The sequence below is a fragment of the Blautia sp. 1001283B150304_161114_C9 genome (genome assembly GCF_015668165.1).
GTDB classification, from domain to species: Bacteria; Bacillota; Clostridia; order Lachnospirales; family Lachnospiraceae; genus Blautia_A; species Blautia_A wexlerae.
Genome location: NZ_JADPGO010000010.1, coordinates 1 through 57,671, shown reverse-complemented (window position 1 = coordinate 57,671; position 57,671 = coordinate 1). Strand labels below are relative to the sequence as shown.

Below are 57,671 nucleotides of genomic sequence, written 5' to 3'. Positions count from 1 at the left end.
ATCGCCTCTCCGCCGCGGACTTCTCCCACTATGATTCTGTCCGGACGCATTCGTAATGCAGATTTGATCAGATCTCTGATCGTAACGGAAACTGCTCCTTCCATGTTTGCCATCTTTGCTTCCAGCCGGACCAGATTGTCAATTCCCCTGATGCGAAGTTCTGCATTATCTTCTATTGTGATCAGTCTTTCGTCCCTGGGGATATATTCCGACATTGCTGCAAGAAATGTAGTCTTTCCGCTTCCGGTTCCGCCTCCTATGACCATGGAATATCTGGCCTTCACAAGCTTCTCCAGAAATTCTGCACATTCCTGTGTGATACTTCCCAGTGCGATCAGCTTTTCCATTGTAATGGGGTGTTCAGGAAAACGCCTTATAGTGAGAATCGGACCATTTAATGCAACCGGATAAATTACAGCATTTACCCTGGAACCATTTTCCAGTCTTGCATCCACGATCGGCATGGATTCATTGATCACACGATTACATTTTCCAACAATCTGCTGGATCACATCCTCCAGTTTCTCAGCAGAAGTAAAACTTTTATGCCATTTCATAAGCTTGCCAGCCCGTTCTACAAAAATGGTATCCGGCCCGTTTACCATGATCTCAGTCACTGTCTCATCATCCACCAGTTCCTGAAGCACATCCAGTTTGCGGACAGAATAAAACAGTTCCTGACGAAGCTGTACCTTTTCTTTCAGCGCAAGACGGACATCTTTTATCTGGTTCAGAATCAGCTCATCAATTACATCAAGGATTTCTTTATCCGATAATTCTCTGGACAGATCCAGTTCTTCCATCAGCATCTGCCGCAGCTTTCTAAATACATCTTTGTTCATCCTTTTTCCCTTTACAGCATCTTTCCGGAACTTTTTTAATTTTCTTTTTTCTGGCTTTCTTTCCTCAGAAGGTTCCGCACATAATCTCCCAGTTCACTCCACATCAGCTGTTCAACATACGCAGGTGATAGACAGGTTGCCATATGAAACGGTGGATTTATCTTTTCCGTCTTTTCCAGAATCTGAGGATAATCCCAGATTCGGACCAGATTCTCAAACTGCGCAATCTTACACTGTGAAACAGCATCAGACAATACAGGCATATAAATCTTCTTACACATATCCAGCAGCTGGAAATTTTCATCAATCCCACATCCAATATCCAGCACAATCACTTCATAAGAACTGTCAAGTATAAGCATCTGAAAAAGCCGTTCCCAGTCCTGCCAGGCTGTTGTACGGATATCTGCCGGCATCTGCACAGGTGGAACATAATCCAGATTATTGATCGTCTGTATCATACTGTTCATCTTATAGAGAAGATTCTGGTTATCCTGTCTCACATAATAAAGAACATCACTCAGATTGTGGGCAAAACCTTTTCCCATCAATTCTTCAAATCCGGAATATTCTTCCATATTCAGATAAAGAACGGCTCGTTCTTTGGCAAGTATCTGTCCAAGTGTCAATGCAAAAGAGGTTTTCAGACAACGTCCCAGAGGTGAAAATATTCCAATAATTTCTGTTGTCTTTTTTAATACAGCAATCTGATCTGCCACTGTCTTTTTTTCGGCGCCATAACATGCCATCACTTCCCGGAGAACATCAGAAGAAGACTGATATTTATACACACTTGGATACTGGTCAAGTTCCGGAGGGTGTACCCCTTCCGACAAAATGATGATCTTCCCGATATCCAGATCCCGGACTTCCCGGCACATAGCCCGCCCGGAGATCAACAGCAACTCTATATGTGTTTGTTTCCCATAGGCGATCAGGTTCTCTACAGATGTAAATGCCTGTATCTCAAAGGGAATATTCTTCTTCCGATTCATATAGTCCATAAAGTTCAACGCATAATCCACTTCCAGATCGCATACTGCAAAAATATTTCTTTTCAATAGATACCTCCTGCATATAACAACACACTTATAAAAACAGGAATCGTAAAATGGAAATTTTCAGGAGCAGCAATATTTTTTCTCCGATAGGAACTAATCTTTCCCGTACCGACTGTACATTTCACATATTCAATAAAATAAAGGATACGTTCACAGAAATTGTGGTTAAAGATCAGAAGTGCGGCAGAAATACCTGCACCTGTCAGAAAAGAAATAAAGATGCATTTTATGATAGATTCACAGCCCATTATCCCTCCCAGTGCGCAGAATAATTTAATATCTCCGGCACCTATCATCCCAAAAGCAAAGAGGATCATAAGAAATAACGGCATTACGCTTCCCATTATAAAAAATCCAATTCCCGTAATATTCTTTTGCCATATACAGACAAACAGTCCCACAGACATGGAAAAAATAATCCATCCGTTATCAACTTTTGCTGTACGGATATCCATGATCATGGCAGTTCCGGCAACCGTTACAGGAAAAAGGTGAAAAAATGCATATTGCATCACCTCCAGTCTTATATTTTTCGCAACTGTTTCGATACTGTTCATACAATAGGAAACAGTCTGTCTCTTCTTTGGTATTTTAAAAAAATAAAAGTGGAATTAACCGCCGAACTGACGGGATTGAATCACCAGAAGAACTCTGGTGAGTATTATTATAGGACCGGACAATCCATTTGTCCAGTCCTATTTTTTGTCGAATTTCTAAAATATTTATAAACTTGTTACCTGTCCACACGCTGCTATCCCGAAATATACTATGCGAAGTGTATTACTGAGAACAAATTGAACAGTAACATAAACCCGGCTATAATGCACTTCACAGAAAGAATATCATGCACCTGTCAATTAGAGTTCGATTTCCTGTCTGCATCCTTCCGGTACAATGATAATACCATTTTCTGTATCTTTCACTATGCTTCCACCAGTAACATCGGCTATTTCATGAATATTTCTCAGCAGATAGGTCATACCTCCATTTTCTGCTGAAGCTTCCAGAGTGAGTTTATTTCCCTCTCTTACAGCTTTTACTGTAAAAGCTGTCTCTCCTTTACGCGTCACTACCTCACAGGATGCAGTTTCATTTACTTCATAAACCTGAATCTGTACATCTTTCTCCAGTTCATAATCAACGGTAGTATCTACAGCACCAATCGGAAGCAGAGTATTCTCTCTTACAAATACAGGCAGTGAAAAAAAATCATAATCTTCTTCATACCATCTTCCGCCTTCTTTGACTTCTCCGCTTAAAAGATGAGTCCATTTTCCTGCCGGCAGATAATATTCTGCATGACCTTCTTTGTTGAAGATTGGTGCAACCAGAATACTGTCACCTAACATATACTGCATATCCAGATATTTGGTTGCAGGATCATCGTTAAATTCCATGATCATTGCACGCATGGACGGAATACCTGTCTTGTGTGATTTTACGGCCATAGAATACAGATATGGGAGTAATCTTAATTTCAGCTTTGTAAACTTACGGCATACATCTACAGCTTCTTCATCAAACAGCCACGGTACACGATAACTCTTGGAACCATGGAGACGGCTGTGTGTGGAAAGAAGACCAAACTGCAGCCAGCGTTTGTATACATCCGGTGCTGCTGTCATTTCAAATCCGCCCATATCATGACTCCAGAAGGAAAATCCTGATAAAGTAAAGGACAGACCACCTCTTAAGCTCTCAGCCATGGAGGCATAGGTTGCAGAACAGTCACCGCCCCAGTGAACCGGGAACTGCTGTCCGCCTGCTGTCGCACTTCTTGCAAAAAGGATTGCTTCACCTTCACCTTTTACTTCCTTCAGCAGATCAAATACTGCCTTGTTGTAAAGGTACGTATAATAATTATGCATAGAAACCGGATCTGAACCGTCATAATATTTCACATCGACCGGAATTCTCTCGCCAAAGTCTGTCTTGAAACAGTCAACACCCATATCAAGCAAAGTTTTCAGCTTATTCTGATACCACTTCACTGCATCCGGATTTGTAAAGTCAACCAGGCCCATGCCAGGCTGCCAGTTGTCGATTTGCTTGATTCCTCTTCCGTCTGCACGCTGTACCAGGTATCCGTTCTTCAGACCCTCTTTAAAGAAGTTAGTTCCCTGTGCAATATATGGATTAATCCATACACAGATCTTAAGTCCTTTATCCTTATAACGTTTCAGCATTCCCGGTACATCCGGGAAGATTCTGGAATCCCATTCAAAATCACACCAGTGGAACTCTTTCATCCAGAAGCAGTCAAAATGGAATACACTCAATGGAATATCTCTGTCTGCCATTCCCTGGATAAAGGAATTGGTCGTCTCTTCATCATAGTTTGTTGTAAAGGATGTGGAAAGCCATAATCCAAAGGACCATGCAGGCGGCAATGCCGGTTTTCCTGTAAGATCTGTGTAGTTCTCAATTACACCCTTAATGTCATCTCCGTAAATAATATGATATCTGATCTCTTCACCTTTCACAGAGAATCCCACATTCTCAACCTTTTCACTTGCAACTTCGAAGGAAACATGATCACTGTGGTCTACGAATACGCCATAATGTTTGCTTGTTACATAGAATGGAATATTTTTATAAGAAATCTGAGAAGCTGTACCGCCATCTTCATTCCAGATATCAACAACCTGACCGTTCTTTACAAACGCTGTAAATCTCTCACCCAGACCATATACACATTCTCCAGGTGCAAGAGAAAGCTCTGTCACCATATATGGCTGATACTGTGCTGCCATATAGTTCGGTTCCGGGAATTTTGTCAGCGTAGCTCTGTCATATTGCATATAGCCAAGATTGCGGAATCCGATGTTTGTGAGAACTTTTCCGTCTGCTTCATATGTAATCTTAAAGTCTTTCAAGTCCACTCTTACTGTCATTCTTCCGGCTTTCATCACAGCTTCATCTTCTGTAATCTCAACCTCTGTTTCCTGTGGATCCTCATTCAGCTCATACCTTGGCTCACCTTTTACATAACCTTCATAATGATAACTTCTTACACTTATGATATCTTTACGTACAGAAATAAATTCTGTAGTGATAGTTCCAACATCCAGAGCACCGCCTCTGTCTGTGATCTGGCGGAATGGAGAAACAATTCTCATTCCTCCCGGAATTGCTTCCGCAGTAAAAGCCTGCATCGCATAGGATGCGTTTGCGCGTTCATTTTTCTCCCAGTAACCTTCTGTGAACTTCATTCCTGATCCTCCTTGCTTTTAATCTTATGATTTGCTTATTTTCCGAAATTGAAACTCTTTCAGTACCTTGCGGGATAACGGACTGCTGAATAGTTATCTGATACCAGTATACATCATGATTTTTTTTCTTACCAGCAATATAACCCAAATTTTATCTGTGCAAAAAACAAAATCTGTATATTGCATAAAAACAAAAGATTGTGGTAATATTCTTCAAAATATACACGTTCTACAAGTATATCTATTTTGGCACCAGGAGGTAAGAAAATATGTGCACAGCAGCAACTTATAAAACAAAAGATTTCTATTTCGGCAGAACCCTTGATTATGAATTTTCCTACGGTGATGAAATCACCATCACACCACGAAACTACCCATTCCATTTCCGTCATTCTGATAAAGCCCCTGACTCTCACTATGCCATCATCGGAATGGCTCATGTGGCCGGAGACTATCCACTCTACTATGATGCCATTAATGAAAAAGGTCTCGGCATGGCAGGTCTGAATTTCGTAGGAAATGCAGTCTATGCAGAACCAGTATCGGACAAAGAAAACGTAGCCCAGTTCGAATTCATCCCATGGATTCTCAGCCAGTGTGCCACCTTAAAAGAAGCCCGCCAGAGACTCTCAACTATGAATCTCACCAACACACAGTTCAGTGAGAACTTCCCATGTGCTCAGCTCCACTGGATCCTCGCAGATGCTTCCGGCTGCCTCGTTATCGAATCCATGCAGGACGGCCTCCATATCTACGAAAATCCTGTAGGGGTACTAACCAATAACCCACCCTTCCCACAGCAGATGTTCCAGCTTAACAACTACCAGTCTCTCTCCCCTCGCCAACCAGAAAACACCTTCGCTCCAGGATTAGAACTCCAATCCTACAGCCGCGGTATGGGCGCCCTCGGCCTCCCGGGAGACCTTTCCTCCGCCTCCCGCTTTGCCAAAGTTGCCTTCACAAAAATGAACTCCAGATCCGGCGACTCCGAACTCGAAAGCGTCAGCCAGTTCTTCCACATCCTCGGCTCCGTAGATCAACAGCGTGGCTGCTGCGAAGTAGCAAAAGGCAAATATGAGATCACTCTCTACACTTCCTGCTGCAACACAACAAAGGGAATTTATTATTATACCACCTATGAAAATCATCAGATCAATGCTGTCGATATGCATCGTGAAAATCTGGATACAACAGTCCTAATCCGATATCCTGTACTCGCAAAACAGAATATCTGTTTCCAGAATTAATGTGAAGCACTCTATACCTGTGGCAATTTCGACAAATATTCTTTAATTATAGCCATTGCCATTTTTCAGTTCTGTACGGTATAATAAAGACAAATTATTGGTTTCAAAAAGAGGTAATAACAATGGTACATTTTTTTGATATTACAAAGTTCAACTTATATAAAGAAGATAACCGGCGCGAAGTAAAAAAAGCAAATGGCGGCCTTCCTTCTTCTTTATGGGAGACTTACTCTGCTTTTGCAAATTGTTATGGCGGCGTAATTATTCTGGGAGTTGCCGAAAACAAAGATGGAACCTGGAGAACTACAGGTTTAAAAAGTACAGACAGGGACAAGCTGTTAAAACATTTCTGGGATACAATCAATAATCGAAAAAAGGTCAACGTAAATCTTCTATCTGATCAGGATGTAGAGATATATGAGAAGGATGAAGATACTATCATCGTGATTTATGTTCCTATGGCAAACAGAGAACAAAAACCTGTGTATATTAATGATGATATATTTGGCGGAACATTTCGAAGAAATCACGAAGGAGACTATCATTGTACCAAACTTCAGGTGAAAGCCATGCTCCGCGACCAGACAGACAACACTATGGATATGGATGTACTGGATGATGTTCCAATAAGCGACCTAAATTATGAAACCATTCAGGGATATCGCAACAGACATCGAGCCCTTAAACCTGCACATCCATTTGGCCGTTTAAATGATTCTGAATATTTACGCAGCATAGGAGCTGCTGCCATTTCCAATATTGATAAATGCCTTCATCCAACAGCTGCAGGAATGCTAATGTTTGGAGATGAATATAACATTGTACGACATTTCCCTGAATATTTTTTAGATTATCGTGAAATTCTGGATCCAACTATACGCTGGACCGATCGCTTACAGTCAAGTTCCGGTGAATGGTCCGGTAATATATGTGATTTTTACTTCCGAGTATATAATAAACTTGTTAAAGATATCAAGGTACCTTTTAAAACAATCGATGGAAACCGTATTGATGATACTCCCGTACATGAAGCATTGAGGGAAGCCCTCGCAAACTGTTTGATAAATGCAGACTTTTATGGTGTTCGAGGCATTGTAGTCCGAAAAGAAGCTGACAGAATAGTATTTGAAAATCCAGGATATTCCAGAACAGGAAAACAACAAATGAAAAAAGGGGGAATTTCTGATCCTCGCAACAAAGTACTCATGAAAATGTTTAATCTGATCAATATCGGCGAGCGTGCCGGCAGCGGAGTACCCAACATTTTTAACACATGGGAGGATCAAGGCTGGGTTGAACCAGTTATAGAAGAACAATTTGATCCAGATAGAACTCTTCTGATTCTTAGCTTCGATAAAAAACAAGCGATAAAAACAAGCGATAAAAAACAAGCGATAAAAACAAGCGATAAAAAACAAGCGAATAAATCCTGTCATAAAAAACAAAACCAAAAAACTTTGGAAAATATAGAAAAAATCAGAGAGTATTTATCTAAAAACAATATCTCAAAAACCAGTGATATTGCTGAATATATTGGATTAAGTCTTCCGCGAACCCGGGCTATTTTAAAAGAAATACCTGATGTATCTCCAATTGGAAATAATTCAAACAGAAAATGGACTCTGCAAAAATAATTTTCACCAGCCAAGAAATAAGTCAGAACATGGTACAAAGCAATAAAAGCATCTACGGAAAGCCTTCATCAGACCATCCAAAGATGCTTTTTATTGATATATTTTGTTTCTTTAAATTTCTTTATGACTCGTAACCCTAAGTCGTGCCATAGCTCTGGACAGAGCCAACTGATTCATATGATACTCCTGAATACTCTGCTTCTGTCTCATCTGCTCTTCTGCTCTCTCCTTCGCTTCCTGTGCCCTGCGGATATCAATCTCCTCAGGACTCTCTGCCGTCAGACAGAACAGCTTCACACGGTTATTGATCATCTCCACAAACCCACTGCTCACAGCCAGAACATGCTTTGTGCCATCAGCTTCCTCGAAACGCATTTCTCCCGGAATGATAGCAGCAACAATATTCTCATGCTGTGCCAGAAAGGCCTGCTCACCGTCAACAGCCGGGATTGTCAGGGTTTTGGCACGTCCTGCAAACGCCAGCTTATTACTGGCATAAATCTCAAGACCAAATGTATCTGCCATAAAATCCGCTCCTTATTCCTGACCCATCTCAGTCTTTGCTTTCTCGATGACATCCTCAATTGTACCAACATTGAAGAAAGCATTTTCCGGATACTGATCCATCTCACCATCAACGATTGCCTTGAATCCACGGATGGTTTCTTTCAGAGGAACATATTTACCCTTGATACCTGTGAAGTTCTCAGCTACATGGAACGGCTGAGAAAGGAACTTCTGGATCTTTCTTGCACGGAATACAGTGCTCTTATCCTCTTCAGAAAGCTCTTCCATACCAAGAATAGCAATGATGTCCTGAAGTTCTTTATATTTCTGAAGGATTTCCTGTACTTTACGTGCTACTTCATAATGTTCTTCACCTACAACATCCGGCTCCAGGATACGGGAAGTAGATTCCAACGGGTCAACGGCCGGATAAATACCCTGCTCTACGATCTTTCTGGAAAGAACGGTTGTTGCATCCAGATGAGCAAATGTAGTTGCAGGAGCCGGGTCAGTCAGGTCATCGGCAGGTACATAGACAGCCTGTACAGATGTTACAGAACCATCCTTAGTAGAAGCGATACGTTCCTGAAGTTCACCCATCTCAGTAGCCAGTGTTGGCTGATAACCTACGGCTGAAGGCATACGTCCAAGAAGGGCGGAAACCTCGGAACCAGCCTGTACAAAACGGAAAATATTATCAATGAAAAGAAGCACATCTCTGTGTTCCTCATCTCTGAAGTACTCAGCCATTGTCAGTCCGGTTTCAGCAACACGCATACGGGATCCCGGTGGCTCGTTCATCTGTCCGAACACTAAGGCTGTTTTTTCAAGAACACCGGACTCTTTCATTTCTGACCATAAGTCGTTACCTTCACGGGAACGCTCTCCAACACCTGTGAAAATGGAATATCCGCCATGCTCTGTGGCAATGTTCTGGATCAGCTCCTGAATCAGGACTGTCTTACCAACACCGGCACCACCGAACAGACCGATCTTACCACCTTTTGCATATGGTGCAAGAAGGTCGATAACCTTAATACCTGTTTCCAGGATTTCTACAGCCGGTTTCTGATGTTCGAAATCCGGCGGATCTCTGTGGATGACCCATTTCTGTTCTCCCTCAAGGGAAGGACCGTCATCTACTGTATCACCAAGTACGTTAAATAAACGTCCCAGTGTCTTATCACCTACAGGAACCTTAATGCCGCTTCCTGTGGCGATGACTTCTCTGTCACGCTGTAAGCCTTCGCTTGCGCTCAGCATAATGCAGCGTACCATATTGTTTCCCAGATGATGGGAAACTTCCATTACACATCTTTTACCGTTGTTCTCTACCTCAAGGGCATCCTTGATCTCAGGAAGATTTCCATCTTCAAAAACAACGTCTACAACAGGTCCCATAACCTGTACAATTTTACCTTTGTTCATCGTCGTCACTTCCTTTTTTGTGCTTTTGCACCGCTGACAATCTCAGTGATTTCCTGTGTGATGGCAGCCTGACGCGCACGGTTATACTCAATGGATAACTCCCTGAGCATCTTCTTTGCACTGTCCGTAGAGGACTGCATTGCCATCATTCTGGCATTATTTTCACTGGCATAGGCTTCTACAAGACATCCATAGATCAGACCAGTCAGGTAATTTGGGATCATGGTATTCAGAAGTACATCGGCTGATGGTGACAGCACGATTTCCTCCTGTGGCATGTCCGCAAGCATTGCCTGATTTGGCAGGAACTCTGCTTTCTTCAATGGAAGAAGCTGCATATTCACCGGCTCCATGGCAACTGCACTCTGCATCTCCGTATAGAAAATACGGACTTCGTCCAGTTCTCTGTCCAAGAACGCTCTGACAATCTCCTCTGAGATCAGACGCGCTCTGTGCATGGTCGGTTTCTGTACTGTATATGGAAAGTTCTCTGCGATATCCATATGTTTCTTCGTGAAATACTGACGGCCTACCATACCCAGCACATAAAGCTTGCAGTGCTCATGCTCTGCCATAAACTGTTCTGTCATTTTCTGGATATTATGGTTATAGGCACCTGCCATACCCTTATCACCGGTAACTACGATACAGCCGATCTTACGGTCTTCCTCCGCAATCTTATGACGGATACTGAAAAAAGGATGCTCTGTATCCGGCATATGACGCAGGATTCGGGAAATTGCTGCCTGCATATTATAGTAATACGGCTCTGTATCGGACAGGATTCTTTTGGCCTTCTGCATCTTGGATGAAGAGATCATATACATGGCATTGGTGATCTTCATGGTGTCCTGAATGCTTTTCATTCGAGTCTGAATCTCTTTCGTACTGCCCATATCAACACCTACCTGCTCTTATCTGCAAATTCTTCTGCCACTTTCACGATCTTTTCTGCCAGTTCATCCGGAAGCTGTCTCTTCTCCTCGATCTCTCTTCCGATTTCCGGATAAGCACTGTCAAAGTAGTCCAGCATATCTCTCTGATACTTCTTCATCTTCTTGGTTTCCACGTGCATCATTGCCTTGTGTGTTGCCGCACAAAGAGTGATGACCTGCTCATGAAGACTTAACGGGCTTGAAAGCGGCTGTTTCAGAAGTTCCATAAGTCCACTTCCGTATTTCAACTGCTGAGTTGTAGCCTCGTCCAGATCAGAACTGAACTGTGTAAAGATTTCCATCTCACGATACTGAGCCAGATCGATACGGACACTTCCTGCTGCTTTCTTCATGGCTTTTGCCTGTGCAGCACCACCAACTCGGGATACGGAAAGACCTACGTTAACCGCCGGACGCATACCGGAGTTAAACAGGTCACTCTCCAGGAAAATCTGACCATCTGTGATGGAAATAACGTTTGTAGGAATATATGCGGAAAGGTCACCTGCCTGTGTCTCAATGATAGGAAGTGCAGTGATAGAACCACCGCCGGCCTTTTCATTCAGACGGCTGGAACGCTCCAGTAATCTGGAATGGAGATAGAATACATCTCCAGGATAAGCCTCACGTCCCGGTGAACGTTCCAGAAGCAATGACAGTGCACGATATGCAACTGCATGCTTGGATAAATCATCATAAACCATTAATACATCTTTTCCCTTATACATGAAGTACTCAGCAAGTGCAGTACCTGCATAAGGAACAATATACTGAAGCGGTGCACAGTCACTGGCTGTAGAGGAGAATACTGTTGTATAGTCCATAGCACCGTGTTTCTCCAGAGTAGATACAATCTTAGCTACTGTAGAAGCTTTCTGTCCGATTGCAACATAGATACAGATTACATCTTTGCCTTTCTGGTTCAGAATGGTATCCAGTGCAACAGAAGTCTTACCTGTCTGTCTGTCACCGATGATCAGCTCACGCTGGCCACGGCCGATCGGGAACATGGAGTCAATGGAAAGAATACCTGTTTCCAGAGGAACTGTTACAGATTTTCTGTCAATAATTCCAGGTGCCGGATTCTCCACCGGACGATACCCGTCTGCCTTGATCTCACCTTTACCATCGATCGGCGCTCCCAGAGCGTTTACGATCCTTCCGATAAAAGCGTCACCTACAGGCACACCTGCCTGCTTCTGGGTTCTTGCTACCTTTGTTCCTTCTTTGATTCCTGTATCTTTACCGAACAGGATACATCCGATGCTGTTTGCACGGATATCCTGAACCATACCTTTCAGACCATTCTCAAAGGTTACAACCTCGCCATACATAGCATGATCAATACCATGTACCGTGGCGATACCATCTCCGACGGAGATGACTGTTCCTACTTCCTGGTCCTTGCTGATTTCGTCATAATTCTTAATTTCTTCTTTCAGAATCGAAATGATTTCATCTGGATTCATTGCAGCCAACTTTTATTCACCTCCGTGTCAATTTCTGTCTTAAATTGTTATAACGTCCGCGGAGACTCCAGTCGAACTCTTTGTCTCCGGCAGAAAGAATGAAGCCTCCGATCAAAGATTTGTCTTCTCTGAGAGTAAGGATTACTTCCTTTGCTCCAAATTCCCTGCGAAGGAAATCTTCCATCTTCTCTTTCTGGGCTTCTTCCGGTTTTGTTACATATGTGAGAACAGCTTTCAGAATTCCTTTCTGCTTGCGGCTGTAATTGCCATATGCTTCCAGGATATCATAAATGCTGCTGATTTTCTGATATTTACAGGTCACCTTCAGGAAATTTTTCATCTCCTGTGGGAAGACTCTGTCAATTACATGTTCTTTTTCTTTTAAAGAAACCAGTGGATTCTCAAGGGCACCTTTTAACTGCGGGGTACCCCTGAAAATCTTTTCTGTCTCCAAAACAGCTTCTTCCGGGACAGAAAGCTCATATAATGCTTTTGCATAATTAATGCTTGTTTCCGTCATTGGAATCACCTGCCTCTTTTATAAACTGGTCATAAAGGGACAAATCCTGCTGACTGCTGTTTTTCTCTCCCATGATCTTTGAGGCTGCATCCAGCGCGATCTCTGCCACTCTGCTTTCCATAGCCTTCATAGCATTTTCCTGCTCTGTCCTGATATCTGCCTTTGCTTTGTCAAGCATTGCACCAGCCTGTGTGTTTGCATCTTTTACAATACGCTCAGCCTGTACTTTTGCCTCATCCTTTGCCTGGTTTACAATACGCATGGATTCGTCTTTCGCAGATTTCAGTGCATCTTCATATTTGCCTTTCAGTTCATATGCCTGTTCTTCTGTATCTTTGGCACTTGCGAACTGCTGGTCGATCATGTTTTTTCTCTGCTCCATCACATTGAGGATCGGACCAAATAAGAACTTTTTCATTAAAAGATAAAGAACAATCAGGTTAATAATTGTAAAGACCAGGTTGATGTTAATCTCAATCACCTGTCCCACCTGCCTTTCTTAGTTATTCTTTATCCATCAATTAGCCAAGCATGATAACGATCAGAAGACCGATAACGAAACCGTAAATAGCTGTTGCCTCGGCAAGGGCACATCCTAAAAGAAGGGATTTGCTGATCTTGCTTTCTGCTTCCGGCTGTCTTGCGATTGCTTCTACTGCTTTGGATGTTGCCATACCAATACCGATACCAGCGCCAATACCTGTTAAAACTGCGATTCCTGCTCCAATAGCTACTAACATAACTTTTTCCTCCTGTTGTTTAACTGAAATAAACTAAATATTACAAATCTTTCTTCACAATATGCTATCCTGTCGATATTCCGATGAAATCATTTGATGCCTGTGCAACAGATGTCTGTACCAACGGCTGTTTATGACCGTTATGACCCACCGAATATCCGGACAGCATTTAAGTGCTGTTCATAACTGCTGTCTTATCCCTTATGTCCCGCGTCTCAGGTCTTATATAGGTGTCATATTCCTGTATGAACAGTAATCTTTTTTATTCAATAGCTTCTTTGATAAATAAAGAAGTTAAGAATACAAATACATACGCCTGAATGAATCCGTCAAAGAAATCAAAATACAGGCTGAATGGAATAGGAAGAACTGCCGGGCATATAAACTCAAGAAGTTTCATAACCACATAGCTTCCTAACACATTACCAAAAAGTCGCATACAAAGTGATGTCGGTCGAATAACGACCTCCAGAATATTAATCGGCAGCATAATCGGTGCCGGCTCTGCGAAGCTTTTAAGAAAGCCTTTCAGACCTTTCTTATGGAATCCTGCATACTCGATCAGAAAAATACTTGTGATCGCAAGACCAATCGTACAGTTTAAATCCTTTGTAGGCGGTACAAATCCAAACACACCGAAAATGTTTGCAATTCCAATGTAAATGACAACTGTCATCAGATAGGGAATATACATTTTTCCCTCTTCTCCAAGGATATCCTTAAAGAAGTTATGAAGAAAACTGACACCGGTTTCCAGCAAAAGCTGTTTCTTACCGGGGTTTTCCACACTCAGGTTTCTTACGAGCACCAATGACAAAATTAAAAGCACTGCCATGATCACCCATGTCACTGCTACTGACTCTGCAACTGGTATTCCTCCAAACACCGGTATGGTAAAAACTGTCTTACATTGAAGTTCTTCCATTAACGTGTCTGCTAAATTACCCGTTTCTTTTCCCTCCTTTTTCTATTTAAATCTCCGGAAGATATTCTGGCTTTTTATGCTGTCTGCCTCAGATGCCTCAGCCAGGATTCCTAAACTTATGTCTGTAAAATATTTCATAAGCTTTCCATCGATTCAAGATTTTGAGATTATTATATTAAAATCCGTTAAAAAGTCAACAATTATTTTGACTATTTCTGGCAAAAATAGATTTTCTTTTTGTGCATTTCATCCAGATATTTTGATTGAAAAATAGATTTTCATAATTTTTTTAATGCATTTTCACGAAAAAAAGGCAATTTTCATTGACCGAACTGTAAGCAGATGATATTATTTTATATGGTTTTTATATAAATTTTATATCTCTGCACTTACCAATCCTTATATTGGTAATACCAAACAGGAGGTTTTTTATGCAAATCATTTGTCTGGGAGATAGCATTACGGACTGTAATCATTTATTTGAAGATTTTCCTCTGGGAAATGGGTATGTACAGATACTCTCAGAAATGTTCCATAATCAGACTCCTTCTTTCTCCATATCCGCAGATACCGTCGGACGCTCATCAAGCGCTGTACAGTTAACAGATAAATCAACAGGTGCCATACATTTCAGGAACTGTGGCATAGATGGCTTCACTGTGGCAAGAGTCCTTGAAAATATCCGTCAACACCGTATTCTTTTGCATCACTCTCCTGTTATAACTCTGCTGATCGGCATCAATGATATCGGTCTGATAATGAACACAGACCGGACGGATTCTCAGAAAGAACAGATGATGAGAGAGTTTGCCACTCATTACAATGAATTATTGAATCTGCTCACTACAGATGCCAGGCAGGTAATCCTTATGGAACCCTTTATCTTTCCACATCCGGAAGAATATGAGACATGGATTCCCTATGTCCATACCATGTCTGATATTATCCGACAGCTCTCTGTCAGATTCAGACTTCCATTTCTGCCTCTGCATAACTATTTTAATAAGGAAGCAACTCAATCGGGATTTGATGCCATAACAACAGACGGGATTCATCTTACTTTGTATGGGCATAAGCTTCTGGCCGAGAAACTGTTCCCTCTCCTTCAAAGCATTGATAACAATCCCTGAACAGATAAACTATTGCGCATTTTCCCGGAACTTTGTATAATAAATCACTGTCCTCGCTCATATCTGCGGACTTATTATGGAAAGGAGTCTTCCTTATATTATGGAAACTACAATTAAACAGATTGAAGATATGTCTCTGAATGCCTGGCCATCTCACAAGATGGAATTATACGACGGCTGGATCCTGAGATTTTCTTATTTTTATACACACAGAACCAACAGCGTAGAACAGTTCGGCAATTCCACCCTCACCTGGCGGGAAAAAATCCCATACTGTGAAAGCGTATATAAGCGTCTGGGAACCCCCGCTGTATTTAAGATCAGTCCTCTTGTCTCTCCTGACTTTGATTATGTTCTGGAGAATCGGGGATATGCCATCCAGCATACCACCAATGTCATGGCAATGAGCATGAACGCCGCACATCTGGATACTCCATATCCTGATGTAACATTCTACAATAACATTCCGTCTGAATGGATTGAAAGTCTGTTCAATCTAAAAAATACTATAAATCCGATTCACAGAAAAGTTGTACCATCCATGTATCAGGCAATCCTCAAAGAAACCATTTGCGCCTGCATCCGCATAGGCGGGCAGATCATTGCAACAGGGCTTGGTATCCTGGACAGAGACTACATCGGTATTTACGCCATCCATGTCAAAGAGGAATACCGCAAACATGGCTATGCCCGTCAGATCTGCACAGGACTTCTGAAAGAAGGAATGAAAAAAGGTGCACAGAATGCATATCTTCAGGTTGTAGAAGGAAATGACAATGCCCGGGCATTATACAGATCACTTGGATTCCAGCAGCTTTATACTTACTGGTTCCGCGTACAGCCGGATGAAAACGGAAATTTCCCACCAGAGAAATAAAAAAGAACTATCTGTAAAGCATTTTCATTTTCTGCTTTTACAGATAGTTCTTAGTTTTTTTAGATTTTAACTTTTCTTTTTCGGGGAATCAATTGATATGTAATTAACATAACTCGCGCCAGCTATGCCGTACATCGTTCTAATGTTCAGGTCTTTTTCTGTATTTCATGTCCGACTCAATTATACGGTTTTGTTTTTCAGCACTGCAGGTGATGTATTACCTACAACCATCGCTGTCAGCGGGCTGAAATACAGCAGACATGTTAATACACAGTAAATCGGGATCATAATTGCAAACTGTACCAGTCTTCCGGGCATGATCGCATAGAAATTATATCCAAGCATGATCACAAGTCCTGCTGTTGTAAGCACCAGAGAGCTGAGAACTGCAGTTACCACGATAGATACGCAGATACCAACTGTCTTTCCTGTTTTCTTTCTGTTTGCAAATAATGGTTTTGCAAGGGCAGGAAGCACACCCCAGAGGATTGCTGCAACTGTGATAAACGGATTTACAGCATAGCCTTTCATAAAACACCCGATAATATCCGCACATAATCCACAGACACCACCAGCTACCGGGCCAAGCCACAGACCTGCAAGGATTGTACATACACTTCCCACAGAAATACGGTACGCACCAAGATCAATGACCAGAACTCGTGTGAGTACCAGATGCATGGCGATCAGAAGAGCCATGAACACCAATGTTTTTACGTTCCAATATTGTTTTTTCTGCATAATAAAAACACCTCCATAATGTGTTTAAAAAATAGAGTAGTTACATAAATAATAATCCCTCCACATTATGAGATGCTCTCATATGTAGCAACGGGTGCGGAAATCATATCGTAAGCAGCACGCTTTCTGCTTTTCGTTTCACGGCGACTCCCCAGCCTGTGAACACTTGACGCATAAAATCCTACTTCGCTATTATTTATTTATCGAAATTATAACACAATCCATAGAAATTGCAATATATTTTTCGTTATTATTTTCACAAATTTGAATGCTGTTTTTTGTTCATTCTATACGAATGGTCTGTTTTTTTTACTTGAGAATATTGCTGCAAACACTCGTAAGTCTATGAATAAAACAGCCGCATATACTAATACTATAACATTATGCAGCAGTCCGACATCTTCAGAAATGAGAAATTACATGAATACAGATATCCCGCCCCGGTCTGCTATAATCATGGAGGTAAAAAATGTCAGAAATATGTAAAAATAACTGCCAAAATCCTTATAATATATGTTATGATAATTACCTGAATACCAACGCCTGTACGGAATGTACCGGCCTGATATGCACTCCTGCCAAAGATAATGACGAATGGGAAAGCTACCGGAAAATTTTTGATTTTATCCCCGAACCGCCGGAAAGCAATATCCCTCCCTGTAAATAATTATTGCATACGGCAGGAATCATGTTCAAACGAATGATTTATCGGAGGTCCTGTCTATATTATGAAAAAACTGCTTGCTGCATGTGTCTGTGCCGGCCTTAGCTTTTCTTTTGCCGGATGCAGCCCTGAAACCATACTGGAACAATTCACATCCACCGGAGACACATCCGTCCGGGAACTTACTTCTTCATCTGACATCACAACTGAAATCGAAACAAAAGACCGTATCTATATGGATGAACTTTCCGGTACCCTGCAGGATTTTTCAGGAAGCCAGCTTATTCTGAACACGGACAGTGCCTCCTATGTATTTAATGTTTCCAATGCCACTCTGGAATGTAAAGGCGGCATGATCACCGGCGATGAGATCAGTATCATTTACGAAGGTCAGCTTTCCGGTACTGACACAGGCAGTGTACATGTTCTGAAGGTTGTAGATGAATTTCATAAAAAAAACAAACTGAAAAAGCGCACTGCACATGGGCAGGTCATTTCCCTGACTTCCAATACCATCACAATAAAATCAAAGAAGGGAAAAACAGCCACCTATCCGATCACAGGAACAAAACAGTATTATCAGAATGGAATCAAAGCCGGTGACTGGGTTTACCTTACATTCAAGGGGAAATTCCCGGATACCTCCAATGATTCTTCCGCATCCTTAAATGCCAGTCACCTGAAAGTGCTGAGTATTTCAGATCTGAAAGATCTGGAAATACCGGATCCCACCCCAACTCCAGATCCAAAGCTCACACAAACACCGGAGCAGATAGAAAATAAAGAAAAACAGCTGCTGGCAACTGTACAGGGAGTAAATCTGAATATCCTCCGGATTCTTCCTGCCGGAAGTGACACCTCCTTTAATCTGGATATGTCAGCAATCCCCGCTTACTTCAAGGGAGGAATTGCCCCGGGATCTCATGTTAATGTTACTTATATCGGAGATCTGGAAACAACATCCCTGGAAGAAGTCCGTATTATTGCTGTGACAGGTGAGGATCCTGATACCATTAATGACAAACATATTTCCTTTACAGTAACCGGCACGATCATTGGAAGTACTGCCAACACCATCACTGTACAGACAGATGACGGTGCCATAGATACCTTCCGTACAGAAAACGCGCAGGATCTCACTGCAGGCGGCATGGAATACGGCGACTATGTGTGTGTTACCTTCCATCCATCCAAATCAAAATCTTCTAATATTTATACAGCAATTAAGGTACAGGATGCGTAAATTGTTACTGTTCACTCCGTTCTCAGTAACACGCTTCGCGATGCAGGAAATATGAACCTCCTTGTGCAATGCCCAAGGAGTATCGTTTGCTTCACAAACTTAATTTATGCTAATCGCATAAATTCGCACGGTATGTCTCGGGTTTTCTGTGACCTTCGCTCACACAAAACACCTTGCGGGATATCACCAGTGAACAGTAACCGTAAATTTCTTCTTGATTTCCGCTTCACCTTCCGCAAGCCAGCGGTATGTAGCATCCTGATCTCCCAGGATTTCTGCAAAGGACTGAACTTCATCCCGGATTCCTTTTCCATGAAGAACTCTGTAAGCCCCCGCATCACTTCCGGGGGCTGTTTTTATTCCCAGCCGGAATGCTTTTCTGATATTCTCTTCTGCGGATTCTATGATCGGTTTCAGAGTCTCATCATCATAACGCCCGTCTCCCAGAAGATTTCTCACTGTAACCAGAGTCGGAACCCAGACTGTATCGCTCTCTGCCAGCATGGCAAGGCTTTCTTCATTCATATAGTTTCCATGTTCCAGACTGTCCACTCCGGCAGCCACTGCTGCCTGCACTCCGTAATCTCCGTTGGTATGGGACATAACAGCCATACCTTCTTCATGTGCAATATGTACCATTTCCTTTACCTCTGACCCATCCAGAGGTGTTCCGGTAATGGCTCCATGTTCATTAAAATCCAGAATCCCGGTAGTCATAATCTTAATGAAATCTGCCCCTGCCTGTTTCGCCTCCAGAACACGCTTATGAAATTCCACCATTGTGGCAAAACCTTTTCCCACAATAGAACCATAATGTCCTTCTTTATGAATGGCAAATATCGGAGTTCTGTAATCTATTCCATACTCTGGTGCAAGCTCTTTCGCTCTCGCAGAAACACCCAGCGCATCACCGCCATCCCGTACAAAAACAATTCCCCGTTCCTGGTATGCTTTCAGATGCTCTCTTATGATCTTATCGTCCGGTCCATTTTTATGCATATCAATTGCATGGCGGTAATTCACGCCATCCATAATGATATGCGCATGACATTCTCCAAACATTTCCTGTTTCTCTTCCTCTTCCCTGCTGCTTTCTTAACTCAAAGCATAGAGTCAGACGGATAAACTCATCCGCTTCGCTATGCAACTCTATGCTCAATAACCGCTCCGCAGTTTTACTTAATCTTTTATCTACAATTTTTTATTTTTCAAAAAAATTTCGGATTTCGTCTTCTGCTGCCTGCACAGACCCCTGGACAAAGAATGGCTTTCCGCCGCCTCTTCCGTTTAATGCAGCATTCATTTCCTTTGTATACTGCCGTAAATCCCCGTCAATCTCGCCCATAGCATACTTATAGCTTCCATCTTCATTTCTGGAAAATACTGCACAGCAGCCCTCACAGGTATTCATCACTGCATCCGCAAGTTTACGTACAGAATCTGCTTCCAGACCTTCTTTGAAGATCAGGACACTTCCTGCACCTTCCCATTTCTTAGCCTCTGCCCTAAACATCTCTTCTTCCATACGGGCAACCTGGCCTTTCATACGGAAATTCTCATCCTGAAGACGCTGTACTGCATCTGCTGTTCTGTCCATCTTTGCAGAAAGCTTCATGGAAATCTGATGATTCTGCTCATTCACCATATTCAGATAATCCAGAACACGTTTACCGCAGATCATCTCCATACGGATACCATCATGGAATTTCACTACAGAAAGAAGCTTCACCATTCCAATCTCACCTGTATGTGTCACATGGGTTCCACAGCAGGCGCATACGTCTACTCCCGGAAACGTCACGATACGAACCTGTCCTGTCAATTCTTTCTTACTTCTGTAATCAATAGTCTTCAGTTCCTCAGCATCAGGATAAGTGATCACAACTTCCTTATCCTCCCAGACTCTCTCATTCACTTCACGCTCAATTTCTGCAAGCTGCGCATCATCCAGCATACCATTCAGATCTACAGTAATCACATCGCTTCCCATATGGAAACCCACATTATCATAACCATACTTCTCATGAATAATACCGCTGACCATATGCTCACCGGAATGCTGCTGCATCAGGTCAAAACGCCGCGCCCAGTCAATTTTTCCTTCAACCTTCGCCCCCACTTCCAGAGCCTTATCAGTATAATGAAGTAATTCTCCATCTTTCTCATGAACCTCTGTCACCTTTGCATCACCCAGCGTTCCCACATCACTTGGTTGACCGCCACCCTCCGGATAAAAAGCACTCTCATCCAAAATGACCACATAGCCCTTCTTCTGCTCTCTGCACTCTACAACAGTTGCGGTGAATTCTTTTTTATATACATCTTCATAATATAAACGTCTTGTTTCTGTCATAATCTGTCTCTCCTTTTTAACTGTCACATTACCCTGCATTATCTTCCATATAAACATAAATGCCATATTTTATTTCATTGCAATCCAGTATAGACCAAATCAGAAGTGTTCGCAAGACTGTCACTCCGAGATATTTTTATAAAAATCCGCTAAGCAAAACAGCCAATCACCAGCGCAGAAAAATAGTTTGTTTTGTGTGCATTTGCAGGATACTTAGATATTCTTAGCTGGCAAAAATCTGCGTTATGAGAAAAATGACACACTGTCTGAGCCGCTATGCGGCGAGTTTGTGGCATTTTTCTCATGCCTTTAGCAGATTTTTGCCAGCTTAGAATATCTTAGTGTCCGAAACCGCACACAAAACAAACTATTTTTCTGCGCGTCCCCACCCCAAAGATTTTCCAATATTCCTCCAATATCTGAATCCATTCCCCCACCTCCTGCGTTATAATTAAATGAACAGGAAAAAGGAGACAGTAATGATCACAGAAAAGCAATATCTGGAATATCTGATTAAGCAATACCAGAACTTAATATATTCGATCTGCCTGAAATCTGTCGGTAATCCATTTGATGCCGAAGATCTCACTCAGGAAGTCTTTCTGTCTGCCTATAAGAACCTTTCCCGCTTTGATGGTAATTATGAGAAAGCCTGGTTAAGTAAGATCGCTGTCCGAAAGTGTCTGGATTATCTGAAAGCAGCCGGGCGGCGAAGTATTCCAACAGAAGACACCTACTTTTCCCAGATTCCGGACAGGCAATCCTCTCCCGAAGATGAATATATGAAAACTGCATCCAACACTCACGTAGAAGCATTGTGTATGCAGTTGAAAAGTCCTTACAAAGAAGTCGCTTACGCACATTTCTGCAAAGAATTATCAGTACCTGAGATTGCACAGCAGACAGGGAAAAATCCGAAAACAATTCAGACACAACTCTATCGCGCAAGGGCAATGCTGAAAAAAATGCTTGAAAGGGGTGATTAGATGCATATTAATAAGAAGGATTTAATAGAATTTGACAACGGAAATATGAACACACAGGAAGTCATTGAGTTTCTGTCACATCTTGATCACTGCGATTTCTGTCTGGATCAGATGATAGAACAGGAAAACAACAGTACGGATACTGCTCCCTCCTATCTGATGGAACAGATTTTGGACAAAGCAGGCTCCGGTGAAGTGCAGCTTGCCCGGGCAGCAAATAAAGCATCCCGCAAAATCCAGCTGCTCCATTACAGTCTTCAGACTGCTGCCGGTGTGATGGTTGCCCTGTTGCTTTTATTCAGTATCCCGAACCTGGATTTCACTTCCTTACATCAGGATACTTCCTCTCAGACAGACAGAATATTGCCCGAGCACGAAAGCGGCAGACTGTACCAGTTCACCAGAGAACTTGGACAGAACATTGGTGATGGCACCAGCTCTTTTATAAAATATGTCAGTGATTTTTCCAGCAAATTAATGAATGGAGGCAAATAAAAGTATGCAAAAACAAAAACGTGGATTCTGGCTTTTTATCTTCTCCCTGATCCCAGGCGCAGGAGAAATGTACATGGGGTTCAAAAAACAGGGAATCAGTATTATGTTCTTATTCTGGGGTATCTTTGCCATCGGAGCATGTACCGGAATGGACTGGCTTGTGTTTCTGATCCCGATCATCTGGTTCTACAGTTTCTTTAATGTGCACAATCTGAAGTCTCTTTCTGAGGAAGAATTTTACTCCATAGAAGATTCCTATGTCCTTCATATGGATGAACTGGCAGGAGATATCAGTTCTCTGCTTAAACATCACGGAAAGATAACTGCGATTCTTCTGATTTTCCTTGGTGCTTCTATTCTGTGGAACACCCTGGTAGATTTCCTCTATATGATCTTACCCGGATATCTGGCTGATGTTATCGGCAGATTCACATATCATCTGCCGCAGCTTGTGATTGCAGCTGCTATCATTTTTGCAGGGATTTATATTCTCACCCGCAAGAAGGATGCACTGGATGAAGAACAGCCCGACAGCTTTACTGAGGAAGAACATTACTGGACACCTTATCGTCCGTATCAGCAGAATATTTCGGATATAACAACTGACGCAGCTAAAAACACCACAGATACAACGAATCCCGATTGCTGCACAGATACAGATGTCACAGATAACACCACTACCGGCAACCCGGTATCTCTGAAAAAAGATTCTGCCGCCGAAGTGTCTCAGAAGGATGCTTCATCACAAACAACAAATTCTGAATCATGACACAAAATGGGATTGTCACATCAAGGAATCTACCTTCATGTAACAATCCCATTCTCATTATCCTCACATGGATACCGAAACTTCTCCAAAGGATAATATTGTCTCCTGTCCATCTTCTTCCCGTACTTTCAGCCGTCCGTCCCTGCATATCTCCAATGCAAATGCCTGTCTGGAAGAGTTTCCGTCTGTAATTGTGATCTGATGTCCCGGGATCATATTATGTGTCACATAATCCGGAGACAGTTTCAGATCTGCTGTTTCTTTTCGCAGCTCGTTCACGATCGTTGCAGTCAGTTTATTACGGTCTGTCTGTTCTGCATTTTCTTTTGTCTCATAAAGAGCTCCCGCTATATTTCTTAATTCCGCAGGCAGGTTCTCCTGGTCCAGATAGAGGTTCAATCCCATGCCAACTACCACAAACTCAATGTTTCCGCTCTCAAAATCTGTGACAGCCTCTGTGAGGATTCCACAGACTTTCTTTCCTTTATAAAACAGATCATTAACCCATTTAATATCAAGCTGGATTCCACAGATCTGAGCAACTGCTCTGTAGACTGCCACTGCTGCCGCAGTTGTGATCAGCAGACTGTCATATATGGTTCCCTGTGGCTTCAGGATCACACTCATGTAAAGACCTGTATCTGCAGGAGAATAGAATTCCCGGCCTCTGCGCCCCCTGCCTGCAGTCTGGCTCCTGGCAATGACAAATGCCCCATGTCCGGCCTCTCCCATCATAGCTTCTTTCTTGGCAGTCTGGTTCGTAGATTCCAGTTCATCATAAATATCTATCTTAACCTTCGGATCATCCAGAAACAGGCGGATTCCCTCCTGCGACAGACGGTTCGTATCCTTCGCAAGCATATATCCTTTATTCGGTCCTGCTTCTATATGATACCCTTCTTCCCGGAGCGACTTTACTGCCTTCCACACTGCTGCCCTGGTGCATCCCAGCTCACCGGCAATGCTCTCACCGGAAAGCACTTCTCCTTTATTCTTCTCCAGCATTTCCAAAAGACTTGATTTTACAGTCATAATTTCCCTTTCTTACTTTCTGTCCCATTATTTTCACGTTATCTCTTCTCTGATCATCTACTGCTAATCATATCATCTGGTATGCTTTTTGTCTAATGTTCTGCCGGAAATATCTTATCACATAATTTTCCGGTGTTACTGTTCACTCCGTTCTCAGTAACATTTTCCGTACAGTAATCAATTGTCTGTCAGGATTGCCACAATCCCCGCATATAACACCATAAATCCCATAACTACTGCAACCATGTCAGCAGAATGAAAATCAATATTAAATATCATACCACCTGCAACCATCACTTCCAAGGTAACGATCAGCCCCAGGATCACTGCCATTGTCCTTGAAAATTTATGTCTTTCCTTTCTTCTCATTCTCTGTGTGGTATTTACTGCATTCATCATTTTACTCCTCCTTCATGTCAGACAGATAAAAATCGCCCTTATCCTCTGATCGATTATGCCCGAACATATTTTCCGAACATATATTCTCTTTCTTTTGATATATAATAACATACCCATTTCAAAAATGGAAGAGTTTTTAGAACATTTGTTTGCCGTTTTTTTATTATAAATTTTTCCGGATTCTGAAACTTAAAATTAAGAAAGAATCCTGCCCGGAGGGCTTTTTTATGTTATAGGAACATTACGGAGTAATTTCCTATAACATAAAAAAGACTGCCGTGCCACTCATCACCTGCCACGACAATCCTCTTATCTGATTTTAATGTTATATTTTTTACATAAACTGAGCAAACACAGATGCACCTACAACTGTCAGCAGACCTGCAACCGCAATCGCAAGACTGCTCATGGCACCTTCTATTTCACCCAGCTCCATTGCCTTTGCAGTACCGATAGCATGGGCAGAGGTTCCAAGTGCCAGGCCCTTAGCGATTGGTTCTTCAATACGCGCAAGTTTGATCACAGTCTCTGCGATCATATTTCCAAGAACACCGGTAATAATAATAACTGCAACTGTAATAGTCACAATGCCTCCAAGTTCTTCAGAAACGCCCATTCCGATGGCAGTTGTAATAGACTTCGGAAGAAGTGTTACATACTGTTCATGACTCAGGCTGAACAGCTTTGCAAGGATCAGCACACTGACCAGACTGGCAAGCACACCAGAAACAATTCCAATGATTACAGCTTTCAGATTCTTTTTCAGAAGTTCCATCTGCTGATACAGCGGAACTGCCAGGCAGACCGTTGCAGGTGTGAGCAGGTAGCTTATATACTGACCGCTCTGATTATAGGTATCATAATCAATATGCAGTAAACAAAGCACAGCTATTACTGCAATGATCGCGATCAGAAGCGGATTAAAAATTGCCATCTTAAATTTTCTTTTCAAAAGAAGTCCTGCCTCATATGCGATCAGACTGATCGCTGCGCCAAAAAACAGGGAATTACTCATAAATTGTGTCATGATCTTTTCTGTCCTTTCTTTCTGTCCATACGAATAACTGCCTGTGTGACACGACCTGTCACAATCATTACCACAACTGTGGTGATCACTGTGATCAGAATGATCGGCACACATACCGGTTTCAGTATGCCCCAGGCTGTCAGTAATCCGACACCTGCCGGAATAAACATAACCGGCATGATCTCTATGAGAAATTCAGCTGCTTCTTTGACCTGTTCCAGCCTGATAATGTGTGTTCCCAGTGCGATCAGCATGATCACCAGTCCATACACACTTGCAGGTACAGGAAGCGGAATCAGAACATGTAATGCCTCTCCCATTGCGGATATCAGTAAAATAATCCAGAATTGTCTTACGTATTTCATTTTCAGTCTCCTCTAATCCTTACTGAACGGCTACAGGCTTCATCATTCCAGTTACCTGATCTTCGTACTCCTGAGTTTCCTCGAGAGATGCTCGACCGGTTCTCTGGATCTTTGTCACGCCCGGATACTGTCCCGGGAAAGATTCCAGCATGATCCCATCGCCGTATATCTTTACTTTATCCCCATTTTCCAATACATCATCGGAAATTAATTTTCCTTTTTTATTGTAAATGCCCTCTGCCGGTATGTCTGCGCTGAAAATAGTTCCATTGTTCAGATCCACAAAAACTCCGGTCTTCAGAAATTCTCCTGTCTCGATATAGATTGCAGAAATAGCATTTGCTTCCTCTTTCTGCTCTTCCTCCCTGACTATCTGTGCCTGCTTTCCTACCATATTCCAGAAAGCACCTCCCATTACAGCAAAAATGGCGAGCAGAACAATCATACCGATGATAAACTTCCAGTCTCGTTCTTTTTTATTTTTCAAATATTCAACTCCTTTATATTGGTCTAACCAATCTTGGTTCATTACGTTTTTTTATTATAGCGTATTCATCACAAATTGCAAGGTTGTTTCTGCGTAAAAAAAAAGTTTTTACAGAATCCTGATTCTTTTCTGCAAAAACTTTTTCTTCTATATATTATACTGTGGTAAGCAGAACTTCCATCCAGACTTCTTTACGAAAAAGAATAAATACGATATACTTTACATAAATCATAAAGGCTTTATCCAAAGGATTATTGAAGTAGAGACTGTGCTGTTACACACCCCTTGGGTCAAAAGAAATGTGGGAAAGGGCACACCTACCAATAATTCTTCTCTCCCATATATCCGAAAATCGAACGCCATCGAAGTTTAGATGCACATACCAAAGTTCCTGTGTCTCCATCTTCCAGCTCTGTTTTATCTTCGCAGTCGCTCCAGATGATACAATCCTCTTTCAGAATTATATTGGAATCGAGTATTTCGCATGAATAGCGTTCGTCTGCCGGAAATAACTTTAAGTATTTTAATCCCTGAAATTCCATTTCAATCATTGAATCTTCTTCATACTGCCGTTGTATTATTACTCTCAAAATCCTGCGATCGTTTACAGGATACATATCCAGGTTTTCATTAACATATGCTCCGCTCAGATAATGCATCTCTTTGATACAGCTATCATGGAAAAACGACACTCTTTCCATAAATTCCTTCAGCGAATTCTCATCTGTAATCTCATTCCACTTGTGCATATTATCACCACCTTCATTACTGTGTATTTTTTCTTCCCTCCTGACCAATCTACTTTGTCTTCTGTTTACTTTTCAGGAATCATAGCAACCTTTTCCCACTGATAGGTTCCATTGTCGACTGTCATTACTGCCATGGTAATCTCCTGGTCGAAGCGTCTGGGGCCGCAGCTTCCCGGGTTTAGCCATAGACGGTTGTCTATCATTTTTTCGAAGTATTTATGGGTATGTCCGAAGATGACTACCTGTGTGTCTTTTAAATCCCAGTCTACATCTTTTTTATTGTGAGTCATGAAAAATTTTACCCCTTCTATGGTAAAGTGTAAGGTTTTCGCCATTCCCTCTGCCCAATCTTTGTCGTTATTTCCTCGGACTACATAAATAGAACCCATCATACGCAGTGTATCCAGAATTTCCGGTTTGTTTACGTCACCTGCGTGGATAATACAGTCGCAACCCTTTAAAATTCCCAGTATTTCCGGCCTGAGCAGGCCATGGGTATCTGAAATAATCCCTATTTTCTTCATACACTATTTCCTCGCTAATCATTCTCTTATAGGCCGTTTTATAATTTCATCATTCTATGTTTAATTTTCATCAAACAATTCAATCTTTCCATATTCCCCATCATACCCCGGAATTCTCTTCACATTTCCGGTTCTTACATTTTCAATTCCTTCCGCAATCCGTTCTCCTGCACAGGATTTAATATCTTCTGACGGTACATTTCGCAGAATGTCGAATTCTGTCCCCAGTGTCTGAATCATCTGTTCAAAACACCCCTGCACTTTCTTACTTGCAGCGGAATAGCCCATACATGTAGAGATCACTTCCGGCAGAGGTACAAGGCTTTCATATTTCTTACCATCTTTTTTCACAAAACCTTCCGCTCTGTCTGCAAGCTGTTCTACTCTGTGATCTACGCCCATGGTCAGCTTCTTTCCGCAGACAGGGCAGATTCCTCCAAGCCGTTCTGCTTCCACCGGGCTTAATGATACACCGCATTTTCTGTGACCATCGAAATGATATTTCCCCTCTTCAGGAAAAAATTCTACTGTTCCTTCCAGCCCTTCGCCAGTCTGGATTGCCCGATAAAGTCCTTCATAGGAACAGTCAATATCCAACAGATTCGCCTCGCGCCCCAGCTTAGACGGGGAATGTGCATCTGAATTGGATACAAGCTGATAGCGGTCCAGTTTGGAAATTCTCCAGTTCATAGCCGGGTCAGAGGAAAGCCCTGTTTCCAGTGCATGTATATACGGTGCCAGTTCCTCGAAACATTCCTCTACAGAATCAAATCCTGATTTCGCACCTAATACAGAGAAATGCGGTGTCCAGATATGAGCCGGAATCAGAATTCCTTCCGGGCATACATCCAGCATCATTTCCAGAAGATCATGACTGTCCAGACCAAGAATCGGACGACCATCTGAGTGAATATTTCCGATTTTTTCCAGACGCTGTGCCATGGCATCTGCTGCCTCCAGACCGGGAAGCAGGATTACATTGTGTACTTTTCTGGTCTTTCCATTTTTCTTATAAATAGAACTGATTTCCCCGGAGACAACAAAACGTGTTCCTTCTCCCGGGAACTTCCGGCTTTCTTCTTTTACGTATTCATCTCTGAGACGATACAGGCCGTTTCCCTCTGAAACAAGTCTCTCCTTCAGTTCTTCTCTCCATACCGGATGCGTGAAATCACCTGTTCCAATCAGTGAAATTCCTTTCTTTCTCGCCCAGAAATCCAGATTTTCAGGCGTGCCCTCTTTGCTTGTCGCCATGGAAAATCTGGAATGAATGTGCAGATCAGCTATCATTTTCATTAACATTTATCCCCTTAAATTCACATCAAAGTATTTCTTTTCCAGAGTTATAAAATATCAACACCCAAAGATATATTTATAACTTCCATCCGTTTTCTTTCAGCCACAACTTGTACGTCTCATACTCCGGCATTACTTTCCCGACCTCGTCCCAGAATGCCTTCGAATGATTCATTTCCTTCAGATGGCAGAGTTCATGTACCACTACATAATCCAGCACTTCCGGAGGCGCCAGTATCAGTTTCCAGTTAAAGTTCAGATTCTTCTCACTGCTACAGCTTCCCCATCTTGTTTTCTGTTCTCTGATGGTGATATTGCGGTAAGAAACGCCCATGAGTCTGGCAAAATAAGAAACTCTTTTGGTAATCGTTTCTTTTGCTTTTCGTATATAGACATTTCGTTTCGATTCGCTCAGATCTGCGCTCAGCGGCTTCTGTTCCCGGTATTCTTTTGTCCGTTCCAGACATCCCAGAACCCACTCCTGCTTCTGGTTTACAAATCTTTTGATCCTCGGCAGACCTGTACGGAGAGGTGCGCGAACGATTACGTTTCCATCCCTGTGAACCTCCAGAGTCATGGTTTTTCTGGCACTTCTTATGACCTGATATTCCAATTCTCCGCAGGTGAATTTCTCCTGATTATTTTTTGTTTCGAATTCTCTCATCCATATATTCCCCCATCTCTGCTGCCAGAATATCCATCTTTTCCTGTGTTTCCGGCAATGCATAAGGAACCCTGTCCATGATCCTTTTCACATAATCATGTTCACGCATGATCTCATAGGTTTCCGGGAAATTGATGTCATAATACTGAGCAATATAGGAAATCCAGTAGTCCACTTTTGAAACTCTGTCTGAAGATAATACAGATTCCTTTGCCATACAGGACTCCCATACCTTTGGTGCGATTACTCCTTCACCAACACCCTTCTCATCCACTCCCAGAAGTGTTTCCATTGACTCTTCCAGCTTTACCCTGCAATTATCCAGCTTGTCTGCATCTCGGATTAACTTTGCATGAAGCAGGGTTCTCTCGTCCGTAATTCCTTCCAGTTTGAAATCACTGTGCTTCTCAATCGCAGTGCAGATCAAACTGTCAAACCTGTCATCCTTCACAAATCTGCGGATCATTTTCTCCGGTCCGAACAGAAGCTGTGCACCATATACTGCATGCTCCATGGTTCCCGGTTCAAAGCTGTCAAATCGTTTAATCTGTTCAAATCTTCCAATATCATGGAGCAATCCGATTACCTTCGCCAGCTGTACATCTTCCTCACCCAGCCCCATACGGCGGGCAATGTCCTCTGCTGCATCAACCACTCCATAAGTATGTACGATCTTCAGATGAATCTTATCATCTGCTCTGTCATATTCATCCAGATATGCTTCAAAAGCAGCTTTCGCTGCATCAAAGTCTCTTGTTAAGTCTAATAATTTATCCATTATTATTATAATCCCTTCTTTATTCCTGTTCGGACTACTTTATATTTTCTCAACCATTATTTTCTGCTTCCATACACCTTTTCTCACAATCATAAGATATACCTGAAACGATATGGAATCACAGTCATAAATGAAAGGTTCTTCTCTGTAGATCAGAGTCTGAACATTCTCTGCTTCCAATTCTTCTTTTCTTCGTTCAGCTTTTTCCATCAATTCATGTAGATATTTATTCTGTTTTCTGCCAAAATCTCTGTCCGGATAGACCGATGCTGCTTCCCTGATTTTTTCTCCCAGCAGAGTAATCACCGGTAAATGACTGCTCCTGCAAAGCATTCCGGCTATCTTTTTGGCATTTGATATATCCGAATTTTTTTCATAGCGCCTGAGCATTTTTCCCAGTTTTTCATCTCCTGCTTCCGTTGCCAGTTCCTGCATAACTGCCAGTGCTTCCGCCGTTACCTCCCATGGATTGTCCACCGGAACAATATACTTCTCCGGTACTGCCGGATAAAAAAGATAATTTAACGGTGGGAAATCACGCAGCATTGCCAGCTTTCCTTCATACTCAGTGCAATATTTTTCTCCCAGATACTCATATTTATCACGCAATATGGCAATCTGATACTCCATTACCCTGAGATTTTCATAGCCCTTCACCCAGAAATGTCCCAGCTCTCCATAATTATACAACTGTGTTTCCAGCAAAATATCTTCAAAGAATACAGTAAACACATTCTGCCCCTGATGAATCACCAAAATATACTCTGCCTCACATAAATCCCTGTCCGCTTTCTCTATAGAGCCCTCAAACTCTCCTTCATAATCCCTGACATAATTTCCCGTCATCCTGGCATTTTTCAGAATCAGAAAACTCTCCACTGCATCATTCATCAGATAGATCAGTCGTAATTCTCCACTCTCCGTCTGTCCGGTAAAACTATCTGGAATATCCACAAATTCACACTGTTCCTGCTCCAGAAGCAGATTTAATTTTTCAAAATTGTCTTCCATTATATCTTCCATCCTTAACTCCTGCTGTTTCTGTACAATGTCTTTCGCCGATTCTGTTTAACACACTTGATAAAAGAATCCATTGCATCGTTTCATGGAATTACCGCAATGCAGAAGCAGGATACATTTGCACAATTTTACAGATATATTTTTATGATATCACTAATCATATTTTCTGCCAAATAGAAAAATTTTTCTATTCAATAAAGAAACTGATTTTACTTCTCTGTAATTGACATCCCAAACATAATATTTTACAATATAACAAAGAACAAAGAAACCAAGCAGTATGTATATTACAGAATAAACAAACATAAAATAGGAAGGAGGCATACACGAATGGCAACAGCAACAATCCCATTGAAAGGCAGCGCATCCATGGAATCAAAAAAAGTCAGTATTTCATCTAAACGCCAGATTACTATCCCGCAGAAATTTTTTACGCTTCTGGGTTTTAATACGGAAGCAGAATGTATCATGCGTGGAAACGAACTGGTTTTACGCCCCGTTAAAGAAAATACCAGTGGTGAATTTGCCGAACAGATTCTTGCCGATCTGATCAGACAGGGATATAGCGGTGAAGAATTACTTGAGAAATTTAAACAGACACAGCGAAAAATCCGTCCGGCAGTTGAAGCAATGCTTGCCGAAGCAGACCGGGTCGCAGAATCTAAATCAGGAGGATACTCCTTAGAGGATGTTTTCGGAACGGAGGATGAAAAATGACACAGGTACAGATCCTTCCACCTGCAGCAAAATTTCTGAAAAAACTTAAAGATAAAAAGCTGAAATCTCTGTACAAAGAAGCTATTGAAATGATATGTGAAGATTATTCCATCGGCGAAGAAAAGACAGGTGATCTGGCAGGAATGTACGGTTATGACATTTATTATAATAAAACTAATTATGAACTGGCATATCGGGTGAGACAGCTTGATGATTTGATAATCATCATTATCATGGCCGGAACCAGAGAAAATTTTTACGAGGAGTTAAAACGTTATATACGCACTATATAACAGTACATATTTGTATCACAAGATAATCCCCCGGAAGTTAATCAGTACTTCCAGGGGATTATTCTATTGACAAAATTTATTCCTGCGCTCCCGTATCAGATGTCAGATATCTTTGCCATGTCTCATTGACATTCTGAATATAGCATTTTACAATAGAACAAAGAAACCAATCAGTATACATGATAAAAAACACTGAACAGAAAGGAGTCATTTCCATGGGACGATTTGTAAATTCGGGAAACAGCGCTTTTCAGGTTGCGCTGAATTCAGAAATCTATGTAGATAAAACCGGTTTACTGGCATATACAAATAAGGTTATGGACACCACTGCAAAATTCATATGCAACAGTCGCCCCCGTAGGTTCGGGAAATCCATCACTGCCGATATGCTCACCGCATATTACTGTAAAGGCTGTAGTTCCGAAGAAATGTTCTCATCTCTGGAAATCGGTCAGGCACCTGGTTTCACGAAATATCTGAATCAATATGATGTGATCCATCTGGATATTCAATGGTGTATGGAACCAGCCGGCGGTCCGGAGAATGTAGTTTCCTACATCACTGAAAAAACGATTCTGGAATTAAGAAATTATTACCCTGAAATTCTGCCTGACTCCATAAGCTCTCTGCCTGAGGCTCTGTCCTGCATTAACACTGCCACTGGTCAAAAGTTCGTAGTAATTATTGATGAATGGGATGTTTTAATCCGAGATGCCTCTACCGACCTGGTAGTCCAAGAGGAATACATCAACTTTCTCCGCGGTATGTTCAAAGGTTCTGAACCTACCAAATATATTCAACTGGCTTACCTCACCGGGATTCTTCCAATCAAAAAAATCAAAACACAGTCAGCTCTGAACAATTTTGCGGAGTTTACAATGACTGACGCCAGGATCTTTTCCAGATATATTGGCTTTACGGAGGAAGAAGTACGAATGCTCTGCGAAAAATACCACCGGGATTTCTCCAAAACCAAGCACTGGTATGACGGTTATCTGCTGGAGCAATATCAGGTATACAATCCTAAAGCAGTAGTAGAATTAATGATCTGGAATAAATTCCAAAGCTACTGGTCGGATACCGGAACCTACGAAGCAATTGTGCCTCTGATCAATATGGATTTTGACGGACTCAAAACTGCCATTATAGAAATGTTGTCCGGTAATTCCGTAGAAATCGATCCTACGACTTTCCAGAATGATATGGTGAACTTTACCTGCAGAGATGATATTCTTACCTGCCTGATCCATCTGGGATATCTGGGTTATGATCAGGACACTCATTCTGCATTTGTTCCAAACGAAGAAATCCGTCAGGAACTTGCCAAAGCTGTTAAACGAAAGAAATGGAATGAATTTCTGACATTCCAGCAGGAATCCTCAGAGTTGCTGGATGCCACTCTGGACATGGACGCAGACACTGTGGCCAGATCCATTGAAAAAATACACAATGAATACGCTTCAGCTATTCAGTACAACAACGAAAACTCCCTCAGCAGCATTCTGTCCATCGGTTATCTCAGCACTATGCGGTATTATTTTAAACCTATACGTGAATTTCCTGCAGGCAGAGGTTTTGCAGATTTTGTCTACCTCCCAAAACCAGAATATTCCAGAGATTACCCTGCACTTGTTGTTGAGTTAAAATGGAATCAAAATGCCCAGACCGCAATCCGGCAGATAAAAAACAGGCAGTACCCTGAGGCTGTTACAAATTATACTGACAATATTTTACTTGTTGGAATTTCTTATGATAAAAAACAGAAAACACATAATTGTGTAATCGAAAAATACTCTGAGAAATAATAAAGGGGCTGATTGTCCTTTACGAAGAACATCTTACCGATTATCTATACGAGAAAAGAAATGCAGGAATGGGAAGCTCTTGTAAGCTAACCCATTCCCACTCTCTGTCTATTCCTTCGTCATTTGTATTATTACCAGAAGTTTCCTGATACTTCCAATCACTTTATATATGTCCATAATGATTTTCAGACAGTCATTCTTATAATATTTTTCTTCTCCCATGGAAACAATACCGCTTTCACATATATTCTATATTCAGCGCTTGAAAGTACCAGGAATTAATAATTTTTCACGCACAAAATCTTTAAAATCGCTTCTTTGTTTCCATATCCTGATTGTATCACACAGACTCCCGAAATCGCATGCATTCACACAAACAACTATATTTCACTACATATTTAACCGATTTTTTCCAATCTTCCTCACAGACAAATTGCATCCCGTTATTTTTTATAGTATGATTATTGGAAATACAGTTCATTTTATCCATCTGGCATATCCGACAGATATTGTCACTGACATAAGAAACTACAACCACTTTAATCCAAAGGAGCTTAATCCAATTTTGAAACTTGCAATCTGCGAAGACAACCCTTCACATTATGAAATAATACATACTATTCTGCAAAAGTATCCTCCGGGAGCTTTTGAAATAACACATTTCGCATCCGGTGATGAATTTCTCCGGACTGTTGCTGAAAATGGATGTCCTTATTCCATTGTACTGACAGATATTGATCTTGGTTCTGACAATGTAAATGGCATCTCACTTGCAGAAAAGATCAACTATATCAGCCCGGACACTCAGATTATTTTTATCAGCCAGTATCTGCAATATGCTACCGCAGTATATGAGACAGAACATGCCTACTTTATCCATAAACAGCAGATGGAAAAGTATCTTCCTCTGGCTCTGAGGACAGCATGCCAGAAGCTCGAGAAACTGCATACACGGTATCTGTATTTCTCCGGAAATTCACGCAATTATCAGGTGCTCTGCTCCGATATTCTTTATCTGGAACGAAATCTGAGGCAGACCACGATCTATACCAGAACAGGAACATATACAACAAAAGAAAGACTGACAGCTCTTACAGAAAGAATGAAACCAGATTTCTGTCTCTGCCATAACAGCTTTGCCGTTAATCTTCATGCTGTACGTACTTACAGTCATAAGGGCATTATACTTTCTGATAATACAGAGATCCCTGTCAGCAGATCTTATTACCAGCAGTTTAAGGACGCGTTTGCTTTCATGATGCTTGCCGGTCACAGGGAGGTGCAGTAAATGAGCAGTCATATGATCAATCTATTCTTGTGTATTCTATCCAGCCTTTATCTGTGTTTTGGACTGCTTTACTTTTGCTGCAGGATCCTGCCAAGCAAACACAAGATCTCACTCCCGCTGTTTTTGTGTCTGTCAGTATTTATGGCACTGTTATTTTGGATCAAACGTGAATCACAGCATAATGGAATTACAATCGTATTTCAGCTTACAACATTTCTTGTAACACTTTTTTTATTCCAGGCATCTTTTATGAAAAAATTAGCCGTTTATTTTATTTTCCAGCTGCTGATAATCTGTCCGGAAATTTTATGTACCAGTGTTTTCATTGCACTTCATAATCTTTTTATACCGACCGATACCTATACTCCGCACAACCTGATATCCAGTTGTTCACCTGCAGAATATTTCGTTATCGAACTCTCCAACATCCTGCTTGGCCTGTTTCTTCTCTGGAAAATATCAGAAATCCTGCGGCAGTGTATAGATTATTTGAAAATACTCACCTTTTTACAACTGTTACTGCCACTGATCGCTCCGGTTTTTCTCAATGTTATAATTTCCCTTCAGAAAAAGCCCGAAGCAGTTCTGGCTCTGAGCATCATTTACTGGATCATATGCATCGGCAGTTATCTGTTGTTTCTGCGTGCAGTCCGTTCTTTAGCCCAACAGCACAGGGAATATTTACAGAAAAAAATGGAAATTAAGCTGATGAAAAAGCAGATAAACGATTCCGTTCAGTTAAGTAATGAATATGCCAGTCTCCGGAAATGGAATCACGATATTGAGAATCACATCATGTCTGTCATGTATTTGATGGATATGAAAAAATATGAGGAAGCAGAAACATATACCGCTTCTGTTCTGTCCCGGATTAATTGCAGACCACAAGAAAAACAACCAGAGGAGGATTGCAGTCATGAGAAAGAACATTAAATTGATTCCTTTATTTCTCTTCCTCTTTGTATTCCAGCTACTATATTTTCTGTCTACAATTTATACAGAAAAAATTGATCATATGTTTCTGATCCTAGCAGTATTTATGGTCCTTATCTGTATCCTTTTATACTGCGTTCTTTCTGATGTGTTAAAGAAATCCAATACTGAAATGGAACTGGCTTTTCTTCAAAAGCAGAAACAATTAAAACAGGAACAGGATTACAGTCTTCAGATTCGCAGACAGGATACTCGGGATTTTCAGATCAAAACTGTACAGGGACTTCAGGACTTCCAGTCACTCCTGGAACAGGAAAAATATGAACAGGCTGATACTGCCATCAGAAATCTGAATCAGACTTTTCAGAAGGAACGCTTTCATCCTTACTGTCAGAATAACCTGTTGCAGGCAATCCTGGAAGGGAAACGGCTTCGTGCAGAACAGAAACATATCCAGGTATCCTACGAGATCCTTTTACCGGAAAAGATTTCCATTAATACGACTGACCTGAGCAGTATATTTTTTAATCTTCTGGACAACGCTATCGAAGCTTGTAGCGCTTCCGGCAATCCTGATCCTGAAATCCGGCTGTCTGCAAACATTTCCAACGGATTTCTGACTGTGTATATGCACAATACCAAGAACCCGATGCAGACTTTTACACATAAGACTACGAAATCAGAACCGGGAGCTCATGGATATGGGCTTTCTATTATTGAAGATATCTGCCAGAAGTATAATGGCTCTTATCAGTGGATCGACCATAATAATACTTTTGATTCCATTGTCTTACTACAGATAAAAAATCTCTGAAAAAAGGAGGCGCTTTCCATGCCAGTTACTCCCACGATCGAAGTAGATGATACCCTGAAAGAACGAAGTTCTCACGGCTCCTTTGAACTTCCCATAGAAACTTATACAGACAACTGCGAAATCTTCCATTCCCTCTACAACCACTGGCATGACGAGATGGAACTGATCTATATTGAATCTGGCAGCGGACTGGTCCGTCTGAATAAAGAGATCCTCCGCGTCAAGGCCGGTGACCTGATCATTGTGAACCGTGGGGTTCTCCATGGCATAAAAACAGATCTGAAGAATATCCTTTATTTCCGTAGTATTGTTTTTGACCTGAACTTTCTGTCAGGCCCGGCGGGAGATTTATGTCAGGAACGTGTCATTTCCCTGTTGATGGATAATCAGGCGGAATTTACCCATATTATTTCCAGATCTGATGACAATTATGGGAATATCTGCCTGCTTTTTGACAGGATCCATTCCTGCCATAAAGAAAAAAAGCCGTATTATTTCGTAAAATTAAAGGCTCTGTTCTTCAGCTTTTTCTACGAAATGCTCATGGGAAATTACATCACTCCCGCAGATAAGGAAGAGAACAAAAGTCTTGCTTCTATTAAAAAGATCCTGGACTACATCAACCTCAATTATTCACAGTCACTGACCGCGGCAGAGCTCACTGCGCTCTCCAATTACAGCGAATACTACTTTATGAAACTGTTTAAGCAATATACCGGCAAGACTCTGATCGCCTACATCAATGACCTGCGCATCGAGAAAGCCAAGCCTCTGCTTCTGCATTCCGACTCCTCTGTCACAGAGATCGCACTGGAAGTAGGTTTCAACAACACCAGCTATTTCATCAAGAAGTTCCAGCAGGCAACCGGAATGTCTCCTCATAAGTTTCGCAGAAACCTGTCATAAAATCGCAATTTTGTTGTATTTTTTTGAATAGACTGCTGATATAGTTATAGATGTCAGCAAGAGAACTTCTCTTACTGATATAACCCAAAACAATACACTATTCAAACCTAAAAAAATAAGCAATCTAACTCATAAAAAACACATATTTATTTCAGAAAGGGAGATTACGATGGAAAATTTAGAAAAGCTCATCTATGACCTGTATAAGAAAAATGCACGCCAGTGCACAAATGAAGAAATTTACAACGCATTATTAATCTATACAAAAAATCAGCTCTTTGAAAAAGGCTATCAGAATGGAAAGAAGAAAATCTATTACATTTCCGCAGAATTCCTGATCGGTAAATTATTATCCAACAACCTGATCAATCTGGGAATCTATGATGATGTTGCTGCATTCTTAAAAGAGAATGGAAAAGCCATCGCTGACATCGAAGAAGTTGAACCGGAACCATCTCTTGGAAACGGTGGTCTTGGACGTCTGGCAGCATGCTTCCTGGATTCCATCGCAACTCTCGGTCTTCCGGGCGAAGGTATTGGTCTGAATTATCATCTGGGTCTTTTCAAACAGCTCTTTGAGAACAGACTTCAGAAAGAAACTCCGAACCCATGGATTGAAAAACACAGCTGGCTCACACCTGCAGGTGTTTCCTATACTGTACCGTTCCGCGGATTCTCACTAAAATCTTCCCTGTACGATATCGACGTTGCAGGCTACAATAACAAATCCATTCATCTGCACTTATTTGACATCGATCTGGCAGACGAATCTATGGTTCACGATGGAATTTCCTTTAACAAAAAGGACATCCTTCACAACCTGACACTGTTCCTGTATCCGGATGACAGCGATGATGACGGACGTAAACTCCGTATCTTCCAGCAGTACTTCATGGTATCCAATGCTGCACAGTTCATTCTTGACGAGGCAACAAAGAAAGGCTGCAATCTGCATGACCTTGCAGACTACGCAGTGATCCAGATCAACGATACTCACCCAAGTATGATCATTCCTGAACTGATCCGTCTCCTGACAGAACGTGGAATCGCCTTTGATGAAGCTGCTGAAATCGTATCCAAAGTATGTGCTTACACAAACCATACTATCCTTGCAGAGGCTCTGGAAAAATGGCCAATGGACTACCTTCTTGATGTAGTTCCTCACCTTGTACCAATCATCGAAAAGCTGGATGAAAAGATCAAAGCAAAATATCCTCAGGAAAATGTAGCCATCATCGACAAGAACAACCTGGTTCACATGGCACATATGGATATCCACTATGGATTCTCCATCAACGGTGTTGCTGCCCTGCATACAGAAATCCTGAAAACAAGCGAGCTGAAAGCTTTCTATGATATTTATCCGGAGAAATTCAACAACAAAACTAACGGTATCACATTCCGCCGCTGGTTAATGCACTGCAATCATCCACTGACAGACTATATTACCTCTCTGATCGGTGATGAGTTTAAAACAAATGCAACTGCTCTGGAAAATCTCCTGAAATATAAGGATGATGAGGCAGTTCTGAACAAGCTTCTTGAGATCAAAACAGAAGCTAAGAAAACCTGTAAAGAATTTATCCTCTCTAACACAGGTGTTGAAATTAATGAGAACAGCATCTATGATATCCAGATCAAACGTCTCCATGAGTACAAACGCCAGCAGTTAAATGCTCTGTACATCATCAGCAAATATCTGGAGATTAAGGGTGGCAAAAAACCATCTCAGCCTGTAACCTTTATCTTTGGTGCAAAAGCAGCTCCTGCTTATGTGATCGCAAAGGATATCATTCATCTTCTGCTCACACTCCAGGATCTCATCAAAGATGATCCGGAAGTTGCACCATACATGAAGCTTGTTATGGTTGAAAACTACAATGTATCCGCAGCCGAAAAATTATTCCCTGCATGCGATATTTCTGAGCAGATCTCCCTGGCTTCCAAAGAAGCAAGTGGTACAGGTAACATGAAGTTCATGCTGAACGGTGCCGTTACTCTGGGAACTATGGATGGCGCTAATGTTGAGATCAGCGAACTGGTTGGTGAAGATAACATCTATATCTTCGGTGAATCCAGTGAGAAAGTTATCGCACATTACGAGAAAGCTGACTACTGCTCCAGAGATATTTATGAAAATGACAAACGCATCAAGGAATGTGTTGACTTCATTGTAAGTGAAAAGATGCTGGCACTTGGCCACAAAGAAAATCTCGAAAGACTGCACCACGAACTGGTAAGCAAAGACTGGTTTATGACACTGCTTGACTTCAACGATTATGTTGAGAAGAAAGATCAGGCACTGGCTGATTACGCAGACAGAAAAACATGGGCAAAGAAGATGCTGGTTAATATTGCAAAAGCCGGATTCTTCTCTTCTGACAGAACTATCGAACAGTACAACAACGATATCTGGCACCTGACACCGGCAAAATAATCCAATAAAATTTGTGATCATATAAATTCTGTAAAAAACAAACAGCAGGCATTGTATATTCGATGGAATATACAGATGTCTGCTGTTTTATGTTTATCAGATCATAAAATCATAAAAATCTCCCACTGTGTTAATTCAAATCAGACTATAACTACGGCAACCGAATCCGAGCAAAATATACCGCTTTATATATCCTTGTAATAAGCAGGAGAGATAACATCCGCCTCCTTACAGGAACATCCGTTCTCATAACTGTCGCAGCAGTCACAGTTTGAACAGTACATATGAGTATCCGGGATATAAAACAAGCCTCCATAGAGCGGTGAAGTACGGAGTTCTTTTGACTCTTTCTTGCTGTTGGCAAAATGGATTCCATTAGAGATTAGCATATTTTCAGGTTCATACTGAGAGAAATCAAAATAATGTCCCTGTGTTCCATGATGGGGCACCTTGATACACCAGTAATGTTCGTATAATGGCAATTTTCCATCATAGTTCTCTGCGATCATTTTCAGATGCTCAGGCTGTGCATCCCCGGTAAACAAAAGATTTAATTCTCCGTCTCTGGCATTCTGGAACACAATACTGATCTTATGTTTGAACTGCCGCAGATTTATCTGATTCTCATTCAGCCATGCCAGCAGTTTCTTAAAATCAGGAAGTGCTTTGATTCTGCGAAATTCACGCTCATACACATATGCCCGGATAATTTTCTGACGGACCTCCGGCTGTTCTGTCAGCTCAGATGCTGTTAAATCTGTTTCTTTTTCCACAGTTTCCGCCGGTTTATTGCCTTCAGCAGTCATAGACCATACGATCAGTCTCAGTTTCTCTGCAAATTCAAGCAGAACATCCATTACTTCTTTAAATTTCCCGTCTTCACAGATTCTGTTATAGACTTCGTCCGTCTCCTTCCAGATTACATCTGTATCCGGCCAGAGTGCCTGATATTTGTTTTCAAACAGTTTTCCCCTGCTTAACAGTTCCACGTTCTGTTTGTTCTCCAGAAGTGCATCCACCAGTGCAAACAGGCTGACCTGACGGCTTGGCAATCCGGATTCTTTTAACAAATCTGCCAGAAGCAGCAACACCAGTGTTCTGCTCATTTCTTTTTTTGAAAAAACATCGGGAAGATAAATTTTCCCAAAGTCAACAGAAATATCTTTTTTCTTCATCATATAAAGAAGCCCTGACAGATGATCCATATGAAAATGTGTCAGAAGCAGATTTTTACTCTTGATCGTAGACAGATCTGAGATGATCACATCAAATATTTCTCTTCTGGGGCGCCCCTCTATCCTGCTGTTATTTGTTCCGAAATCTACCAGCAGACTCTTCTTTCTGTCCCGGAGACAGAAGCAGTCTCCGAAACCTACATTATACATTCGTACCTTCATTCTTTTCCCTCTTGTTTACAATGGTTAATTTTATTTTAATATAGGGAAATTGGAAATGCAAGAGGGTGTTGTTTGTGTTATTATAGTGTCGTATGATTACTGGTTACTGTTCACATATCACTATTCCGCAAGGTGTTTTAGCATAAATATGCCAAAATCCCGAGACATACAAGCCAAAATCCCATTGCCGCAGGCAATCTGGAATGAATTTTGGCTGCGTTACTGAGAACAGAGTAAACAGTAACTCATCCGAAATAAAAGAGCGTGTTTGAAAAATGTTTTTTGCAAGATGTGTGTCACAATTTGTGAGAATGATTTTTCAAATACACCTGAGGAAAAACAAATATAAAATATCAGCAGAATGGAGATAGAACACTTATGACAAAACAGGAACTGGCTCTCGAGGTCATTGAACGGTTAAAAAAGGAATATCCTGATGCAGACTGCACTCTGGATTATGATAATGCATGGAAATTACTGGTAAGTGTGCGTCTGGCTGCACAATGTACAGATGCAAGAGTAAATGTAGTTGTACAGGATCTGTATGCAAAGTTCCCTACTGTAGAAGCTCTTGCAAATGCAGATGTTGCAGATATCGAATCAATCGTACGTCCCTGTGGTCTGGGTAAGAGTAAAGCAAGAGATATCAGTGCCTGCATGAAAATCCTCCACGAACAGTATCATGACAATGTTCCCGGGGATTTTGATGCTCTGCTGAAACTTCCCGGAGTTGGAAGAAAGAGTGCCAATCTGATTATGGGAGATGTATTCGGCAAACCGGCGATCGTGACAGATACCCATTGCATCCGTCTCTCCAACCGCATCGGTCTGGTCGATAATATGAAAGAACCTAAGAAAGTAGAAATGGCTTTATGGAAAATCATTCCGCCCGAAGAAGGCAATGATCTCTGTCACCGCCTGGTCAATCATGGCCGCGATGTCTGTACAGCACGCACTAAACCTTACTGTGACAGGTGCTGTCTGAATGATATCTGTGAAAAAAATGGTGTAGACAGCCAGGAATAATTACTTTATACACATATAACCAAAATAATCCATACCATTATACACATTATCCCAAAGAAAATCCCCATCTCTGTGTTTCTTTAACCAGAGCGTGTTTGAAAAATGCTCTAGCTCAGCAGATGAGGACTTTCTTATTTGCCTAAATGTGCTCCTCAAGGCTTGCGAAGAAAAGTTCATAGAAATCGTCTTCCCCTGCAAGCTTCGGAGAGTTTTCACCTCCACCGTTGGTACTTCTTCGCATGGTAGCATAAAATTCTTCTCCGGCTGTGATCATATCCATCTCATAAATCTGATATCCCAGTTCCCGACACTTCGCGCAGAAAGCGGCAAGCGGCTGTTCTGCCTTTCTGGTGTCCATCAGTTCCTGCCAGATGTTACGGTCTTTCAGCGCTTTTTCTCTTAATTCGTCTAACATTGCTCCGATTTCCATAATAACATTCCTCCTCTTTGTTTTCTGACCTTCATCAAATAACTATTCCATCGTTATCTGCAGAATTGTTACTTCATCAGTTCATAATAAAATATATACTGCTGCATCACGCCCCGGCAGCCCTTATAACGTCTGTTTGGAAATCCCCGTTTATAATGAGCATCCAACGCCTGGCGGATGTGAGTATCTACAGGAAATGCATCCAGCTGATGCAATCCGAAAAGACAGATACAGTCAGCTACTTTCTCACCAACTCCATACAGTCCCAGCAGTTCTTTTCGTGCAGCTTTATAAGTCATATCATGCAGACTGTTAAGTGAAATATCTCCGAAACAGACTTTTCTGGCTGTGTCCAGCACATATTTTGCTCTGTATCCCAGATTGCACTCCCGAAGCTGTTCTTCCGTTGCCAAAGCCAATGCCTCTGCAGTCGGAAACGCATAATATTCTGCACCTGTGCTGCTTGTTTTTCTTACTCCAAATTCCCGGCTGATATTTTCAATACACTTCTTTATTCTTGTAATATTATTCTGTTGAGAGATCAGAAATGAAATAATCATCTCCCACAGATCCTGTTGCAGAATGCGGATTCCGCTTCCCATCTCTCCTGCTGCTGTCAGATATTTATCCCTTGGATTGATCATGTTTATATATTCACTGTAATCACAATCCAGATCAAAATACCGGATCCAGAAGAAAATGAAATCTTCTTCCGGACAAAAGAAATTGACAATTCCTCTCTCCTGAGTCAGTTCCAGATATTTATCTCCCGCAATCACCCGGTAACGATCATCACCGATCTGATCCATCCGAAAGCACTGCCCGGATCTGCAGATCTGCCCCAGGTCAAAATTATCCATTTCTATTGTCAGCATACTATATAACCCCTTATCCTTCTGTTACCAATGTTACTAATAACTCTTTTTTTTCTTGATGAATATATGAATGTATTATATACTATTCTAAGTATAAACGTAAAGCAGAAAGGGGTTCTTACCAATGAAATTTATATATCCTGCGGTTTTCCGCAAAAATGAAGAAGGCAGATATAAAGCATTTTTTCCGGATCTTGCCTGTTGTGAAGCTGAAGGCGACACTCTCGACGATGCGATCGATAATGCAAACGAGGCTGCTTATAACTGGATTTATGCAGAAGTAATGGAAGATGAAATGGATCTCCCTGCAATTTCCGACGAATCCGATCTGGATCTGCTGGAGGGAGATATTGTAAGAAATATTCAGGTCAATATCCGTATGTATGACGGATGGGATGAGTAACCACTACCCGCAACGACAAATTACAGAAATTCAGCTCCGTTATGTTACAATAAATCAAACATTAACGGAGCTTTTTTATTATTTAAATCTGCTCAGACACACTTCGGTGTACTATCTGCAAAACAATTTTTTTCTCTCGTTTTGCACTTCAAAAGGAGGTTTTACTATGAAAGCAAGAAGTTTTAAAAAATTCTTTGTGAGTATTGCACTCAGTGCTGTTCTCACGTTATCGTCCGCTTCCTCTGTATTCGCAGCCACAGCACAGCTGGCACCCGCTGAACAATCTGTGGAACAGGCTCAAAGTGACGATTCTGACACCCCTGCCATTGAATCATCCGATGCACAGAATGCCTGCGCTTCTCTTACCGCCCAGCCAGGGATCAGACAGACAGCAGCTTCCGAGAATTCTGTAACTATTCAGTGGAACCCTGTTACCAATGCTTCCAAATATGCTGTCAATATCAGCCCTTTAAGTTCCTCTTCCTATCGTTTTCTCGGCTATATTGGCAATACCCGCAACAAAGCTAAGATCAATAAGCTAAAAGCAGGAACTGCTTACGTTATTAAAATCACAGCACTGAATTCATCCGGCATTGCGATTTCTTCCCGTACTGTGGGATGTACCACGCTTTATTCAAAGGTAAAGATTAAATCTTCCTATGCATCAACCGGCAGATATACCTTCAATATGCAGACTGTAAACCCTTCAAACTCCATTACAGGTTATAAGGTTGTATACCAGAGTTCTGCAGCCCACAAACTTATAACTAAATATTTTAATACCAGATATTCCTTTACCATTCCAATATCCGGCAATACATTTTATCAGGTGAAGATTTACCCTTACCTGGTTCTGGGAAATAAACGGTATGTAAGTTCAACCTCTACGGACAGATATATTTCCAATGTCATCACTCTTCAGAAAGCAGGCAACACAAACAGCTCCATGAGCGTAAAATGGAACAGAACTGCCGGTGCAGACAATTACAGTATTTACATAAAATATCCGGGAAGCAGTTCTTTCAAAAAAGTAAAAACAACAACTTCCAATTTCTTTACACTCACCGGAATGAAAAAGAATACCAAGTATGGCATTAAGGTAATTGCCAATAAAAAAGTGAAAAACAAAGTATGGCATTCTGATTCCAAAGCCTATAATATGTCCTTAGTCTGACCATAGTTATCCATAGCAATTGCATAAATCCGGCTACGTTATCAATGACGTAGCCAAAATTTTATATTGACTTTCCCATATCTAAGTGATACACTGATTGTAATTGAGACAAGGGGTGCTTGTGTAAACGGGCTGAGAGTAAGCTGTATCGCTTTAACCCATTACCTGATTTGGATAATGCCAACGTAGGGAAAGTTATAGTTCTTCCACACTGCAATATGCTTGTTGGCGTATTGCAGTTTTCCTTTTACTCTGAACGGACATATCATATTATCTCCCCCCTGTTTTAATTGCGGATAAATAGTCAGGCAAATGATTTCACACGCCTGAAAGGCAATAAAATATTGCCACGACAGACCGGGGGCACCACTCTCTGTCACACCAGTAGTTTACTTAAAAACTTACGAATATGCGCAGGTGCAAGTCCCTGCTATATGCAGGAGGCGCAGTTCATTTAATATTGCTGTTTATCTATTACTATGTGCAGCAATTAAGAGCCCACAGTGCAGGGCAAGGAGGAAAAAATGACACAGTATACAACGCAGATGGACGCGGCACGTCAGGGAATCATCACACCACAGATGGAAATCGTAGCAGAAAAAGAACACTTTGACGTGGAAGAATTAAGAGAACTGATTGCAAAAGGACAGGTAATTATTCCCTGCAACAAAAATCACAAGAGCATCAGTCCGAGCGGTGTCGGTGCAAAGCTGACCACCAAGATCAATGTAAATTTAGGTGTTTCCAGAGACTGGAAAGACGTTGATATGGAATATGAAAAGGTACATTCAGCAGTAGAAATGGGTGCAGAAGCCATCATGGATCTCAGCTCCTACGGAGATACCAGAAGCTTCCGCCGCAAACTTACATCCGAATGTCCGGCAATGATCGGTACTGTTCCGATCTACGACGCAGTAGTATATTATCACAAAGCACTTGGCAAGATTACTTCTGAAGAGTGGATTGATATCGTACGTATGCATGCAGAAGACGGCGTGGATTTTATGACTATCCACTGCGGTATGAATCGTGCAACCGCAGCACGTTTCAAACAGAATAAACGTCTCATGAACATTGTTTCCAGAGGTGGTTCTATTATGTTCGCATGGATGGAAATGACAGGAAAAGAGAACCCGTTCTATGAACATTTTGATGAAATTCTTGATATCTGCAGAGAGTATGATATCACTTTAAGTCTGGGAGATGCATGTCGTCCCGGATGTATTGCAGATGCAACTGATACTGCACAGATTGAAGAGCTGATCACTCTCGGTGAGCTTACCAAACGTGCATGGGAAAAGGATGTTCAGGTTATGATCGAGGGACCTGGCCACATGCCGCTGAACCAGATCGCAGCTAATATGGAGATCCAGAAAACTCTTTGCCATGGCGCTCCTTTCTATGTACTTGGACCGCTTGTAACAGATGTTGCTCCCGGATATGACCACATTACTTCCGCAATCGGCGGTGCGATTGCTGCTTATTCAGGTGCTGCTTTCCTCTGCTATGTAACACCTGCAGAACATCTTCGTCTGCCAAATGCAGCTGATGTAAAAGAGGGAATTATTGCTGCCAAAATTGCTGCTCATGCTGCTGATATTGCCAAAGGAGTTCCCGGTGCCGCAGAATGGGATTATAAGATGAGCGAAGCGAGAAAACGTCTTGACTGGGAAGAAATGTTCAAACTCAGCATGGATCCTGAGAAAGCAAGACGCTACCGCGCAGAGGCCAAACCTGAGAAAGAAGACACCTGCAGTATGTGCGGAAACTTCTGTGCCGTAAAGAATACAAACCGTATTCTGGATGGTGAAATTGTTACTATTTTTGATGAATGATGCTTTTATAAAAGCCGTATTTCAACATGTTTGATTGTTGAAATACGGCTTTTTATTTACTATATCTTCATCATATCTGACATAATACATCCACCGGCTGAACCATGTTCCATAATCTCATTTAACTGTCCTGTTCCCGGATGTATCCCTCCTATGGCATATACAGGAATCTTTACTGCTTTACAGACATTCTCCAGAAATTCCAGTCCTCTGGGTGGAAGTCCTTTTTTACAGTCAGTTGTATAAATATGTCCTGCCGTAAGATAATCAGCTCCCAGACTTTCTGCTTTCAATGCATCTTCTACGGAGTGGACCGAACTTCCGATCTGCCGGAAACCTCCAAGCTTTCCCTCATATTTTTCCAACAGAAATATTGGCAGATGAATGTATGGATGATGCAGTTTTTCTGCTACGTTTACATAGGTATGTAATATGCAGGGAACCTGATATCTCTTACAGATTTCCAGTATCTGCTCTGCCAGACGAGAATATTCTTCCTCCGGCAGATCCTTTTCCCTCAGAATAACCGCCTTCGGATGAAGGCTGCATACACGCTCGATCTGTTCTGCAAAGGGACGCTGACACAGGGAGCGGTTGGTAACTGCAATTACATTTTCATAAGGATTTTTCTGCATTTTAGAGGTACACATAATCATTCATAACCGGCTGAAGATCATGATCCAAAAGTGCCTTATAGACTTCATCTACAGACCTTCCGTCTGAAATCTCAAACTGGTCATCTCCTTTATCTTCGATATCCTCCACATGACTTCCGATTCCTGTGCTGACTCCTGCTGAAATCTTTGTCGCAGCAATTCCAACCAGGTTATCGCGTACACGCTCACACTCTCTGGTAGATACCGTAATGCTTGCAAATGGCATGAACAGACGATAGGCGCAGACCACCTGAAGCAGCTGTGGTTCATGTACATCCATAGGATTAATACGGTCATTGTTGATGATCGGCCGAAGTCTCGGACAGGAAAATGCAATCTCTGCATGAGGATATTTTCTCTGCAAAAGATATGCATGATATCCGGTGGCAAAAGCATCCTTACGGAAATCATCCAGTCCCAGAAGTGCAGCAAATCCTACTCCTCGCATACCACCCTTTAAAGCACGTTCCTGTGCGTTCAGACGATAAGGAAATATACGCTTGTGCCCTGCAAGATGCAGAGTTTCATACTTATCTGAATTATAAGTCTCCTGGAATACCGTTACATAATCAGCTCCGCATTCATGGAGATGTGCATACTCATCTGAATTCATAGGATAAACTTCAAGTCCGATTACTTTGAAATATTTCCGGGCAATCTTACATGCTTCTCCGATATATTTTACATCAGATTTTGCTCTGCTCTCTCCTGTAAGAATCAGGATTTCCTGCAGTCCTGTCTTTGCGATAGCAGCCATTTCCTTATCAATCTCTTCTGCATTCAGCTTTGCTCTGCGGATCTTATTATGGCAGTTAAATCCGCAGTAAATACAGTAATTCTCACAGTAATTTGCAATATAAATAGGGGTAAACATATACACACTGTTCCCAAAATGTTTCCTAGTTTCTTTCTGCGCAGCCTGTGCGATTTCCTCCAGAAGAGGCAATGCAGCCGGAGACAGCAGTGCCTGAAAATCCTCTGGTGTACGGTTATCATGAGCAAGTGCCCTGCGTACATCTGCCTCTGTATATTTATCATAATCGTAAGCATTCATGGCAGAAATAACCTGATCCATCACGTCTGATTCTTCCAGTACTTCCATTCCCGGAAGATATTTCATATGATCGATCCTGTTCTTTTTCATATCTTCCAGAATCACTTCATTGACAATACTTTCGTTGAAGTGTTCCCCATGTTCCATATTTTTTTCTGTTGTTTCCATTGATGTTTTCTCCTCTTTATTACCATTTAGTAACTTTCGTTTTCCTATAAATTAATACCTACTCCGCAGTTATAGCAATCCTCTAAAATAATGCATCTTAATCCAGCCCATCAGAGTGTGAAATCCTGCGTCAGATATCTTTGCCGTGCGTCAGCACGCCTGCAGATATCTTCCTTGTCTTTCGCACGCTGCTGAACTGTCTTAAATGCATTATTTACGAGGATTGCTATAATCAAAAATCTCATTTTAGAATGATTTTTTATTTATTACTCATGAAGAAAACCAGTCAGTGGAGAGGATGCGCTTGCACCTTTTTCCAGGGTTCTTCCCAGTCCGGCAAGGTATGCACTTCGTCCTGCTTCAATAGCTTTTTTAAATGCTTCAGCCATTATCTGCACATCACCTGCTGTGGCAATCGCAGTATTTGCCATAACTGCAGATGCCCCCATCTCCATGGCTTCACACGCCTGAGAAGGACGTCCGATTCCTGCATCTACAATGATTGGGAGCTCAATTTCGTCAATCAAAATCTGGATAAATTCCTTAGTGCACAGACCTTTATTAGAGCCGATCGGAGAACCCAGCGGCATGATGCAGGCAGCTCCGGCATTTACCAGATCTCTGGCTGCATTCAGATCCGGGTACATATAAGGCATTACTACAAATCCTTCTTTTGCAAGAATTTCTGTAGCTTTAACAGTTTCATAGTTATCCGGAAGCAGATATTTTGAATCATGGATCACTTCGATCTTTACGAAATCACCGCATCCGATTTCTCTGGAAAGTCTGGCAATACGAACTGCTTCTTCTGCATTTCTGGCACCTGAAGTATTGGGAAGAAGAGTAACATTTTTCGGAATATAGTCCAGAATATTTGCCAGTCCACCTTCATTGGCACGACGCAGAGCCAGAGTGATGATCTGCGCATCTGCCTTTTCAATACATGCTTTCACCAGATCCAGAGAAAATTTTCCGGATCCCAGAATAAAACGGGAAGTAAATTCATGACCTCCCAGAATCAGTTTGTCTTCATTATTTGTACTCATAATTTAAGTCCTTCTTTCGTATATTATAATGTGATATCAGGATATTCCTGTTTATCTTCCACCTCCCATGAAGCTGACTATTTCCAGTATGTCATTTTCATGTAAAACAGTAGTGCTGTACTCGGCTTTTGACAGAATTCTTTCATTTAATTCTACTGCAATCTGGCTGGGCACATAGCTGTTTTCCTCCAGATATTGCTCTATTGTAAGAGTATTCTGCAATTCTTTTGTTTTTCCATTAACAGTAACAAGCATACTTTCTCCTTTCCGGGAAAAGAAGGTCTGGCCTCTACAACATAAAAAAGAGTCCACAAAAGAATACACCCGCGGTGGTGCACCCCTTCATGAACTCTGTTCACTCTCATCTTTCCCAATATTCATCTGTTATAATGTAAATTTCCCTGTAAGCCCCCGGTTTTCTCTCACTTATTACAGATTGATTACCGGACAGCTGAATTTCTTCAAATGCATGAGATAAATAAAAAGGAGATGCCAGTCATCTCCCTTTAAAATCATATCTTATAGGTTCCTACGTTGGCATTATCCAAATCAGGTATATGGGTCGAAGTTGATGACTTCCTCTCAGCCTGCACTCACAAGCTCCCCTTTCTTTACATGGATAAAGTATAATCTTTTATCCCATGTGTGTCAAGACCATATTTCTACATCCTCAGTTTCTTATGAAACTCCCGCATCGTATCCTTCTTGCAGAAGATAAACAGTGCAGCCAATGTCAGAAAACTGATTCCGGCACAGATTACTGAAGGTACGGCAAACTGCACAATTCCAGTCCAAACCAATATCATCGGAATCAGTCCTGCAATTCCGGCCTGTACAAGATAAAACAGATATTCTTCCCTTTCCAGACGGTTTATTTTTGCGATCACAGGAACAGAAAACTGCACTGCCAATATCCCGAAAGGAATCACAAAATCCACAGACCAGCCCTTCCATCCGGTAAACCGGTCCCATAGGATCGCAATTACTGATATGAGTAAAAGCTGCCACATTTCATTCTTCAGAATATTCCTGCGTTTAAAATATGCTACCATAACTACCAGCCACGCACAGGCACAGCCTGCTCCTGCAAACCAGAACCAGTCCAGTGATCCGGCTGTCATGAAATTGATCATTCCGCAGATTACCGCAATCGCAAGACACAGAAAACTAAAGGTCTGAACCACTTTCTGGTTTTCTTTTTTCTCCAGTTTCTGTCTCTCTCCATATCCTGGAAATTCATTTTTTAATTCTCTGTGTGAAACGTTTTCTTCACTCAGCATTCTCTGGAAATTTCTCTGGATGCTGTCATCCGGTATCTTGGAGGTGAATCCCAGAACCATCTCATCTCCGTAAGAGCAGGAACACATCTGAAGAGAATTGGTGCTTGCAAAAATTCCGAAATGCTGAATATATTCTTTATACTCTTCCGGAAAGCGGATAATTCCAATGTTGGAATAAACTGCTGTGATGCTTCTGCTTCCCAGGTTTGCTCCGATCATCAGAAAGTATTTCTTGATTTCCAGCGGTACAACACGTACCAGTGGATTCTTTTCGATGCGCACATATCCGCTCATATGCATGGCGATTTTTTCTTTTGCCAGTTCCTGTTCAAACTGCCGTTTCACATCTGCCAGAACTTCTTCAAAAGTTGTTGTATCTGAAAAAGTATAACCAACCTCGATCCATCCAAAGAAGTTGGTCATGGACTGAGATGGAAAATAGTTTCTCAGATTTACCGGGATCATCAAAGCTATGGGGCGTTTCTGCTGATTCTTCGGTACTTCTTCCCGAATGGAACACAGCATCATGGCGGTCAGCAGGATCGTGATGGAGACACCATAGGAACGGGCTCTCTGGTGGATATCTTTTACAGAAAGAACCACTTCTGTAATGTGCATATCTGAATGAACCAGCTTCTCCCCTTTCAGCTTTACCGCTGCTTTTTTCTTTTCTTTGTCCTTCGGTATATCTGAGGAATAATACTGGGAAAAGCTGTCTTCTTCTTTGTCTCCGTGCGTGATTTCTTCTGCATTTTCTATCCTTGGAAGATTGCTTTCCGGATGTGCAAGGATCAGGTAATTCTGTACCAGTTCCTGGAGAAAATGCATAGCTCCTGTACCGTCTGTCAGTGCATGAAATACTTCAAAATTGATTCTGTTTTTATCATAGCTGACCTGAAACAAAAGGGATTTTTTATCCGGAATATACAAACGGCTGCATGGCGGCTCTGTCTCCTGTTTTACAACGGCTCTCAGACTTCTGTGCTCCAGATAAAACCAGAACAGACCTTTTCTCAGAACTGCCTGAAACAGCGGATATTTTTCCATTGCCTGATCCAGTGCGCTTTGCAGGATTTCCCCGTCAACCTTTTCTTTTAGCTGACAGTAGAACCGAAAGACTCTGGTATCGTCTTTTCCTGTCACCAGAGGAAATGCCAGTGCCGCATTATCCAGTTTTCTCCATTTCGAATATCCTGTATCCATAGTTTCCCTGCTTTCTTTTTCATCTTGCATATTTTATATCTTTGATACTCCCTCATAGATAAAACAGAAAACTGCCCTGCCCTCTATAACTGCTGTCTGAATAAACAGAAAGTGTAATCAGAGTATCTTTTCATAACTCTTGTTCAAAAATTCGTTGATATATTTAAAACTCTCCTGTACATGCAGAAACTTGATTCCCAGCGCGAAAAATCCATGGAAGGCACCATGAATCCTGTGGAGTTTTACATGATTTCCGGCTTCTTCCAGGTTCTTTGCATATGCTTCCCCTTCATCCCTGAGAGGGTCATATTCTGCTGTGAGGACCAGAGTTTCCGGTAAATCTTTCAGATTATTTTCCAGAATCGGAGCAAAATATGGATTTTGTCTGTCCTCTTCGGTTCTCTGGTATAAGGTAAGATAATCTTCCATTTTTACTGCTGTCAGGAGATAATCGCTTCCATTTTCGTGTACGGATGGATAAGGAGATTCTTCTGTATAACAGTTTCCAAGTGCCGGATAGATGAGAATCTGGCGTTTGGGTGTGAAGTCGCCTCTGTCTCTTGCCATCAGGCATACGGCTGCTGTCAGGTTTCCACCTGCACTGTCACCCACGATCGTGATTTTCTCAGGGTCTGTATTTAAGATCAGCTCATTCGAGTAGAGAGCTTTTGCTGCCGCATAGCAGTCCTCCAGGGGAACCGGGAATTTGTGTTCCGGAGCAAGCCTGTATTCTACGGAAACTACAATATGTGCTGTTGCCTGTGCCATTCTGGAGCAGACACGGTCATAATTTTCCACGCTTTCCGTTACCCAGCCACCGCCATGAAAAAACAGCAGGATTGGAAATATATTGCCCTCTACAATCCCTGCCTGCATTGCTTCCTCTGTCGGGAAATACAGGCGGATCGGCACGGCATGATCTCCGTTATAAACTTTCGCATCCAGCTTTTTTACAAAAATCCGCATAGCATCCAGTTGTTTCAGATCTGCCAGTTTTCTGGAAGAATCCACTTCTATATTTCCATACGACAGTGTATGCAGAATTGTTTTCATTGTCTTTGATATCAATATTTCTTATTTCCTTTCTGACTATATAAGCATTTATTTATTATCCGGTAACGCCCGTTGCGTCACTATAAGCAGGCATAAAAATCCTTTGTCCTATAGCACACAACCAGGCGGATCATTTCACATACTGCTTATACTTAATGACGTTCATCCTCATTGCTGTACATTTCACAGAATCTTGCAGCAAATGCAGGTGGTTCATCATGTACATATAAATGGGAAATGTCTCCAAATGCACTGACACGGAAGCTTGCGATTCCTTCCCGTCTTTCTTCTGTGTTTACGGTTGTCACAGAGCTTGGCGCCGCACACAGTCCATGCCAGAGTACCATAGGAGATACGCTCATCAGATGACTGAGAAGTACACATTCCAGTCCGAAATGGCAGAAGAATACCAGTGTGTCATCGTTTGCCTTTGTAACTCTGTAATAGTGTCCTTCACGGACATATCCATGCTCAGCCAGAAGTTGATCAAATTTTCCGGTTACATAATCATAATAGCCTTTGGCGTCTGATTTCTGTAATCTTTCGTTTTCAAACCAGTGATCATACTGATAAAATCTCTCGTCCTGTGTCCAGTCCTGTGGCAGCCAGTCCCACAGGATTTTCTTTCTGTCCGTGATGTCCGGGCGGTCGATCAGGACATTAAATTCCTGTAACCAGTCACATTCTGTTGCTGTCCGGTTCATCTTTTTTAAGGTAAGAGAGGCGGTGTCTCTTGCTCTTCCAAGAGGGGAAACATAAAACTCTTTTACATCAAGTTTCGCCAATCTCTCCGACAGATATTCCACTTCTTTCCATCCTTTTTCTGTCAGAGAATCAATGGAATAATCCGGGTCCCCGTGTCGTACGATCACTAATTTCATTTGTATTTCTTTCCTTTCCAAGTCACTTATGTATATGTTTATGCGATATCCGGAGCGAAAAATATTTTACTCCCAATACCTCATAAACGAATTAATTCATCACAGAACAACTCCTGTGATTCATTATTTTTCTACTCTGTTTTATTTTACATTTTCCATTACAAATCTGTGTGCATTTTTATAGAAAATCTTTTCTGTCAGTTCTTCTGTAAAACCGTGTTTCAGAAGTTCTTCTCTTAAAAATGGCATAGACTGGACACCTTCTATGTGTGCCGGGAAGAGTCCGTCGCAGCCGTCGAAATCGCTTCCAATGGCAAGGCAGTCTTCTCCGCCCATTTCCAGCACTGCATCCATATGTTTCAGAAGGTCAGATATCTGTGGTTTCTCACCAACGAACGGTGCGAAGAAATTCATTCCTATGATTCCTTTTCTGGAGATCAGCTCTTTCAGATGTACTTTCTGAAGGTTTCTCGGCGCATCCCACACTTCTCTGATATCAGAGTGAGAAGCCATGACCGGTCTGTCTGTCAATTGAAACAGATCTTCCACTCCCTGATCTGACAGATGGGAAATATCCATCACGATTCCCTGATCCGTCAGGACTTTTACCATTTCTTTTCCTCTGGCAGTCAGACCCTTGGCCTGATCTGCGGCTGCTCCGCAGGCATATTCATTTTCATAATTCCAGGTCAGCATTGCGAAGCGAAATCCCATTTCCCGGATCTTTTCTACATATTTACCCATAATGGATAAATCCTCAATAGATAAAAATGCCGCTGCTTTTCTCTGCCTGTGTGCTTTTTCCATTTCTTCTCCGGTCAGGCACAGAGCGATCTTGCGGTTTTCTTCTGCAAGATATGCCATAGCACGGTCATAAAGACGAAAAAAATCCCTGTCCGGTTCCTCTTTGTCCAGCTTCACCGCATCTTTCCAGATTGCAAAAATCTGTGTGTAATTCTCTACAAAGTTTCCCACTCTTTTCAGATCCAGATTGCAGGAATTTTCATCCAGTGTATCTCCTGGTTTTAAAATTTCAGTCAGTGTATCTACATGACAGTCAAAATAATTCATTTTATCCGCCTGTTCCTTTCTTTTATCCTGGTACATTATTTTCCAAATAACTATACCAGATATTTTCCTGAACCTTTTTCTGCATTCAGCTTACCATTCTTATATACGGTTTGTCCAGACTTGATTACTATCTGAATTTTACCTTCTAACTGTTTTCCCTCATAAATGGTGTAATCCAGGTTGCTTTTTCTGTTTTCTACATGAATTTTGGTATTTTCTTTTTCTGTGATCAGTACAAGATCCGCATCACTTCCCGGCTGAATACAGCCTTTCTGAGGATATCTGTGGTAAAATCTTGCTGCATTTTCTGATGTGAGTTCCACAAATCTTTTCATGGACAGTCCGCGTTTCTTCACGCCTTCGGAAAAGAGATACAGCATCCTTGTCTGAATCCCGTCCCACAGCAGATCCGTATCTTTCTGTTTGCGCAGAGGCGGCGTCATGGTATATAACGCCCCCTGTTCCCCTTTCAGTTTTTCATCTGTAAACTCCAGATAATGCGGGCAGGTTTCCAGCAGGAATCCTTCTGTATGCTCATTTTGCTTCCGAACGCTCCAAGCAGCATAGATCTGTAAACACTCAGCGGATTCTCTCCCACCATCGCGATCACGGCTGCTCCGAGCACCAGAGCAAGCACAATCGACAAAACAGGTTTTAAAATTTTCTTGATGTTCATTGTTCTTCCTCCTCGATGACTTTGCTTCTCTTCAGATTTCCGGCAAAACTCTGTGTAGAGTAGGCGGATGAAATTTTCATCCGCCCCTCATCAAACCGTGCATGAGGTTCTCCCTCACACGGCTTTCCGAC

The 57,671-nt window shown here is 41.7% G+C and carries 58 protein-coding genes, 1 pseudogene and 3 riboswitches (1 of these 62 running past the window's edge); of the genes and pseudogenes, 20 read left to right on the top strand and 39 right to left on the bottom strand.

Going from position 1 to position 57,671, the window contains the following annotated elements:
- The 4 genes from I4V44_RS07175 to yicI all read right to left on the bottom strand — a co-directional run.
- Positions 1 to 842: the 5' portion of a CpaF family protein gene (locus tag I4V44_RS07175; protein WP_008706987.1), read on the bottom strand. 349 nt of this gene lie to the left of the window's left edge; 842 of the gene's 1,191 nt are visible here — the first part of the coding sequence; its start codon is at positions 840 to 842; its stop codon lies off the left edge, out of view.
- Positions 843 to 877: 35 nt separating this feature from the next.
- Positions 878 to 1,903, bottom strand: a complete 1,026-nt coding sequence (locus I4V44_RS07170) for a hypothetical protein (protein WP_243280226.1) — start codon at positions 1,901 to 1,903, stop codon at positions 878 to 880.
- Positions 1,900 to 2,460, bottom strand: coding sequence for a prepilin peptidase (locus I4V44_RS07165; protein ID WP_242971736.1), 561 nt, complete (start codon positions 2,458 to 2,460; stop codon positions 1,900 to 1,902). The genes I4V44_RS07170 and I4V44_RS07165 overlap by 4 nt, the downstream gene beginning before the upstream one ends.
- 300 nt (positions 2,461 to 2,760) lie before the next feature.
- On the bottom strand, positions 2,761 to 5,115 hold the full coding sequence (yicI, locus tag I4V44_RS07160) for an alpha-xylosidase (protein WP_062807082.1): 2,355 nt from the start codon (positions 5,113 to 5,115) through the stop codon (positions 2,761 to 2,763).
- Positions 5,116 to 5,384: 269 nt separating this feature from the next.
- On the opposite strand from yicI, the gene bsh reads away from it, so the two are divergent.
- Together bsh and I4V44_RS07150 are read left to right on the top strand one after the other, a co-directional pair.
- Positions 5,385 to 6,362 carry a choloylglycine hydrolase gene (gene bsh / locus I4V44_RS07155; protein ID WP_008706993.1) on the top strand — a complete coding sequence of 326 codons (978 nt, stop codon included), beginning with the start codon at positions 5,385 to 5,387 and terminating at the stop codon, positions 6,360 to 6,362.
- Between the two features lie 122 nt (positions 6,363 to 6,484).
- Entirely contained in the window at positions 6,485 to 7,996 is a 1,512-nt protein-coding gene (locus tag I4V44_RS07150; RefSeq protein WP_008706995.1) for an ATP-binding protein, read from the top strand.
- Positions 7,997 to 8,107: 111 nt separating this feature from the next.
- On the opposite strand, the gene atpC is transcribed toward I4V44_RS07150, so the two are convergent.
- The 8 genes from atpC to I4V44_RS07110 form a co-directional block, all read right to left on the bottom strand.
- The gene (gene atpC / locus I4V44_RS07145; RefSeq protein WP_008706997.1) at positions 8,108 to 8,521 is read right to left on the bottom strand and encodes an ATP synthase F1 subunit epsilon; all 414 of its coding nucleotides are present in this window, start codon (positions 8,519 to 8,521) and stop codon (positions 8,108 to 8,110) included.
- 12 nt (positions 8,522 to 8,533) lie between these two features.
- Positions 8,534 to 9,931, bottom strand: a complete 1,398-nt coding sequence (gene atpD, locus I4V44_RS07140) for a F0F1 ATP synthase subunit beta (RefSeq protein WP_008706999.1) — start codon at positions 9,929 to 9,931, stop codon at positions 8,534 to 8,536.
- 5 nt (positions 9,932 to 9,936) lie between these two features.
- Positions 9,937 to 10,827, bottom strand: coding sequence for an ATP synthase F1 subunit gamma (atpG, locus tag I4V44_RS07135; protein ID WP_008707001.1), 891 nt, complete (start codon positions 10,825 to 10,827; stop codon positions 9,937 to 9,939).
- 8 nt (positions 10,828 to 10,835) lie between these two features.
- Entirely contained in the window at positions 10,836 to 12,335 is a 1,500-nt protein-coding gene (gene atpA, locus I4V44_RS07130; RefSeq protein WP_055057703.1) for a F0F1 ATP synthase subunit alpha, read from the bottom strand.
- A 16-nt stretch (positions 12,336 to 12,351) separates the two neighbouring features.
- Positions 12,352 to 12,855, bottom strand: coding sequence for an ATP synthase F1 subunit delta (gene atpH, locus I4V44_RS07125; RefSeq protein ID WP_008707004.1), 504 nt, complete (start codon positions 12,853 to 12,855; stop codon positions 12,352 to 12,354).
- On the bottom strand, positions 12,836 to 13,336 hold the full coding sequence (gene atpF, locus I4V44_RS07120; RefSeq protein WP_020993266.1) for a F0F1 ATP synthase subunit B: 501 nt from the start codon (positions 13,334 to 13,336) through the stop codon (positions 12,836 to 12,838). Before atpF ends, atpH begins: the two co-directional genes overlap by 20 nt.
- 40 nt (positions 13,337 to 13,376) lie before the next feature.
- The gene (gene atpE, locus I4V44_RS07115) at positions 13,377 to 13,595 is read right to left on the bottom strand and encodes an ATP synthase F0 subunit C (protein WP_008707007.1); all 219 of its coding nucleotides are present in this window, start codon (positions 13,593 to 13,595) and stop codon (positions 13,377 to 13,379) included.
- Positions 13,596 to 13,857: 262 nt separating this feature from the next.
- The gene (locus I4V44_RS07110) at positions 13,858 to 14,520 is read right to left on the bottom strand and encodes a F0F1 ATP synthase subunit A (RefSeq protein WP_008707008.1); all 663 of its coding nucleotides are present in this window, start codon (positions 14,518 to 14,520) and stop codon (positions 13,858 to 13,860) included.
- Between the two features lie 431 nt (positions 14,521 to 14,951).
- Here I4V44_RS07110 and I4V44_RS07105 point away from each other — a divergent pair, with 431 nt between their 5' ends.
- Together I4V44_RS07105 and I4V44_RS07100 are read left to right on the top strand one after the other, a co-directional pair.
- A complete protein-coding gene (locus I4V44_RS07105) occupies positions 14,952 to 15,650 on the top strand; it encodes an SGNH/GDSL hydrolase family protein (RefSeq protein ID WP_118759016.1) in 699 nt (232 codons plus the stop codon).
- A gap of 100 nt (positions 15,651 to 15,750) precedes the next feature.
- On the top strand, positions 15,751 to 16,527 hold the full coding sequence (locus I4V44_RS07100; protein WP_118341775.1) for a GNAT family N-acetyltransferase: 777 nt from the start codon (positions 15,751 to 15,753) through the stop codon (positions 16,525 to 16,527).
- A 180-nt stretch (positions 16,528 to 16,707) separates the two neighbouring features.
- Here I4V44_RS07100 and I4V44_RS07095 read toward each other — a convergent pair whose 3' ends face one another.
- Positions 16,708 to 17,268, bottom strand: coding sequence for a folate family ECF transporter S component (locus I4V44_RS07095; RefSeq protein WP_008707011.1), 561 nt, complete (start codon positions 17,266 to 17,268; stop codon positions 16,708 to 16,710).
- 86 nt (positions 17,269 to 17,354) lie between these two features.
- A riboswitch (THF riboswitch) is annotated at positions 17,355 to 17,459 on the bottom strand.
- Between the two features lie 537 nt (positions 17,460 to 17,996).
- Here I4V44_RS07095 and I4V44_RS07090 point away from each other — a divergent pair.
- Positions 17,997 to 19,175, top strand: coding sequence for a hypothetical protein (locus I4V44_RS07090; protein WP_196002528.1), 1,179 nt, complete (start codon positions 17,997 to 17,999; stop codon positions 19,173 to 19,175).
- 183 nt (positions 19,176 to 19,358) lie between these two features.
- Here the strand turns inward: I4V44_RS07090 and I4V44_RS07085 are convergent, their stop codons facing one another.
- Together I4V44_RS07085 and I4V44_RS07080 are read right to left on the bottom strand one after the other, a co-directional pair.
- Positions 19,359 to 20,237, bottom strand: a complete 879-nt coding sequence (locus I4V44_RS07085) for an amidohydrolase family protein (protein WP_118341776.1) — start codon at positions 20,235 to 20,237, stop codon at positions 19,359 to 19,361.
- A 139-nt stretch (positions 20,238 to 20,376) separates the two neighbouring features.
- Positions 20,377 to 21,567, bottom strand: a complete 1,191-nt coding sequence (locus I4V44_RS07080; protein ID WP_271724892.1) for an alanyl-tRNA editing protein — start codon at positions 21,565 to 21,567, stop codon at positions 20,377 to 20,379.
- A gap of 440 nt (positions 21,568 to 22,007) precedes the next feature.
- Between I4V44_RS07080 and I4V44_RS07075 the strand changes: the two genes are divergently transcribed.
- The 3 genes from I4V44_RS07075 to I4V44_RS07065 are packed head-to-tail and all read left to right on the top strand — an operon-like array spanning position 22,008 to position 23,778.
- A complete protein-coding gene (locus I4V44_RS07075; RefSeq protein WP_081017031.1) occupies positions 22,008 to 22,514 on the top strand; it encodes an RNA polymerase sigma factor in 507 nt (168 codons plus the stop codon).
- Positions 22,515 to 23,009, top strand: a complete 495-nt coding sequence (locus I4V44_RS07070; RefSeq protein WP_118341778.1) for a hypothetical protein — start codon at positions 22,515 to 22,517, stop codon at positions 23,007 to 23,009.
- Between the two features lie 4 nt (positions 23,010 to 23,013).
- The gene (locus tag I4V44_RS07065) at positions 23,014 to 23,778 is read left to right on the top strand and encodes a hypothetical protein (RefSeq protein ID WP_196002527.1); all 765 of its coding nucleotides are present in this window, start codon (positions 23,014 to 23,016) and stop codon (positions 23,776 to 23,778) included.
- 63 nt (positions 23,779 to 23,841) lie between these two features.
- Here I4V44_RS07065 and I4V44_RS07060 read toward each other — a convergent pair whose 3' ends face one another.
- From I4V44_RS07060 to I4V44_RS07010, 11 genes and pseudogenes are all read right to left on the bottom strand, one after another.
- Positions 23,842 to 24,810 (bottom strand): biotin--[acetyl-CoA-carboxylase] ligase, encoded by a 969-nt coding sequence (locus I4V44_RS07060; RefSeq protein ID WP_118633222.1) that lies wholly within the window; start codon positions 24,808 to 24,810, stop codon positions 23,842 to 23,844.
- Positions 24,811 to 24,987: 177 nt separating this feature from the next.
- Positions 24,988 to 25,209, bottom strand: coding sequence for a hypothetical protein (locus I4V44_RS07055; protein ID WP_022380928.1), 222 nt, complete (start codon positions 25,207 to 25,209; stop codon positions 24,988 to 24,990).
- Positions 25,210 to 25,543: 334 nt separating this feature from the next.
- Complete coding sequence (locus I4V44_RS07050; protein ID WP_022380929.1) at positions 25,544 to 26,236, bottom strand: LrgB family protein; 693 nt, start codon at positions 26,234 to 26,236, stop codon at positions 25,544 to 25,546.
- Positions 26,233 to 26,601 (bottom strand): CidA/LrgA family protein, encoded by a 369-nt coding sequence (locus I4V44_RS07045; protein ID WP_020993269.1) that lies wholly within the window; start codon positions 26,599 to 26,601, stop codon positions 26,233 to 26,235. Before I4V44_RS07045 ends, I4V44_RS07050 begins: the two co-directional genes overlap by 4 nt.
- A 19-nt stretch (positions 26,602 to 26,620) precedes the next feature.
- The gene (locus tag I4V44_RS07040) at positions 26,621 to 27,088 is read right to left on the bottom strand and encodes a hypothetical protein (RefSeq protein ID WP_022380930.1); all 468 of its coding nucleotides are present in this window, start codon (positions 27,086 to 27,088) and stop codon (positions 26,621 to 26,623) included.
- Positions 27,089 to 27,405: 317 nt separating this feature from the next.
- Positions 27,406 to 27,837 carry a hypothetical protein gene (locus I4V44_RS07035; RefSeq protein WP_008707032.1) on the bottom strand — a complete coding sequence of 144 codons (432 nt, stop codon included), beginning with the start codon at positions 27,835 to 27,837 and terminating at the stop codon, positions 27,406 to 27,408.
- A gap of 65 nt (positions 27,838 to 27,902) precedes the next feature.
- Complete coding sequence (locus I4V44_RS07030; RefSeq protein WP_055199850.1) at positions 27,903 to 28,361, bottom strand: metallophosphoesterase family protein; 459 nt, start codon at positions 28,359 to 28,361, stop codon at positions 27,903 to 27,905.
- A 69-nt stretch (positions 28,362 to 28,430) separates the two neighbouring features.
- Positions 28,431 to 29,657: pseudogene (locus I4V44_RS07025) on the bottom strand (endonuclease Q family protein); the annotation flags it as partial.
- A 76-nt stretch (positions 29,658 to 29,733) separates the two neighbouring features.
- On the bottom strand, positions 29,734 to 30,321 hold the full coding sequence (locus I4V44_RS07020; RefSeq protein WP_119243178.1) for a M48 family metallopeptidase: 588 nt from the start codon (positions 30,319 to 30,321) through the stop codon (positions 29,734 to 29,736).
- Positions 30,296 to 31,099, bottom strand: a complete 804-nt coding sequence (locus I4V44_RS07015; RefSeq protein WP_055059455.1) for an HD domain-containing protein — start codon at positions 31,097 to 31,099, stop codon at positions 30,296 to 30,298. The genes I4V44_RS07020 and I4V44_RS07015 overlap by 26 nt, the downstream gene beginning before the upstream one ends.
- 39 nt (positions 31,100 to 31,138) lie before the next feature.
- On the bottom strand, positions 31,139 to 32,122 hold the full coding sequence (locus I4V44_RS07010) for a DUF3878 family protein (RefSeq protein WP_055059456.1): 984 nt from the start codon (positions 32,120 to 32,122) through the stop codon (positions 31,139 to 31,141).
- A gap of 327 nt (positions 32,123 to 32,449) precedes the next feature.
- Between I4V44_RS07010 and I4V44_RS07005 the strand changes: the two genes are divergently transcribed.
- The 8 genes from I4V44_RS07005 (at position 32,450) to I4V44_RS06970 (ending at position 41,312) form a co-directional block, all read left to right on the top strand.
- On the top strand, positions 32,450 to 32,836 hold the full coding sequence (locus I4V44_RS07005; protein ID WP_044996646.1) for an AbrB family transcriptional regulator: 387 nt from the start codon (positions 32,450 to 32,452) through the stop codon (positions 32,834 to 32,836).
- Positions 32,833 to 33,129 (top strand): type II toxin-antitoxin system RelE/ParE family toxin, encoded by a 297-nt coding sequence (locus I4V44_RS07000; protein WP_055059457.1) that lies wholly within the window; start codon positions 32,833 to 32,835, stop codon positions 33,127 to 33,129. Before I4V44_RS07005 ends, I4V44_RS07000 begins: the two co-directional genes overlap by 4 nt.
- Before the next feature lie 215 nt (positions 33,130 to 33,344).
- Positions 33,345 to 34,934, top strand: a complete 1,590-nt coding sequence (locus I4V44_RS06995; RefSeq protein ID WP_055059458.1) for an AAA family ATPase — start codon at positions 33,345 to 33,347, stop codon at positions 34,932 to 34,934.
- 565 nt (positions 34,935 to 35,499) lie between these two features.
- On the top strand, positions 35,500 to 36,222 hold the full coding sequence (locus I4V44_RS06990) for a LytR/AlgR family response regulator transcription factor (protein ID WP_055053386.1): 723 nt from the start codon (positions 35,500 to 35,502) through the stop codon (positions 36,220 to 36,222).
- Positions 36,223 to 36,471: 249 nt separating this feature from the next.
- The gene (locus tag I4V44_RS06985) at positions 36,472 to 37,155 is read left to right on the top strand and encodes a hypothetical protein (protein WP_147418846.1); all 684 of its coding nucleotides are present in this window, start codon (positions 36,472 to 36,474) and stop codon (positions 37,153 to 37,155) included.
- Entirely contained in the window at positions 37,139 to 37,969 is an 831-nt protein-coding gene (locus tag I4V44_RS06980) for a sensor histidine kinase (protein ID WP_055053339.1), read from the top strand. Before I4V44_RS06985 ends, I4V44_RS06980 begins: the two co-directional genes overlap by 17 nt.
- An 18-nt stretch (positions 37,970 to 37,987) precedes the next feature.
- Positions 37,988 to 38,875: an AraC family transcriptional regulator gene (locus I4V44_RS06975; RefSeq protein ID WP_022380938.1), complete on the top strand. Its 888-nt coding sequence runs from the start codon at positions 37,988 to 37,990 to the stop codon at positions 38,873 to 38,875.
- A gap of 169 nt (positions 38,876 to 39,044) precedes the next feature.
- Positions 39,045 to 41,312: a glycogen/starch/alpha-glucan phosphorylase gene (locus tag I4V44_RS06970; RefSeq protein WP_118409206.1), complete on the top strand. Its 2,268-nt coding sequence runs from the start codon at positions 39,045 to 39,047 to the stop codon at positions 41,310 to 41,312.
- Positions 41,313 to 41,497: 185 nt separating this feature from the next.
- Here I4V44_RS06970 and I4V44_RS06965 read toward each other — a convergent pair whose 3' ends face one another.
- Positions 41,498 to 42,709 carry an MBL fold metallo-hydrolase gene (locus I4V44_RS06965; RefSeq protein ID WP_118409207.1) on the bottom strand — a complete coding sequence of 404 codons (1,212 nt, stop codon included), beginning with the start codon at positions 42,707 to 42,709 and terminating at the stop codon, positions 41,498 to 41,500.
- A gap of 378 nt (positions 42,710 to 43,087) precedes the next feature.
- On the opposite strand from I4V44_RS06965, the gene I4V44_RS06960 reads away from it, so the two are divergent.
- Positions 43,088 to 43,735: an endonuclease III domain-containing protein gene (locus I4V44_RS06960; RefSeq protein ID WP_008707061.1), complete on the top strand. Its 648-nt coding sequence runs from the start codon at positions 43,088 to 43,090 to the stop codon at positions 43,733 to 43,735.
- Positions 43,736 to 43,874: 139 nt separating this feature from the next.
- On the opposite strand, the gene I4V44_RS06955 is transcribed toward I4V44_RS06960, so the two are convergent.
- On the bottom strand, positions 43,875 to 44,165 hold the full coding sequence (locus I4V44_RS06955) for a hypothetical protein (protein WP_008707062.1): 291 nt from the start codon (positions 44,163 to 44,165) through the stop codon (positions 43,875 to 43,877).
- Between the two features lie 68 nt (positions 44,166 to 44,233).
- Positions 44,234 to 45,040 (bottom strand): DNA-3-methyladenine glycosylase family protein, encoded by an 807-nt coding sequence (locus tag I4V44_RS06950; RefSeq protein ID WP_008707063.1) that lies wholly within the window; start codon positions 45,038 to 45,040, stop codon positions 44,234 to 44,236.
- Between the two features lie 124 nt (positions 45,041 to 45,164).
- On the opposite strand from I4V44_RS06950, the gene I4V44_RS06945 reads away from it, so the two are divergent.
- From I4V44_RS06945 to thiC, 3 genes are all read left to right on the top strand, one after another.
- The gene (locus I4V44_RS06945) at positions 45,165 to 45,443 is read left to right on the top strand and encodes a type II toxin-antitoxin system HicB family antitoxin (protein WP_008707065.1); all 279 of its coding nucleotides are present in this window, start codon (positions 45,165 to 45,167) and stop codon (positions 45,441 to 45,443) included.
- Positions 45,444 to 45,609: 166 nt separating this feature from the next.
- Positions 45,610 to 46,617, top strand: coding sequence for a fibronectin type III domain-containing protein (locus tag I4V44_RS06940; RefSeq protein WP_020993273.1), 1,008 nt, complete (start codon positions 45,610 to 45,612; stop codon positions 46,615 to 46,617).
- A 101-nt stretch (positions 46,618 to 46,718) separates the two neighbouring features.
- Positions 46,719 to 46,827, top strand: a riboswitch (TPP riboswitch).
- Positions 46,828 to 47,141: 314 nt separating this feature from the next.
- Positions 47,142 to 48,452 (top strand): phosphomethylpyrimidine synthase ThiC, encoded by a 1,311-nt coding sequence (gene thiC / locus I4V44_RS06935; RefSeq protein WP_008707069.1) that lies wholly within the window; start codon positions 47,142 to 47,144, stop codon positions 48,450 to 48,452.
- A 59-nt stretch (positions 48,453 to 48,511) separates the two neighbouring features.
- Here the strand turns inward: thiC and I4V44_RS06930 are convergent, their stop codons facing one another.
- The 10 genes from I4V44_RS06930 to I4V44_RS06885 all read right to left on the bottom strand — a co-directional run bounded on the left by I4V44_RS06930 (position 48,512) and on the right by I4V44_RS06885 (position 57,540).
- Positions 48,512 to 49,087, bottom strand: coding sequence for a thiamine phosphate synthase (locus tag I4V44_RS06930; RefSeq protein WP_020993274.1), 576 nt, complete (start codon positions 49,085 to 49,087; stop codon positions 48,512 to 48,514).
- Between the two features lies 1 nt (position 49,088).
- On the bottom strand, positions 49,089 to 50,330 hold the full coding sequence (thiH, locus tag I4V44_RS06925; RefSeq protein ID WP_008707072.1) for a 2-iminoacetate synthase ThiH: 1,242 nt from the start codon (positions 50,328 to 50,330) through the stop codon (positions 49,089 to 49,091).
- A gap of 266 nt (positions 50,331 to 50,596) precedes the next feature.
- A complete protein-coding gene (locus I4V44_RS06920; protein WP_008707074.1) occupies positions 50,597 to 51,376 on the bottom strand; it encodes a thiazole synthase in 780 nt (259 codons plus the stop codon).
- Positions 51,377 to 51,427: 51 nt separating this feature from the next.
- On the bottom strand, positions 51,428 to 51,631 hold the full coding sequence (gene thiS / locus I4V44_RS06915; protein WP_118330834.1) for a sulfur carrier protein ThiS: 204 nt from the start codon (positions 51,629 to 51,631) through the stop codon (positions 51,428 to 51,430).
- Between the two features lie 253 nt (positions 51,632 to 51,884).
- Positions 51,885 to 51,993, bottom strand: a riboswitch (TPP riboswitch).
- Between the two features lie 45 nt (positions 51,994 to 52,038).
- Positions 52,039 to 53,859 (bottom strand): DUF6320 domain-containing protein, encoded by a 1,821-nt coding sequence (locus tag I4V44_RS06910; RefSeq protein WP_055199897.1) that lies wholly within the window; start codon positions 53,857 to 53,859, stop codon positions 52,039 to 52,041.
- Between the two features lie 117 nt (positions 53,860 to 53,976).
- Positions 53,977 to 54,912, bottom strand: coding sequence for an alpha/beta hydrolase (locus I4V44_RS06905; RefSeq protein ID WP_055199898.1), 936 nt, complete (start codon positions 54,910 to 54,912; stop codon positions 53,977 to 53,979).
- Between the two features lie 152 nt (positions 54,913 to 55,064).
- Positions 55,065 to 55,793, bottom strand: coding sequence for a histidine phosphatase family protein (locus I4V44_RS06900; RefSeq protein WP_055199852.1), 729 nt, complete (start codon positions 55,791 to 55,793; stop codon positions 55,065 to 55,067).
- Between the two features lie 141 nt (positions 55,794 to 55,934).
- Positions 55,935 to 56,864: a dipeptidase gene (locus I4V44_RS06895; RefSeq protein WP_165858220.1), complete on the bottom strand. Its 930-nt coding sequence runs from the start codon at positions 56,862 to 56,864 to the stop codon at positions 55,935 to 55,937.
- Positions 56,865 to 56,914: 50 nt separating this feature from the next.
- A complete protein-coding gene (locus tag I4V44_RS06890) occupies positions 56,915 to 57,307 on the bottom strand; it encodes an amidohydrolase family protein (RefSeq protein ID WP_055199854.1) in 393 nt (130 codons plus the stop codon).
- Between the two features lie 26 nt (positions 57,308 to 57,333).
- Complete coding sequence (locus I4V44_RS06885) at positions 57,334 to 57,540, bottom strand: ABC transporter permease (protein ID WP_055199855.1); 207 nt, start codon at positions 57,538 to 57,540, stop codon at positions 57,334 to 57,336.
- Positions 57,541 to 57,671: the final 131 nt, after the last annotated feature.

Coding starts and splice junctions, on each gene's coding strand:
- I4V44_RS06890 (WP_055199854.1), bottom strand. CDS start 57,307: ATGACGCCGCCTCTGCGCAAACAGAAAGATACGGATCTGCTGTGGGAC.
- atpE (WP_008707007.1), bottom strand. CDS start 13,595: ATGTTAGTAGCTATTGGAGCAGGAATCGCAGTTTTAACAGGTATTGGC.
- I4V44_RS06975 (WP_022380938.1), top strand. CDS start 37,988: ATGCCAGTTACTCCCACGATCGAAGTAGATGATACCCTGAAAGAACGA.
- I4V44_RS07060 (WP_118633222.1), bottom strand. CDS start 24,810: ATGACTGTAAAATCAAGTCTTTTGGAAATGCTGGAGAAGAATAAAGGA.
- I4V44_RS06885 (WP_055199855.1), bottom strand. CDS start 57,540: ATGAACATCAAGAAAATTTTAAAACCTGTTTTGTCGATTGTGCTTGCT.
- I4V44_RS06980 (WP_055053339.1), top strand. CDS start 37,139: ATGAGAAAGAACATTAAATTGATTCCTTTATTTCTCTTCCTCTTTGTA.
- I4V44_RS07055 (WP_022380928.1), bottom strand. CDS start 25,209: ATGATGAATGCAGTAAATACCACACAGAGAATGAGAAGAAAGGAAAGA.
- I4V44_RS07150 (WP_008706995.1), top strand. CDS start 6,485: ATGGTACATTTTTTTGATATTACAAAGTTCAACTTATATAAAGAAGAT.
- I4V44_RS07095 (WP_008707011.1), bottom strand. CDS start 17,268: ATGCAGAAAAAACAATATTGGAACGTAAAAACATTGGTGTTCATGGCT.
- I4V44_RS07010 (WP_055059456.1), bottom strand. CDS start 32,122: ATGGAAGATATAATGGAAGACAATTTTGAAAAATTAAATCTGCTTCTG.
- I4V44_RS06895 (WP_165858220.1), bottom strand. CDS start 56,864: ATGAATTATTTTGACTGTCATGTAGATACACTGACTGAAATTTTAAAA.
- I4V44_RS06970 (WP_118409206.1), top strand. CDS start 39,045: ATGGAAAATTTAGAAAAGCTCATCTATGACCTGTATAAGAAAAATGCA.
- I4V44_RS07110 (WP_008707008.1), bottom strand. CDS start 14,520: ATGGAAGAACTTCAATGTAAGACAGTTTTTACCATACCGGTGTTTGGA.
- I4V44_RS07100 (WP_118341775.1), top strand. CDS start 15,751: ATGGAAACTACAATTAAACAGATTGAAGATATGTCTCTGAATGCCTGG.
- I4V44_RS07105 (WP_118759016.1), top strand. CDS start 14,952: ATGCAAATCATTTGTCTGGGAGATAGCATTACGGACTGTAATCATTTA.
- I4V44_RS07000 (WP_055059457.1), top strand. CDS start 32,833: ATGACACAGGTACAGATCCTTCCACCTGCAGCAAAATTTCTGAAAAAA.
- I4V44_RS06920 (WP_008707074.1), bottom strand. CDS start 51,376: ATGAGTACAAATAATGAAGACAAACTGATTCTGGGAGGTCATGAATTT.
- I4V44_RS06900 (WP_055199852.1), bottom strand. CDS start 55,793: ATGAAATTAGTGATCGTACGACACGGGGACCCGGATTATTCCATTGAT.
- I4V44_RS07045 (WP_020993269.1), bottom strand. CDS start 26,601: ATGAAATACGTAAGACAATTCTGGATTATTTTACTGATATCCGCAATG.
- atpA (WP_055057703.1), bottom strand. CDS start 12,335: ATGAATCCAGATGAAATCATTTCGATTCTGAAAGAAGAAATTAAGAAT.
- I4V44_RS07065 (WP_196002527.1), top strand. CDS start 23,014: ATGCAAAAACAAAAACGTGGATTCTGGCTTTTTATCTTCTCCCTGATC.
- I4V44_RS06985 (WP_147418846.1), top strand. CDS start 36,472: ATGAAAAAATTAGCCGTTTATTTTATTTTCCAGCTGCTGATAATCTGT.
- I4V44_RS06905 (WP_055199898.1), bottom strand. CDS start 54,912: ATGAAAACAATTCTGCATACACTGTCGTATGGAAATATAGAAGTGGAT.
- I4V44_RS06950 (WP_008707063.1), bottom strand. CDS start 45,040: ATGCTGACAATAGAAATGGATAATTTTGACCTGGGGCAGATCTGCAGA.
- thiS (WP_118330834.1), bottom strand. CDS start 51,631: ATGCTTGTTACTGTTAATGGAAAAACAAAAGAATTGCAGAATACTCTT.
- I4V44_RS06955 (WP_008707062.1), bottom strand. CDS start 44,165: ATGGAAATCGGAGCAATGTTAGACGAATTAAGAGAAAAAGCGCTGAAA.
- atpD (WP_008706999.1), bottom strand. CDS start 9,931: ATGAACAAAGGTAAAATTGTACAGGTTATGGGACCTGTTGTAGACGTT.
- bsh (WP_008706993.1), top strand. CDS start 5,385: ATGTGCACAGCAGCAACTTATAAAACAAAAGATTTCTATTTCGGCAGA.
- I4V44_RS06930 (WP_020993274.1), bottom strand. CDS start 49,087: ATGCAGAAAAATCCTTATGAAAATGTAATTGCAGTTACCAACCGCTCC.
- I4V44_RS06960 (WP_008707061.1), top strand. CDS start 43,088: ATGACAAAACAGGAACTGGCTCTCGAGGTCATTGAACGGTTAAAAAAG.
- I4V44_RS07085 (WP_118341776.1), bottom strand. CDS start 20,237: ATGTTTGGAGAATGTCATGCGCATATCATTATGGATGGCGTGAATTAC.
- I4V44_RS07035 (WP_008707032.1), bottom strand. CDS start 27,837: ATGCACAAGTGGAATGAGATTACAGATGAGAATTCGCTGAAGGAATTT.
- thiC (WP_008707069.1), top strand. CDS start 47,142: ATGACACAGTATACAACGCAGATGGACGCGGCACGTCAGGGAATCATC.
- atpH (WP_008707004.1), bottom strand. CDS start 12,855: ATGACGGAAACAAGCATTAATTATGCAAAAGCATTATATGAGCTTTCT.
- yicI (WP_062807082.1), bottom strand. CDS start 5,115: ATGAAGTTCACAGAAGGTTACTGGGAGAAAAATGAACGCGCAAACGCA.
- thiH (WP_008707072.1), bottom strand. CDS start 50,330: ATGGAAACAACAGAAAAAAATATGGAACATGGGGAACACTTCAACGAA.
- I4V44_RS07030 (WP_055199850.1), bottom strand. CDS start 28,361: ATGAAGAAAATAGGGATTATTTCAGATACCCATGGCCTGCTCAGGCCG.
- I4V44_RS06945 (WP_008707065.1), top strand. CDS start 45,165: ATGAAATTTATATATCCTGCGGTTTTCCGCAAAAATGAAGAAGGCAGA.
- I4V44_RS07090 (WP_196002528.1), top strand. CDS start 17,997: ATGAAAAAACTGCTTGCTGCATGTGTCTGTGCCGGCCTTAGCTTTTCT.
- I4V44_RS06910 (WP_055199897.1), bottom strand. CDS start 53,859: ATGGATACAGGATATTCGAAATGGAGAAAACTGGATAATGCGGCACTG.
- I4V44_RS06995 (WP_055059458.1), top strand. CDS start 33,345: ATGGGACGATTTGTAAATTCGGGAAACAGCGCTTTTCAGGTTGCGCTG.
- atpC (WP_008706997.1), bottom strand. CDS start 8,521: ATGGCAGATACATTTGGTCTTGAGATTTATGCCAGTAATAAGCTGGCG.
- I4V44_RS07005 (WP_044996646.1), top strand. CDS start 32,450: ATGGCAACAGCAACAATCCCATTGAAAGGCAGCGCATCCATGGAATCA.
- I4V44_RS07015 (WP_055059455.1), bottom strand. CDS start 31,099: ATGGATAAATTATTAGACTTAACAAGAGACTTTGATGCAGCGAAAGCT.
- atpG (WP_008707001.1), bottom strand. CDS start 10,827: ATGGGCAGTACGAAAGAGATTCAGACTCGAATGAAAAGCATTCAGGAC.
- I4V44_RS07080 (WP_271724892.1), bottom strand. CDS start 21,567: ATGCAGGGTAATGTGACAGTTAAAAAGGAGAGACAGATTATGACAGAA.
- I4V44_RS07050 (WP_022380929.1), bottom strand. CDS start 26,236: ATGACACAATTTATGAGTAATTCCCTGTTTTTTGGCGCAGCGATCAGT.
- I4V44_RS07075 (WP_081017031.1), top strand. CDS start 22,008: ATGATCACAGAAAAGCAATATCTGGAATATCTGATTAAGCAATACCAG.
- I4V44_RS07165 (WP_242971736.1), bottom strand. CDS start 2,460: ATGAACAGTATCGAAACAGTTGCGAAAAATATAAGACTGGAGGTGATG.
- I4V44_RS06940 (WP_020993273.1), top strand. CDS start 45,610: ATGAAAGCAAGAAGTTTTAAAAAATTCTTTGTGAGTATTGCACTCAGT.
- I4V44_RS06965 (WP_118409207.1), bottom strand. CDS start 42,709: ATGAAGGTACGAATGTATAATGTAGGTTTCGGAGACTGCTTCTGTCTC.
- I4V44_RS07020 (WP_119243178.1), bottom strand. CDS start 30,321: ATGAGAGAATTCGAAACAAAAAATAATCAGGAGAAATTCACCTGCGGA.
- I4V44_RS07070 (WP_118341778.1), top strand. CDS start 22,515: ATGCATATTAATAAGAAGGATTTAATAGAATTTGACAACGGAAATATG.